The organism is Pseudomonas capeferrum (assembly GCF_013523055.1).
Lineage (GTDB): Bacteria > Pseudomonadota > Gammaproteobacteria > Pseudomonadales > Pseudomonadaceae > Aquipseudomonas > Aquipseudomonas capeferrum_A.
Map to the genome: position 1 here is coordinate 1 of NZ_JAAMQM010000026.1, position 57271 is coordinate 57271.

The following is a 57271-nucleotide window of genomic DNA, read 5'->3' on the forward strand; positions in this document are numbered from 1 at the left end:
GGCTGGTACCCGAGGAAGCCTATCCGTTCGTGGTGGACATGGAGCTGGTACGCACTCTGTCACCGCGCGTGCAACAGATCCTCGGCTTCCGCTCCTTTACCGCCGACCTCTACGGCCTGCCGGGCCTTTGGCAGGTGAACTACGAGGAAATCGCCGACTACATCGGGCTCAATACCCCCCGCTGATGCCTGCCTCAGGATGCCTGAGGCCTCCCCCTCCTTAACCCTACACTGAGGTCAACCATGCCCGCATCGAAGAAACCCTCTGTCAGCGTCCTGGGCCTTGGCGCCATGGGCAGCGTGCTGGCCCGCACCCTGCTGCAGGCCGGGGTGGACGTCACCGTGTGGAACCGCAACCCGGAACGCGCCAGCGCTCTGGTGCACGAAGGTGCCCGCCAGGCGGCCAGTGCCAGTGAAGCGATCCAGTCCACCGCACTGAGCATCGTCTGCATGATCGACAAGGCAGCGGCGCTCGGTGTGCTGCAGGCCCTAGAACCGAGCCTGAGCCTCAGCGGCAAGACCCTGGTCAACATGAGCACCGGCACCGTGGACGACGTGGCCCTCACCGCTGCCTGGGTGGGCCGCCGCGACGGCCGCTACATCGACGCCGGCATCATGTGCTACCCCAAGGAAATCGGCGGCGCCACCACCACCATCCTCTATTCCGGCGACACCGACGCCTACCATGCCCATGGCCAGACCCTGAAGCTGCTGGCGGGCAACCCGAAATTCCTCGGTGCCGATCCTACCGCCTGCACCCCGGCCTACCTGGCCCTGTATGCCTTCTACTTCGGTTCTTTCGCCGCCTGGCTGGAAGGCGCGGTGCTGGCCTCCACCGCCGGCGTTTCGGCCGAGGCCTTCAAGACCCTGTCGCCGATCATGACCGACATGCTGGTGGAAGGCATCAACACCGCCGCCGCGCGCATCAGCGCTGGCAACTACAGCGGCGAACAAGCCACGGTCGATGTGCACGTGGCCGGCCAGGAAGTGGTGCTCGATGCGTTGGTGCGCGCCAAGGCGCCCCATGCCAGCACCGACGCCTACCTGACGTATTGCCGCCAGGCCCAGGCCGCTGGCATGGGCGAGTGGGACATCGCCGCCCTGTTCAAAGCCATGCACCCCTGAAACCCGCTATTCCCGGAGCGCCCTATGCATACCGCCCCCAAACGCATTGCCATCATCGGCCTTGATCACGTGGGCAGCACCATCGCCCGTACCTTGGCCAACCAAGGGTTCGAAGTCGCCGGGCTGGATCCGCTGCGCGCCAACCAAGTGTTGCCGTGCGAGGGTTTCAGGCTGGTGCGTAATCTGGAACAGGCCATCGATAGCAGCGACGTGGTGATCACCTGTTTCCCCGATCAGTTGCTGATAAACGCCCGCCTGTGCAGCCCCGAGACCACCTTCGGCCTGCACGGCAAGGCGCTGATCAGCTTCAACACCTCCCAGACCCGCCCTGCGGCCTCGGCGCGCTCCATGGGCGAATGGGCGCGCAGCGAGCACATCGACTACCTGGAGATCAGCTTGCACAGCGATGCTGAAGCGATCGGTCAGCAGGCCTGCGAACTGCAGTGCTCGGGGCCGTTGAAGGCCTATCAGCGCCTGCAACCCCTGTGCCGCACACTGGGGCCGGCCTTGACCTACCTGGGCAGCGATTGCGGCGCCACGCTGGAGGCTTGACCCCTACCTCTTCACCCCTCCCCTGACCGCGAAGCCTGTCCCCGCTGCCGACACGCTGCAGGGACCTTCCGTTTATCGCAATTAATAGCGCCAGCATACATCTGTCACTTGACCTAGGTCATATGACCGTATTTAATCGGTCGCATGACCTAGGAAGTGCAGAGACACTTGCCCTGCGTCAGTTTCTAAGCACTACCTACCTGATAGACCAACAACAAAACCGGGCGTTGAAGCACAGCCCCGAAAAGGTCAGGAGATAAAAATGAGGTCGAAGACCCGTATCGGATCCGTGGTATTACCATGCCCGATGATGCTTGACGCTGCTCTTGCTGGTTACCTGTTGCGACCACCCCCCGGCCTGCCCACGCCACCCCTGAATGTCCGAATGAAGCGACGCGGATGATCCGCCGCCACGGCGCGATCGCACGCGGTCACATTGGCTTGGCTACACCGTGAGGGCAGTACGATGGGACATATCGAAACCACACCAATCACCTTGGATGATAAGGTCTTCTCCACTGCGGAAATCCTCGCGGCGGCCGGCCTGATCGGCAGTGACGAGCAGTTAAGCGAATGCCTGGCCGCAGGGGCCATGTCCTTGGCCGACTTGGCCAACCCGCTGACCAAGATCTCGCTCAACCAGCAGGCTTTGATCAACGCCGCGTTCAATCGCGTCACAGGCAACTCGCTGTTGAGCCTGCAGGTGGGCAAGCGCTTGCACCTTACGTCCTACGGCATCGTCGGTTTTGCCATGCTCAGCAGCGCCACGCTGCGCGATGCGCTGGAAACCGCCAGCCAATACGGCTTGCTGATCAACCTGAAGATGGGCCTGCAACTGCACGTCGAAAATGACAAGGCCGTACTGCAGCTGAGCGACCAATACGGACTGATCAGCCCTGAGAACAGCTTCTGGTACCACCTGGAAGTGTCGAAGCTGCTCACCCTGCTCCAAGACATCCTCGGCCGCGACTTCACCTGCGACGGTATTGAACTGGCCGGAGAGGCGACCGCTCAGCAGCGAGCCGATATCCAGGCCAGCTTTGGTGTGCCGGTGCGTTTCGATCGCGAGCGCACGGCCATTCGCCTGGCGGCGCATTGGCTGGACAGCAGACTGCCGCAGTCCAACAGCATTACCCACAGCAGTTGCAAGACCGACTGCAAGGCACAGTTGCAGGAGATTGTGCAGAAATACGATATCAGCTACCAGGTGCAGAATCTGCTGCTCAATTCCGGCGACTGCATTGCCTCGCTGTCAGAGATTGCCGATCACCTGCACCTGTCGCCGCGCACCCTGCGCCGCCGCCTCGACGCCCTGGGCACCTCGTACAACGCCTTGCTGGTGGAAGTGCGCAAAAAGCTCGCCATCCGCTACCTGCTGAACACCCCCATGACCACCGAGGCGATCTCCGAGCAACTGAACTACAGCGACGCCGCCAACTTTCGCCATGCCTTCAAACGCTGGACCGGGCGCTCGCCGCGCGAATACCGCGTGCTGAACAATGGCGGCAAGTACGCCTCACGCTTTGCCCAGTCTGCCGCCTACGGCATGGCCTGAACGCCCGAGCATCACCTACCGGTATCGACCTCTTCCACGAACAAGGGCTCGATGCCGGTATTATTCTGCAGCGCCCATTCAATCTGAAGCGGAGCCATTAGATGGACATGAATCTGGCTGGAAAAGTGGTTGTCATCACCGGTGCCAGCACCGGCCTTGGCCGTGGTATTGCCTTGCGTCTGGCCGAAGAAGGCGCCAACCTTGTGATTGGCGACATCAACGAAGCCAGCAACCCTGGCGGTTTCGATGAACAACCCGAGCTCACCACGGCCGCGCTGATTGCCGAACGTGGCGGGCGCGCGATCTTCCAGCGCTGCGACGTCACCCGCAGTGCCGACCTGACCGCCCTGGTAGACGCTGCCACGCGCGAATTCGGCCGCATTGACGTGATGATCAACAACGCCGGCGTGTACCGTGATGGCAAGCTGATCCACGATTTCAGCGAAGAAGAGTTGGACCTGTGCCTGAACGTCAACGTCAAAGGCAGCTTCTTCGGCTCCCAGGCAGCCGTGCGTGCCTTTCTGCAGCAGGGCGGCGGCGGCAATATCATCAACCTGGTCTCCACCGCCGGCCTGGGCGGGCACCCGTGGCAGTCGGTGTACAATATTTCCAAGGCCGCGCAGGCCAACATGACCCGCTGCCTGGCCATCGAATACGGCCACGAAGGCATCCGCGTCAACGGTATCTGCCCTACCTACGCCAAGACCGCGCTAACCCGCGCGCTGATGGAGCAGCCTGGCTACGTGGATGACTTCAGTGAAAGCATCCCGCTCAAGCGCTGGGGCGAGATCAGCGACGTGGCCGACCTGGCGGTATTCCTGGCGTCCGACCGGTCCAGCTACATCCATGGCGCCTTGGTACGCATCGATGGTGGTGAAACGCTGTCGCGCTATTCCGTTTAAATAGCGGCGCTCTGACGCAGCCTTCGGCAGCTGCTGTGGCGCTCCTTTAGGATCGGGTGGCTGGCCACCCGGTTCTACCCGCGAAGGCCACACCGCCGAGGATTTGACGGACCGCGGCAGCCTTTTCACGGAGGAGCCCGCTCCCACAGAAAACAGTCGCTGTCGCTGCTACGGCGGGGATCGCGCAGCAGCTGCCGCAGGCTGCCTCAGGGCCTCAGGCGGTCGATCAGAGGGAATTCACCAAATGGCCGCCGTCCACGGCCAGGGTGGCACCGGTCATGAAGTTGCCGGCTTCGCTGGCGAGCAGCAGCAAAGGGCCGTCCAGTTGCTGCAGCTGCCCCAGCTTGCGCATGGGCACCGCCGATTTGATGTACGCCTGGCCCTTCTCCGAGTTGAAATAACTGTCATTCATTTCCGTCTGGAAATAGCCGGGGGCGATGGCGTTGACGCGGATGCCGTACCGCGCCAACTCCAGCGCCAATGCCTTTGTCAGCTGTAACACCCCCGCCTTGGCCGCGCAGTAGTGGCTCAGACCATTGCCAACCCGCTCGCCGAGTATGGAAGCTATGTTGATGATGCTGCCGCCCTGCCCGGCCTTGGCCAGGCGCTGAGCCGCACACTGGGCCACGCGCCACACGCCGTCGAGGTTGGTGGACAGCATGGTGCTCCAGTCACCCTCGCTCACCTCCAGCGCCTTCACCGCGCCGCCGACACCCGCGTTGTTGACTACCACGTCGATGATGCCGAACGCGCGTTCGGCGGCATCGAACGCCGCCTCCACGCTATCGCGCGAGGTGACGTCCAGGGCAACCGCCAGTACCTCGCCGCCCTGCTCGCGCAAACGCCCGGCCAGCGCCTGCAAGCGTTCCTGGCGTCGCGCCGCGATCACTGTCCGCGCGCCGGCGGCGCTGACCACTTGGGCAAAGTGCTCGCCCAACCCGCTGGAAGCACCGGTCACCAGCACCACCTTGCCCTGCAAAGAAAACAGTGTATTCATCACAACACCTCAAACAGGCCGGCGACACCCATGCCGCCGCCCACACACATGGTAATGACGACGTACTTCACGCCGCGCCGTTGCCCCTCCAGCAAGGCGTGCCCGACCATGCGCGCACCGCTCATGCCATAGGGATGGCCAATGGCGATAGCGCCGCCATTGACGTTAAGCCGTTCGTTAGGGATCCCCAGTTTGTCTCGACAGTAGATCACTTGGCAGGCAAAGGCCTCATTGAGTTCCCACAGGCCAATGTCCTCCATCCGCAACCCATGCTGGCGCAGCAATTTCGGTATCGCGAGTACCGGGCCGATGCCCATTTCCTCTGGCGCCAGGCCCACCACGACGACGCCACGGTACGCACCGATGGGTTCCAGATTGCGCCGTTCGGCCATACGCCCATCCATTAACACGCAGGCACTGGCGCCATCGGACAGTTGGCTGGCGTTGCCAGCGGTGATGCTGCCGCCTTCAACCACGGACTTGAGTTGCGCCAGGTCCTGTCGCTGGGTATCGGGGCGGTTACCCTCATCCAGGTTAAGGGTCACTGGTTGCAGGCTGACCACGCCAGTGGTCTTGTCCTGCACCGCCTTTGTGGTGCTGACCGAGATGATTTCATCCGCGAACAATCCAGCCTGCTGAGCAGCGGCAGTGCGTTGCTGGGATTGCAGCGCATAGGCATCCTGCTGTTCGCGACTGATGCGGTAACGCTTGGCAACCCACTCCGCCGTCTGCAGCATCGGCATGTAGGCATGGGCGGCATGCTGCTCCACCCGCGGGTCGCGCTCGGCGAACGCCCATTCCATGCTGCGCGCCTGCACCGCGCTGATGTTTTCCTGGCCGGCGCCAATGGCCACGCGCATGCCGTCATAGATGATCTGCTTGGCCGCCGTGGCAATAGCCATCAGCCCCGACGCGCATTGGCGGTCGATGGTCTGCCCGGCCACGCTCAGGGGCAGGCGGGCCGCCAACGCGCTCATGCGCCCCAGGTTCCAGCCCGCCGTGCCACCGGGCATGGCGGTGCCCATGACCAGATCCTCGACTTCACCAGTCTCGATACCGGCCCGCTCAACCGCAGCGGCAATGGCCAGCGCCGCCATGCTCGGTGATTTGAGCATATTGAACGCCCCCCGGTACGCCTTGGCGATAGGTGTGCGGGCAGTTGAAAGAATGACAGCGCTCGACATGGTTGCCTCTCCTTGCAAGGGCCTTCAAAGGCGCTGAATATGAGTGTGCTGCCCGGCCACCAGGCGCTGCAGTAACGGGGCCGGCTGGAACCACATCTGGCCGTAGTCGCCCAGCTGCTCGCGGTAGTGTTCAATACCTGCGAGCACCCGTTGCAACCCCAACTGCTCGGCGTAATACAGTGGCCCACCGAGCCAGGCGGGAAAGCCGTAGCCATTGATCCACACCAGGTCGATATCGCCCCCGCGCTGGGCAATGCCCTCATCCAGCAACTGCACGCCTTCATTGATCAACATGAACAGGCAGCGATCGTGGATTTCCTCATTGGATACCGTCCGGCGGGCAATACCCAGTTCGTTGGCCAGCACCTCGGCGCAAGCGACCACTTCGTAGTCCTCGATGCGCTCGCGGCCGTTGTAGCGGTAGAACCCACGGCCAGTCTTCTGCCCATGGTGCCCTTGGGCATACAACTCGTCGGCCAGCTTGCAGTAGCTGGGGTCATGGGCGATCGCGTCACGGCGCGATTCCCGCACCCGATAGCCCACATCGATACCAGCAAGGTCGTACATCGACAGCACGCCCATGGCCAGGCCCAAGTCGGTGAGCACGCCATCGACCTGCGCCGGAGTCGCACCTTCCAGCACCAATCGGTGCGCCTCGCGTGCATAGGGTTCAAGCATGCGGTTGCCGATAAAACCGAAGCACACGCCCGACACCACGGCAATTTTGTCGATGCGCCGTGCCAGGTCCAGGGTGGTGGCAAGCACTTGCGCCGAGGTTTCCCGGCCGCGCACCACTTCCAGCAGGCGCATGATGTTGGCCGGGCTGAAGAAGTGCAGGCCGATCACGTCCTGGGGCCTGCGAGTGACCGCCGCAATCAGGTCCACGTCCAGGGTCGAGGTGTTGGTGGCCAGGATCGCGCCGGGTTTGCATACCTCATCCAGAGTGCGGAAGACGTTCTGCTTGATCGCCAGGCTTTCGAATACCGCCTCGATCACCAAATCGGCCTGGGCGATGTCCGCATATTCCAAGGTGCCGGTGATCAACGCCATGCGTTCATCCAGTTGCCGGGGGCTCAACTTGCCGCGCTTGACCGCGCTGTCGTACTGCTGGCGGACATGGGCCAGGCCACGGTCCAGTGCTTCGCCCTTGAGTTCGAGCAGGGTGACCGGGATGCCGGCGTTAGCGAAATTCATGGCGATGCCACCGCCCATGGTACCGGCGCCGATGACCGCCACGCCCGCCACCGTACGACGCGCAGTGTGCTTGTCGATACCGGGCACCTTCAGAGCCTCGCGCTGGGCAAAAAATTGATAGCGAAGCGCGGCCGATTGGGGCGACGACTCCAGCTGGGCGAACAGCACCTGCTCCTTGGCCAGTCCTTCTGCCAGGCTACCCTCGCACGCTGCGCGCACCGCTTCCAGCGCCAACTGGGGAGCCAGCTGGCCGTGCCAGCGCCGAGCGTGGCGGGTAGCATAAGCGCTAAAGAAATCCGCCGGCAGGCCTTGGGCAGGATTGGCATGGGGCCAAGGGCGCTGGGCGGGGGCCGGGGTTTCCAGCAACGCGCTGGCGAAGTCCACAGCAGCTTCCAGCAGCGTATCGGCATTATCGACCAAACGATCTACCAGGCCCAGCTCCAGCGCCTTGGTCGCCGTAACCGGCTCGCCTGAGATGATCATGTCCAGCGCTGCCTGGGCGCCGATCAGGCGCGGCAGCCGCTGGGTACCACCTGCACCGGGCAACAGGCCAATGCGGGTTTCCGGCAAGCCCAGGGTCGCGCCTTGCGTGCAGAGGCGATAACCGCAGGCCAAGGCGGTTTCCAACCCGCCGCCCAAGGCAACGCCGGAAATAGCCGCGATCACGGGCTTGGGCGATTGCGCCAGGCGCTCCAGCAGACTGGCCAAGCCAGGCGTTTCGAAGGCGGCCGGGGTGCCGAATTCGTTGATGTCGGCGCCGGCGCTGAACGCTCGCCCCTGGCCGTGGATGACCAAAGCCTGAACCTGGGGATCGGCCAGGGCTTGCTCGAAGGCCTCGGCCAACGCCTGGCGCAGGGCCTGGCCCAGGGCGTTGACGGGGGGACGCGACAGGCCGATCAGGGCCACGCGGCCGTCACGGCGGTAATCAATCAGTGCAGTCATGAGCAGGTTCCAGAAAACGTTGGAGGATCAGAACCAATGGCTCTGCATGTCGTGGCAGGCGCTGTTGCCAGCGCACAACAGGTGGGCGATGCCGGGCAGCGGCGCCAGCTCCCACTCCAGGTAGTAGCGCGCGGTGTGCAGCTTGCCGCGGTAGAAGTCCGCCTCTTCACCCACTGCCCCTTGGCTTAGAGCCGACTCGCCGAGCATGGCCTGACGCAGCCACACCCAGCCCACCAGCACGCGCCCGAACAGATCCAGGTAAGCGGTGGCGTTGGCCAGGCCACGATCCGCATCCTCGGCCACCTGTTGCTGCAACGCAGCGGTGACCTCGCCCAATATCGTCATGCCCTTGGCCAGGTGACGGCCCAGCGCCTGGCACTCACCCAACCGTTCCGCCTGCGCCAGGCTGTGCTCGACCTGCTCCAGGAACAGCGCATATCCGCGGCCGCCCTTGAGACCCAGCTTTCGTCCCAACAGGTCAAGGGCCTGGATACCCTCGGTGCCTTCATGAATGGGATTGAGCCGGTTGTCCCGGTACAGCTGCTCCAGCGGGTACTCGCGGGTATAGCCGGCGCCCCCGAGAATCTGGATACCCAGGTCCGAGGCCACCAGGCCATAACGCGAGGGCCAGGTCTTGACCATGGGCGTGAGCAAGTCCAGCAATTGCGCCGCGTCGTCCCGGGCCTGCGCGGTGGGCCCGGTATGGGCATCCTCCACCAGGCTGCTGGCGTACAGGCACAGCGCCAGTGAACCCTCGGCATACGCCTTCTGCATCAAGAGCATGCGGCGCACATCAGCGTGGGCAATGATCGGGACCTGGCGCGTGAGCGGATCCTTGCAGCTGGACAGGCGACCCTGGGGTCGTTCGCGGGCGTAGTCCAGGGCATGCAGGTAGCTCTGGTACGCCAGGCTCGCGGCCCCCAGTCCCACGCCGATCCGCGCTTCGTTCATCATCTGGAACATGTAGCCCAGGCCCTTGTTGGCCTCGCCCACCAGGTAGCCCACCGCCCCGTTGCCCTCACCGAAACTCAGCACGGTGGACGTGGTGTTGCGGTAGCCCATCTTGTGCAGCAGCCCGGCCAGGGCAACGTCGTTGCGTGCGCCCAAGGCACCATCGGCGTCGACGTTGAACTTGGGCACCACGAACAGCGAAATGCCTTTCACCCCCGCTGGAGCTCCCTCAATACGGGCCAGCACCAAATGCACAATGTTTTCCGTGAGTTCATGGTCGCCCCCAGAGATGAACATCTTCTGTCCGAACACTCGGTAGGTACCGTCTTCAGCCACTACGGCGCGGGTACGCAGGTCCCCCAGCGCCGAGCCCTGACCCGGCTCAGTCAGGGCCATGGTGCCGCTGAAGCGGCCGGCGAACAGGGCTGGCAGAAAACGCTGTTGCAGTGCAGGCGAGGCAAACGTCTTGATCAGATTCGCCGCGCCGATGCTCAGGAACGGGTAACCCGTGGTGGCGATATTGGCGGCATTGAAATAGGCCATGCAGGCGCGCAGCAGTACTTCGGGCAACTGCAGACCACCGTCGTCGACGTCATGGTGTGCCGCCAGGAATCCCGCCTCGGCAAACGCATTCCAGGCTGCCAGGGTTTCAGGGATCAGCGTCACCCGCTCGCCATCGAAAATGGGCTCGTTCTGATCGGCCTTATGGTTGTGCGGGGCGAAAAAGTCGGCCGCCACCTGGCGCGCCGTAGCCAGGGTGGCGTCGAACACCGCGCGGTCGTGCTCGGCGTAACGCTCACGCTCAAGCAGGGCCTGGGTGTCGAGAAATTCGTAGAGCAGGAAATTGAGATCGCGTTCGTTGAGCAACATAAAGGTAAATCCCGCCGTGAAAGTCATGAGCGAAAACGACCATCATGTTGTATCAGCGCCCGCCCCGGGCTGCGTCGAACCGGGGGTGGAGTTTGGGATGGATTCTGCGCCAGCCGCGGGTGGAGGCGGTGCCGGTCAGCTCAACAGCCCGACACTGCGCGCCTTGCGCAGGGCTTCGTCGCGGTCGTTGACCTCCAGCTTGCGGAACAGGTTGTTGATATGAGTCTTGACCGTGCTCAGGCTGACAAACAGCGACTCGGCGATTTGCGCGTTGCCCTGACCACGGGCCATGCGCTGCAGCACCTCGCGCTCACGGCGAGTGACCGGTTCAAACAGACGCTGGGCCGCCTGCGACGGTTTCAACAGCGAGGGCAGCAACTGCTGCAATTGTTGCCCATCAGGTAGCGCGCGCTGCAGTTCATACTGTTTGCGTGCCTCCGGCGCCAGCAGTTGCTGGAACAGATCGCTCAAGGCCGCGCCTTCGAAATGCAGCAGATGGCCAAACTGGTACTCGCAGGCCAGGGCCACGGCCTCATCCAGCAGGTGCATGGCCTGTGGCTGGTCATGCTGGTCCAAGGCCACGCTGGCCCGCAGCAGCAGGATATCCAGGCGCAGCCGATGATGCTGTTGTTCCTGCGCCAATTCATCCAGTGCGCGCAACCGCTGGGCCACGACCGCCCGCTGGCCCAGATGGCGCTGCACCCAGGCGTAGGCCAGCAACTCGTCGGGCTGCAGGTCTTCGCCATACCGCTGCTTGCACCAGTGCCACTCATGCAGCCAGTCCAGCAGGAAAGCCTGGTCACCCTGGCGCACCGCGTGCCGTACCCGCCACGCCCCCGCCAGGCGGTACACCCGCCACTGGCCGAAGTCGCGGGCAAGGCGCCGAGCCTGTTCCCATTTGGCCACGGCGCGGGGCGAATCACCCAGCGCGTCGAACAGGCAGGCTTGATGATGGAAAATCAAGGCCAGCGCCGCGCTGTGGGGGAAGTCCATGGCGATCTTTTCCGCCTTGGCCAGGCTCAAGGCCGCGGCGCTCAGGGCGTTACGCTGCATCAGCACCAGGCCTTGGCCCAGGTGCAGGAAGGCATCGTAGAAGTTACCCGCAGCCTTGCCGGTTCCGGGTGCCAGGCCACCGTCAAAGAAGCGCCAACGGGCCTTTTCGGTCTGGCCCTGAGCCAGCTCGATCAACCCCGCCTGCAGATGCAGCCGATGGGTGTAGCCCTTGAAGCCAAGCGCCGATAACTGCAGCAGGGCCTGGTCGTTCTGCTGCCGGGCGTCCTCCAGACGCCCCAACGCCGCCAGGCAGCCGGCGCTGTTGGCATGCAGGATGGCCGTGGCAGCGTTGGCCTGGGGGTAGCGCTCCAGGGCGATGCGCACCACGTCCACGCCATGACGCAGGTTGCCGCCCAGCCAGGCCAGGTGGCTGCGCAAAAAGGCGATGGTCTGCATGACCCGCTCCGCCGTTGGGCCGCCCAGGCGCTTCAGCGCACCGATGCAGCTGCGGGTGCGCTGGATATCATTGGTCACGATCAGCGCCGAGGCTTCGGTCATGGCCAGGTTCAGATGGTCTGCCTCGCTGTCACGCAGGGTATGGCGAAGGAAATCGACGATGGCGTTGATCTCGCCTTCGCGCAGCAGGTCGAAGGTGTGCTGCTCCACCGTGCGCAGCAACGCCTCGGTGTTTTTCGCCCGGCCGTACTGGGCCACAGCCTGGGCATAAAAGGCATTGGCCAGCAACCAATCCGCCGCGCGCTGATGTAGGTGTAGCAGTTGCTCGGGATTGCGCCGACGCAACCGCTGCAGCGCGGTCAGGCGCAAGGCGGGGTGGTATTGATAGCGCAGCCGCTCGCCCACTCGATCCTCGATGAACAGGTCCAGTTGCAGCAATTTGCGCAGCGGTGCTTCGACATGGGGCTGGTCGCTGAGCAGGGCGGCGAGTTCAAGGTCGAACGCACTGACCACCGAGGTGCGTTCAATGAAGCGGACCAGGGCGTGGGGTAAGCGGCTTAGCACGTCTTCCTCGATGAACGCGCCGATGTGCTGGTACGAGCCCTGCACCGCCTGCTGGAGTTGGTCTGGGGAATGGTCGACGATTGGCAGCTCCCGATAGGCCGAACACCAGAACAGCACACCGCTGATCCAGCCCTCGCTACCCGCCTGCAAGCGATAGACGAATGCCGGCTCCGGCGTTAAGCCATGGGCCAGCAGCAACTGTTGGGTCTCTTCGCCATCCAGGGCCAGCTCGCGCGGGCCCAGCATGCGCAGGCGATTGTCCCGGCGCAGGTGGCTCAGCCCCAACGTCGGCTGGCCCTCGCTGGCCGCGACCATACGCAGGAACCTGGGCGGCTGATGCAGCAACGCCTCCAGGTACCCGACCACCCTCGCCGAGCGCAGCAGCTGCAAGTCGTCCAGGCACAGGACGAAGGGTGCTATAAGCCCGTCGAGGTGGCTGCGAATGGCCGCCCAGGCCTGGTCCTTGTCCATTTCCGGCGGCGCAGCCCGCTTGAGCAAGAGCTGGTACAGGTGGCCGAGAAAATGGCTGGGGTCGTTATCCCCATGATCGATGCGCAGGAAACCCAGGGCCGCGCCGTCCTGCTCGACCAGTTGGCTGAGCAACAGCGACTTGCCGTAACCCAGGGGCGCGCGCAGCAGGATCAGCGTGGCGTCGCCTTGCAACGCCTCAGTTATCTGCGTCATGGCCCGCGGCCTTGGGATCAGTGTACGCGGCAACGGCGCGGGGCGGAACTTGCTGGTATCGATGGTTAACTTCACAGCGACTGCCTGGCTCCACGGATGGTAATGATGATCTTACCCCGAAGGGTCAGAACTGCGTGCGGATCAGTTTCTTGTCCAGCTTACCCACGCTGGTGCGCGGGATCGCGGCCACCACCCGCACTTCGGTGGGGATGGCCCATTTGGACAAGGCCCCCTGGTTGACGAAACCTGCCAGATGGGCCCTCAGGGCCTCGGCGTCCAAGGGCGGCGTGGCCGCGGCCTGTACCAGCAGCGCCACTGGCCGCTCGCCCCAGCGCGCATCCGCCACGCCCACCACGGCGCATTCGCTGACATGGGGGTGGCGGCTGATCAGGCTTTCAATATCCAGGGACGAGATCCACTCGCCACCGGTCTTGATTAGGTCCTTGAGGCGATCGTGGATGTGCACCAGCCCCGAACCATCGATGCTCGCCACATCGCCAGTGTGGAGCCAGCCATCTTCCCAGAGTTTTTCACTGTTGATCGGGTCTTTGAAATAGCCGGGGGTCAACCAAGGGCTGCGGATCAGCAATTGGCCAACCTGCTGGCCATCCTGGGCCACGGGCTGCCCATGCTCGTCCACCAGTTTCATCTGCACCAGCGGCGCGATCACCCCGGCACTGCAGCGCCAGCGCAACTGCTGTTCGTCATCTAACTGGTCGAACTGCTGGGGAAAACGGGTCAGGGAAACGATCGGACAGGTTTCCGACATGCCGTAGGCGCCGCGCACGTCCACGTGCATGGCCTGGGCCTTGCGCGCCAGGCCTGCGGACAGGGCCGAGCCGCCGATCAGCACATGCCAGTCCGACAGGTCGGCGCCACTGGCCTGGGCGGCATCCAGCACCATGGCCAGCAGCGTCGGCACGCAGTGAGAATAGCTGACGCGTTCCTGCTCGATCAGCGTTGCCAGCAGCCCGGCCTCGTAACGCCCCGGGTACACCTGCTGGCAACCCATTAGTGTCGCGATGTAGGGGACGCCCCAGGCGTGCACATGGAACATCGGCGTGATAGGCATGTAGACCTTGTCGCGGTTGAGCAAGGCCGCGCCGGCGCTGCAGTGGGCGCTGGCACCGGCCAGAGTGTGCAGCACCAGTTGCCGATGGGTGAAGTACACGCCCTTGGGGTTGCCCGTGGTACCGGTGGTGTAGAACAGCGTGGCTACCGCGTTTTCATCGAACTCGGGAAATGCGTAGTGATCCGGCTGCCGCACCAGCAGCGCTTCGTACTCCCCCAATAGCGGCAACGAGGTTTCCAGGCCCGCACCCTCGTCCTGGCACAGCACATACCCTCGAACAGTCGGCAACTGGCTACCGATGGCCTCCAGCAGCGGGAGAAAGTCGTGGTGGGCCAACACCAAGGTGTCTTCGGCGTGGGCCATGGTGAACTGCACCTGTTCGGGTGCCAGGCGCACATTCACGGTGTGCAGCACCGCGCCCAGCATCGGAATGGCGAAGAAGCATTCCAGGTAGCGATGGCTGTCCCAGTCCAGCACCGCCACCGTGTCGCCGGCCTTCACGCCCAGCGCGCTGAGGGCATGGGCCAACTGGTGGACCCGGCGGTTGAACGTGGCGTAGTCGTGGCGAACCTGATTGCGGTAAACAATCTGATTGTCGCCAGCGGCGCGCAGACCGGTCTCCAGCAGCCCGCCGATCAGCAGTGGCGAGGTTTTGAAACTGTCGGTGGCGGCCAGAAACTTGGGTTGATGAGGCAAAGTCATCGGTCCTCCAGTGGCATCGGTCTTGTAGTTATTGGCTGTGTATATAGCGAGTTGCCCTGGCGCGATCTTCAACCCGTGGGTGGATTCGCAACAGGTGCGGTGTGGACATTTTGCCCTGCCCGCCTTTGCCCAACCCATGTTCTCCACCCGTCCCAGCGGCAAATTCCACCCTCAGGTTGAAGCTTTGGTACGCCATCGCCCTTTTAAATGGCCTCACCAACGACCTGTAGTCTGGCGGCAGCGGCTACAGGTCAACTTCCTCAGGAGCGGTAGCCATGAGCATCTTCAAGCCCTTCACCTTTGACACCGTCGCCTCCATCGTCGCCGAGTGGGGCGCCGCGCGCCGCCTGGGCGACCTGCTGGGCACCTGGACCGAACAGCGCAACCTGCTGATCGTCACCGACAAGTTCCTGCACACCGCCGGGCTGCTCGATCCGGCCAAGGCTTCGCTGCAGGCCGCCGGCTTCAGCATCAGCGTATTCGACGACGTGGTAGCCGACCCACCCGAAGCCGTGCTGCACGACTGCGTGGGCAAGGCCCGTGCGGCGGGCGTGAACCTGGTGCTGGGGCTGGGCGGTGGCTCGTCCATGGACATAGCCAAGCTCGCCGCCGTACTGATCCCGTCCAACCAGGCATTGTCCGAGCTGTACGGTATCGGCAAGGTCAAGGGCACGCGCCTGCCGCTGGTACAGATTCCCACCACCGCCGGTACCGGTTCGGAAGTGACCAACATCACCATCCTGACCACCGGCGAGACCACCAAGATGGGCGTGGTGGCCAACCAGCTGTATGCCGACAAGGTCATTCTCGATGCAGAACTGACCATCGGCCTGCCACCGCTGACCACCGCCGCGACCGGCATCGACGCCATGGTGCACGCCATCGAGGCCTACACCAGTCGCCACCGCAAGAACCCGGTTTCAGACGCCCTGGCCCGCGAAGCCCTGCGGTTGCTGGCGGGCAATCTGATCGCCGCCTGCGAGAACGGCAAGAACCGCCTGGCCCGCGAGGCCATGCTGCTGGGCGCCACCCTCGCCGGCCAGGCGTTCGCCAACGCCCCAGTAGCGGCGGTGCACGCCCTGGCTTACCCGCTGGGCGGCCACTATCACATCCCCCATGGCCTCTCCAATGCCCTGATGCTGGGTCCGGTGCTGCGCTTCAACCTCAGCGCCGCCGCACCGCTCTACGCCGAGCTTGGCGACGTGCTGCTGGGCGCCAGCAACGCCACGGTCACCAACCGTGCCACCCGTTTCGTGGAGTACATGGAGGAGCTGATGAATGCCTCCGGCGCACCCCGCCGCCTGCGTGACGTGCAGGTAACCGAGGACAGCCTGGCGCTGCTGGCCAGCGATGCCATGAAGCAGGAACGCCTGCTGCAGAACAACCCCGTCGAGGTGCGCGAAGCCGACGCCCTGGCCCTGTACAAAAAAGCCTTCTAACAAGGAATCAGCGCATGTCCACTGCACAGAACACCTACGATATCGTCATTCTAGGCGCCGGCTTCGGCGGCCTGGGCATGGGGGCCCAGCTCAAGCGCCAGGGCATCGACAACTTCATCATCCTGGAACGGGGCTCACGCATCGGCGGCGTCTGGCGCGACAACGCCTACCCCGGTGCGGCCTGCGATACCGAATCGCACCTGTACTGCTACAGCTTTCACCCGCACCTGCGGGTGAGCAAGATGTACGCCGACCGCGACGAACTGCTGCGCTACATGGACTCCCTGGCCGAGCGCTATGACCTGATGCCGCACATCCAGCTCGACAGCGAGCTGAGCCAGGCGCGCTGGGACGAGCAGGCCAACACCTGGGCATTCGAACTGGCCGACGGCAGGCATTTGCAGGGGCGCTTCTTCGTGCCGGCCTGGGGCCAACTAAACAAACCCGCGATCCCGGCCTTCAAGGGCCTAGACAGCTTTGCCGGGCGCTACTTCCATTCCGCCCAATGGCCGGCGGACGTGGACCTGGCTGGCAAGAAGGTCGCCAGCATCGGCGCCGCCGCCAGCGCCGTGCAGTACGTACCGGAAGTGGCCCGCCAGGCCCGGCACCTGACCGTGTTCCAGCGCAGCGCCAACTGGATCATGCCGCGCAACCAGATCGTATTCACACAAGAGCAATTGGATGCCTACACGGCCGCCCCCGAGCTGTTCGAAGAAAGCCGCCGCACCTTGCACGCCTTCCGCGAGAACGGCTTCGCCCGCACCCGCCACGGCACCGACGCGCAACAGGAAGGCATCGCCATGGCCACTGGGCACCTGGCCGCGCAGGTACCGGACGAAGCACTGCGCGCCAAGCTGACCCCAGACTACGAGTTCGCCTGCAAGCGCATCCTGCGCTCCGACGACTATTACCCCACCCTGATGCGCGACAACGTCAGCCTGGAAACCGCCGCGGTCGACCATTTCGTACCCCAGGGCATCGTTGACAAGAACGGCACGCTGCATGAACTGGACGCCGTGATCTTCGGCACCGGCTTTGAAAGCCAGGCCTTCCACGGCGACCTGCAGGTGACCGGTATCGGTGGCCAGACCCTGCACCAGCAATGGGCCCAAGGCGCCGAGGCCTACCTAGGCATGAGCGTGCCGGGCTTCCCCAACCTGTTCATGATCTACGGCCCCAACACCAACCTGAACCACAACTCGATCATCACCATGCTGGAAATCCAGCAACGCTACATTATCCAGGCCATTCAAGGTCTGGACAAACACCCGCGCGTCGCCGTGGACGTCAGGGTCGATACCTTCAACGCCTACAATGACGCCCTGCAGACCAACATGCAGTCCTCGGCCTTCTCGTCGGACTGCTCCAGCTGGTACAAGAACGCGGCGGGCAAGGTGATCAACAACTGGTCGGGCACCGTGGACGAATACAAGGCGCTGGCGGCGGACTGGAAGGTCAATGACTACCACCTGCTGCAGGCGGAGGCGGTACAGTGAGCGGCGACGCCATGACCGGGATCGTGCCGCTGGACGAGGTCGCCGCCGATGCGGTCGACCTGGTCCGGGCGTTTCGGGCCAGCGGCGAGGTATCCTTTCAGGACGTGCCGCTGGCGGTCGGTCGTGCCAACTACCTCAAGGCCTGCGCCGCCAACGGGCTAGCCGCGGAAGCGGTGGCCGAGACCCGCACGTTGGGTTACCCGGTGGCTGGCGGCACAGCCGCCCTGCGTGTATACCGCCCTGCCAGTACGCCAGAGCAGGCAGTGACGCCGCTGATGGTGTTCATCCATGGCGGCGGCTGGGTGATCGGCGACCTGGACAGCCACGACAGCCTGTGCCGTTCGCTGGCCAACCAGAGCGCCGCCACGGTGATCGCCGTGCAGTACCGGTTGGCACCGGAGCACCGCTTCCCGGGGCCTTTGGAAGACTGTGCGGCGGCCTTGCAATACATCGCCAGCCACGCCGAACAGCTGAAGGTAGACCCGGGCCGCACGATCCTTGCCGGTGACAGCGCGGGCGGCAACATGGCCACGGTGCTGGCCAACGACCCGGCCAGCCAGGACCTGGGCTTGCGCATCAGCGGGCAGGTGTTGTTCTACCCGGTCACCGACCTGACCATCAGCCAGCCCTCGTACCAGCGCATTACCCGGGGCTTTCCCCTGACGGCGGCTTCCATGCACTGGTTCCGGGAGCAGTACACCGGACCGCTGGAAGACTGGCGTGATGAGCGGCTGTCGCCCCTGCTGCACGCCGAAGGTCGGCGGCAACCGCCGCTGTTCATCCTGACCGTGGGGCATGATCCGTTGGCGGATGAAGGCATTGCCTATGCGGGTGCGGCCGCCCGGGCGGGAACACACGTGGAGCATGTGCATTTGCCTGCCCATGCTCACGGCCTGCTGACCAGCGCCGGAAAGATCGAGACCGGACGGCGGGTGTTGGCCCAAGCGGCGCAATTCGCCGCACGGGCATTGGCCTGACGGCTGTGGCCGCTGCCGCCTGACGGCGGCTACAGGGCCTGCGCCATCTCCTTGCGGCGCGTCGCACCCACCCCCACCAGCCCCAGCAGGGGCGCCAGCAGAAACACCAACGGCAGGTGGTTCACCCACCACAGGTCACTGCCGGTCATCACGCCATAGTTGTCGATCATCAACCCAAAGGCCACCAGCATGCTGATGCCGCCCAGCAAGGGTGCCAGAGCCGTGCTCCATGCTGAATCCTCAGGGCGATTGAGGCGGAAATACCGCAGCACGGCGAAACTGGTCAGCGCCTGCAACAGCACGATCCCCAGCACGCCCATGCCAAACAGCGCCACGCCCATCTGCAGATAAGGGTGCTGGCCTGCCGCGACGAAAGCCACCGTGACCAGCGCCAGCAGACCCAACTGCCCCACCGTGCCATTGAATGGCGAATGGTGCTTGGCCTGGGTCTTGCCCAGCCAGGCGGGCAGGATGCCGCTGCGAGCCAGAGAAAAGTGGTAGCGCGCGGTGCTCATGTGCAACGCCAGGAAGCCGGCGAACAGGCTGGTGATCACCAGCACCTGCATGATCTGCGTGGCCAGGGTGCCCATGTACTGGGTGTTGATCACGAACAGGTAGGAGGACGGATCGGCGGCCGCCGCAGCCTTGGCCTGGTCCACGCCCACGGCCGAGACCATGGCCCAGGTGGTGGTCAGGTAGAACACCGCGATCAAGCCGATAGCGATGTAGGTGGCCCGCGACACGCTGCGTCGTGCGTCCCGTGCCTCTTCACCGTAGATCACCGTAGCCTCGAAACCGATGAAGGAACCCAGCCCCAGGATCAGGCTCAGTCCTGCGCCACTGCCCAGCACGATATGCGGGTCGAACACGCTCAGGGAAAAGCCTTGGAAGCCCTTGTTCCACAGTACCGCGAAGTCAAAGGCGAACAGGCTGATCACCTCCAGCAGCAGCACCACGGCCAGTACCTTGGCGCTGGCACTGACGTCGAAATAGCCCAGCACCAGGGTAGCGACAAACCACAACAGGCCAAACCACTGCCAGGCGATGTCGATATCGGTGAGGTCCTTGAACACCAGGCTGCTGAAGAACGACAGACTGCCAAAGGTACCGATGGTGATGGCGTTGTAGGTCAGTACCGCCAGCCAGGCGGCCATGCGCCCTGCCCGCGCGCCAAAGCCGGCGGCGATGTAGGCGTAGAAGGCACCGGCATTGGTGATGCGCTGGCTCATTTTGAGGTAGCCGACGGCGAATACGGAAAAGATCAGCGCCGCGACGATGTAGGTGCCCGGCGTACCGGCGCCGGTTCCCAGGGCGATGGACAGCGTGGTCAGCGAGACGACGATGCCCATGGGAGCAACTGCGGCGAGCACCAGCAGCACCAGGTCCCTGGTGCCCAGGGTGTCGCGCTTGAGGGAATGGGAAACGGGTTGGGGCATGGTCCTGACCTCGAAATTATCCATGATCGAAGCGCAGGCTAAAGGCCCGGCCAGGCACCGGACAGGTTGCCAATGGCCAATTTCAATGGCCCTGGGTGACCGCTGTCCCTTTCTAACCTGTTTTCGCCCGCGGCCGGTTCATAGACTGATCTGGACACCAATAAATCGAGGGCCTTGCCCTTATTCACGACCGATAACGCCGATGGAGGCGATTCAATGCGATTTCACAACAAAATAGCCATTGTCACCGGTTCGAGTTCAGGCAACGGTCGCGCCATTGCCCTGGCCCTGGCCGCCGAAGGCGCCCACCTGGTGTGTTCTGACCTCTCCAAGAGCGCTCGCCCTGAAGGTTTCGAGAAAGACCTGCACATCGATACCGACGACCTGATCTGCCAAAACGGCGGCGAAGCCATCTTCGTCAAGGCCGATGTGTCGCGCTACGCCGACATGGACAACCTGGTCCAGGAAGCCGTGAAGCGCTTCGGCCGCCTGGACATCATGATCAACAACGCCGGCGTGGCGGTGGAGCTCAAGACCATCGTCGAGGAAACCGAGGCCGACTATGACCTGACCATGAACGTCAACACCAAGGGCACCTGGCTGGGCTGCAAGTTCGCCATTACCCAAATGATGAAGCAGGAGATAAGCGCCACCGGCACCCGCGGCAAGATCGTCAACATCTCGTCCATCGGTGGCCTGGTGGGCCTGGCCCAGGAAGCGTCTTACTGCGCCTCCAAGGGCGCGGTGAACAACCTCACCCGGCAACTGGCCGTGGACTTCGCCCAGCACAAGATCAACGTCAATGCCGTGTGCCCCGGTTTCCTGGCCACGGCCATGGTGCGCCAGGAGCTGGACAACCCCGAGATCAAGACTCTGCTCGAAGACCTGACCCCGTGGCCGCGCATCGGCAATGTCGATGACGTGGCCAAGGCGGTGACCTTCCTGGCCTCGGAAGACGCCCAGTGGATGACCGGCTCGCTGCTGACGGTGGATGGCGCCTACACCGCGCAATAAGTCGCATCATGAAAAGGGGGGAATGCCCACAAGGCATTCCCCCCTTTTTTATCACGACTCACCGCACTCTGTAGTCGCTACCGCCAGGCTACAGAGTGCGCGATGTACGGTTCAGGTTACGCTTCGGCGACGGCGGCCTTGGCAGCGCGCTCAGTGGCGGCGATAAAACCGTCCACCTCGGCTTCGGTCATCACGGTGGACAGGAACGCCTTGCCGGTCTTGGCAATGTGGTAGCCCTCCAGCACCAGGTTGCGCTGCAGTTTGCTCACCCACTTCATCTCCGCCTTGCTAGAGTAGCCAGAGCGGTAGTCGTGGATCTCGCGCTGGTGGCCGAATACCATGAACATCGACGAGAAACCCGTGACCTGGCCAGGGAAGCCGGCGTTGGCAAACGCCTGGGTCACGCCGGCGCGCAGGCGGTCGCCCAGCACGTCCATGCGGTCGGACTCGGCCTGGGTGTACAGATCCAGCGCGATCTTGCCGGCGGTCATGGTAATAGGGTTGGCGGTAAACGTACCGCTCCAAGGCAGCAGCGGCTTGCCTTCACGGTGGTCGAACACCTGCATGAACTTGCGCGAGCCAGCCACCGCGCCTACCGGAAAGCCGCCGCCGATGATCTTCGCCAGCACGGTCAGGTCCGGCTTGATGTTGAAGCGCGTCTGGGCGCCGCCACTGTGCACACGGAAGGTGATCACCTCGTCAAGGATGAACACGGCGCCGATCTCGGTGGCAACCCGGCGGATCATGCCAATGAATTCCTCGGTCACCGGCACGAAGCCGAAATAGCTCGGCGCCGGATCAATCAGGATCGCGGCAATAGCATCGCGGTTGGCCCGAATGATGCGTTCGGCGGCCGCCACGTCGTTGTACGGGATCACCACCACGTCGTTCTTGACGCCCTCGGGCACGCCTTTGGAGTAGCCCGTGGAGGTCGGATCATCGCCCCAGTTGTCCGGCGAGGAGTCTAGGCTCACTTCGGCGTAGTCGTAGGAACCGTGGTACACGCCTTCGCATTTGACGATCTTCGAACGCCCGGTAAGGGCACGCGCGGCCTTGATGGCGCACATCACGGCTTCTGTACCGGAGTTGGAGAAGCGTATCCACTCAAAGCTCTCGGCGCGGGCGCAGATGGTCTCGGCCAGCACCACTTCCGGTTCGGTAGGCAGCGTGAACGCCGTGCCCTTGGTCACTTGTTCCTGGATCGCGGCAACGATAGCCGGGTGCGCATGGCCATGGATCAGCGAGGCAAAATTGTTGAGCAGGTCCAGGCGACGGGTACCGTCGACGTCGGTGACGTAGGCGCCCGAGCCGCTGCCGGCGTAGACTGGGAACGGTTCCTGCCATGGCAGGATGCGGGTGATGCCACCGGGCATGACCTTGCTTGCGCGATCGTACAAGGCTTTGGATTGGCTGTGGTTTTCGGGCCATTTCGCAGACATGGTGTTTCCTTCAAGACAATAGGCGGAAATCAGAGGTGACGCTTGAACCATTCGACGGCAGCGGTGCTAGAGGCCTCGAACTCACTCAGGTAGGGGTCGAAGTGGCCGCAGTTTAGCAGCACCAGATGTTTGGGCTGCAAAGCCTGTTCATAGGCCCGGAGGGCCGCGTCCGGCACGGTGACGGTGTCTTTTTGGGCGACGATGATCTGCAGCGGCGTGGGGCTGATGCGGTCCACAGCATAACCGGGCTCGTACTCGTTGAGCATCTCGATGCTCTTGAGCGTGACCTCGTTGCGCCAGGCCGGGGCGACGCTGCGCTGGCTACCGACGAAGAAGTCGTAACAATCCTGACCGGGCAGCGCGCAGTCGGATTTCGGGTCTTCGTTGACCACTTCCATCAACAGCGGGTGATCGCCGGCATACCGGGCTGTGCGATCGGCCTCGAAGGCTTCGATCAGGCCTGGCATCAGGTCCGGGCGCACCGCCATGCGCACGTCAGCCGAGCCGCTGATGGCGGGTACCTGGGACGACACACATTTCACCCGACGGTCGAAGGCCGCCACCTGCAGCACGTGGCCGCCGCTGTAGCTGGAGCCCCAGATGCCAATGCGCGAGGCGTCGATGTTGTCGAGGCTGCTCACATAGGTGATTGCGTCGCGATAATCGCGCACCTGCAGCAGGGGGTCAGCTTCCTGACGCGGCTGCCCTTCGCTGGCGCCAAAGTTGCGGTTGTCGTACACCAGCACGGCAAAACCCTGGCCAGCGAACACCTCGGCGTAGCGGTCCAGGTACTGCTCCTTCACCGCGGTGAAGCCGTGGGCCATGACAATGGCCGGATGGCGGTCAGCGCCGCTTTGCGGGGTGAACAGCCAACCCTTCAAGGTCAGGCCATCGGTGGTCTTGAAGCTGATGTCGGTACGCATAACGTCTCCTGCCAAGCCAGATTCCTGCCGCACATGCGGCGCTCGGGCAGATAGTGGCTGGGCGCCGGGGACGCGGACAGGTGCATGGTGGCCAAACTCCTGTGGTTGGAAGCCACGTCTAGGATTGGCCACAAAAGAATGGGTAGTTGGCCGCCGTCCACCTGTTTATCACCACGGCCACTACCTAACATCTAGTCATGCTCCACACCCCTACCAGGAGCACAGTTCTGCCTCTATCGACCGGAGAAGACCATGTCAGCTACTGAAGTCCAGGCACCTGCCAAAATGCGCGAAGTCCCGAGTGGAACTGCCCCCGAGATTGTCAAACGCATCATCGATGAAGACGGTGGCGTGATCATCAAGGGCCTGTTCAAAGGACAGGTCGACCGCTTCAACGCTGACATGGAGCCGATCGTTGCGGGCTGGGCCGCAGGCTACGACGGGCCGGACTGGATGGCTGAATTCGCTGGCAAGAAAACCAAGCGAATCACCCAGCTGATTCGCCGCAGCAAGACGTTCCGCGAAGAAATGCTGGACCATGAGGTCATGCTCTCGTACATCGATACCTTGATGCTGGAAACCAGCGACGCCTACTGGATGAACGCTGCGCAGATCATCGAGATCCAGCCAGGCGAGAAGGCGCAGTTCCTGCACCGCGACCTGGAAAATTACCCGGTGTTTCGCAACTACGGCCCGTCGGGCCCGGAGGTGATGTGCAACTGCATCATCGCCATCTCCGACTACACCGAGGAAATGGGCGCCACCCGCGTGATCCCCGGCAGTCACAAATGGCCTGACTACAATGATCGCGAGCGCATGAACAACACTCCGAGCATTGCCGCGGTGATGGAAAAGGGCGACGCCATGATTTTCTCCGGCAAGGTGGTTCATGGTGGCGGTGCCAACGTCTCCAACCGCCCGCGTCGCGCGCTGACCCTGGCCTTCTGCCCGGGCTGGCTGGTGCCTGAGGAAGCCTACCCGTTTGCCGTCCCCATGGAGATGGCTCGCACGTTGAGCAAGCGCGCCCAGCAAATGATTGGCTTCCGCTCGATGCACAACCAGAAACTGGGCGGCGGCACCTTGTGGAGCCTGGACTACGTTGAGCTGGCCAAAGTGCTTGAGCTCGACAACTGACCTGTAGCCGCTGCCGTCAGGCTGCGCTGGCCATCCGCGCCGCCCCCTTCGCGGGCAAGCTTTGCTCCACAAGGCGGCAGCGGCTGCACACTCTAGGACTTCCTGTATGCCGCCAAACCCGCTGGCTCAAAAAGACATCGACTACCACCTTCACTCCTACACCGACGCCCGTGCCCACCAGCAAGAAGGCCCGTTGATAATCGAGCGCGGCGACGGCGTGTTCGTCATCGACGACCAGGGCAACCGTTATCTTGAAGCCATGGCCGGGCTGTGGAGCACCGCCTTGGGTTTCAGCGAACAGCGCCTGGTGAACGCGGCCCACCGCCAGTTGCAGACCCTGCCTTTCTACCACACGTTCAGCCACAAATCGCACCCTGCCAGCATCGCCCTGGCCGAGAAGCTGATTGACCTGGCGCCAGTGCCCATGAGCAAGGTGTACTTCACCAACTCCGGCTCCGAAGCCAACGACGTGCTGGTCAAGCTGGTGTGGTACCGCAACAACGCCATCGGCCAGCCACTGCGCAAGAAATTCATCAGCCGCCAGGGCGCTTACCATGGCGTCACAGGCCTCAGCGCCAGCCTCACCGGCCTTGCCTCGGTGCACCAGGGTTTCGACCTGCCCCTGCCCGGCTTCCTTCACGTCAGCACCCCGCACTTCTACCGCCATGGGCTGCCCGGTGAGACCGAGGAGCAGTTCGCCGACCGCATGGCCGACGAGCTTGAGGCGCTGATCAACAGGGAAGGCGCCCACACCATCGCCGCCTTCGTCGCCGAACCCTTGATGGGCGCCGGTGGCGTGATCGTGCCGCCCGCAACTTATTGGCAAAAGATCCAGCGGGTGTGCCGTCGCCATGCCGTGCTGATCATCGCCGACGAGGTGATCTGCGGCTTCGGCCGCACCGGCAAGCTGTTCGGCTGCGAAACCTTTGGCATCGTGCCGGACGCCATGGTGCTGTCCAAGCAGCTGTCCTCGTCCTACCAGCCCATCGCCGCCGTGCTGATCAACGACATTCTCTACCAGGGCATCGCCGACCAGAGCCATGCGCTGGGCGCGCTGGGTACCGGCTTTACCGGCAGCGGTCATCCGGTGGCCACAGCCGTGGCACTGGAAAACGTACGCATAATCGAGTCGGATAGGTTGGTGGAGCACGCCGCACGCATGGGCACTTTGCTGCACGAAGGCCTAGCCCCCCTCAAGGCGCACCCGCTGGTGGGGGAAGTACGCGGTTGCGGGCTGATCGCCGGGGTGGAACTGGTTGCGGATAAGGCCAACAAGGCGCCTTTCGAATCCGTGGGGAAAATGGGCAAATGGTTCACCGCCCAGGCCCACGCCAACGGCCTGATCGTGCGCCCAATCGGCGACACCATCGCGCTGTGCCCGCCATTGATCATCACCGAAAACGAAATCACTCTGTTGCTGGAGCGCTTTACGCTGACCCTGGAGCAGACCTACGCCAGGCTAAACCGGTAGCCGCTGCCGAAGGCTGTGCTGGAGATCTTGAGCGGGGTCGAGGGCCAGCCTTCTGGTTATCGTTTTTAAGCTTTCGTTACATGAGGCCTTCGGCGCTCACCGTTCTTCGTCGGACAGGCCACCATGCGCGAGGATATCGTGCACTACATTGCCCGCCATTCGAGCGGCTGCCGCAGTTGCTTGATGGCCTGAAGGCATTCGAACTGGCAACACGAGGTGTCGAACCGCTGGTTCGAGCAGCGGCGCTGGCCTTCGCTTTCGTGTATATCCACCGCACCCGCTTGTCCTGCGTCTGCGCGCCAACGGCTTGCCATTGCTTTTTCGTTCAGCGCCACAGCAATGCAGCAACCGCCAGTCTCCTCGCCGGAACGAAGGCCCGAGGTGAAGCTCCAAAAACCAAGCGCAGCAAAAACGCTGGCCTAGGAGGGCTCCATGAAAACAGATACCCAGTTTCAAACCGCGATGGGTGAGGACGATCCAGTCCCTGCCTCCCCGGATCCTCTATCACCAGGTCGTACGGACCTGAACCCGAGTGATCGGCCAGGGGTAGATGAGCTACCCGATAATGAGGGCGCCATTCCCTTGGACGAGGATGACGACGCGCTTGCTCAAGAAGAAATGACGGATGTGGATGTCGATAACGCCGAATTTGACGACCAGCCAAATCCTCGTTGATGACATCGATGGCAGGCGACTCGGAGCGAATCGGAGTCGCCTCTCCCTTGCGCGATATCCACGGTCCCGGAACGCAGCACGCATGGGAGATGCTCAACGCTTTCAGCGGACAAGCGCTGAAACGCTGTAGCGACCTGGCGCAGAATGCCAATACGCCGATTTCCACGAGACGCCATTGACGCTGTAAAGCCAATACGTTCAGGCCTTCAGCGACTCAGGGTCAAACCCCAGGCGTCTATCAAAAAAATACTTCTTCAGCATCACGCATGAATATCTCGATCGTTTTCGGGCCAATCCCTTCAAAGGCTCCAAGACGCTTTTCGAAGTCTGCCCTGCTTTCGCTGGCTTTGCGAATATTCGCAACCTGCCCTGCATATTCATCGTTCAGTTTCTTGCTCAACTTCACCAAGCGCTCGGCAGTGGATTCGTCATAGCGGGCGTAGCCGGCCTCTCCAAGCATTTTCACCAGTTCTCCATGCGTGCAAGCCGCCAGTTTACGAGGCGTGTCACGCGTATGCTTTTCGACGATCACCCTGTAGGCGTCAGCAGCAATTTCCGAGCGGATTCGCTTACCCATCAAAAAGCTGGCGATGAACCATTTGAACAAAGAATGCTCATCGTCTTTAACCAAGTGAATATTCAGATTCGCAGCACTGATGCTCTTGCTCACGACTCACCTCCGGTTGGCAAAGCAAATGCCTTTCACAGTCCTCTGATAGAGAAACGAGGGCGCAGATGCCTGGCAAATCACCATACGCTTGATCAAGACGAGCCGTGGCCGTTGCCCTGCAAGCTCGTCGAACTGTCCCGTGCGGGTGTATCAACCGTGCTTGCGCAATGCCTCGACCAGTTGTGCCTTGGTCATCGTAGAACGGCCCTTGATATCCTTGCTGCGAGCTTCTTTCATGAGGCTTTCCTTGGTCTGTGTCTCCAATGATTCCCCTGACGTGCGTGAGTGCCCTTCACGCGTCTTGGCAGCACGCTTGCTGGAGTCGGAGCGCGCGGACTTCTTCTCGCTCGAAGAGGTTTTCTTGCCCGAGCCTCCGGATTTTTCGCCGCCGCCGGACTGCTTGTTGACAGTGGCCCAAGCACGGGACTCGGCTTCGTCCTTGGACACGCCCTTGTGCTCGTAGCTTTCCTCGATGTGCTCCGCTTTGCGTTTTTGCTCGTTGGTGTATTGGTCCTTGCTTCCACGTGGCATGACATTGACTCCTGCTTGGCCTGTATTGACTGTTGAGAAGTCACACAAGATGGGAGTGCCGGAAAAGGGACGAACGGTTGCTCACATGCGGATTCATTCAAGGCAACCACTGGTCCCGATACAGGAACGCGCTGCCCCCGTGCAACGTGTGTGGTGATATCGAGACCCTGCCGCCGAGAGGGAGGTCACATCGGGATGGTCGCTCATGAACGCACCGAAGACAGATCCGCAAGGCTTCACCCCTGAAGAAATCCGTTCGCTGCTGCGACAATATGCCGAGCCGCTGCCCGCCGCGAGGAAGCGGTGGGCTGAGTGCATAACTCGCGCATAGGTGACTGGGATGAGTCGAGCGCTTGGACTATCCCTCTTTCTTCCCTGCCTCCAGAAACTGGATCGTCACCCCTGACAGTGCACGTGCGCCCACGACTAGCGCCTTTTCATCCACGAAGAACTGAGGATTATGGTTAGGCGCGGCGGTCGCCGGATCTTGACCATCCGGCGTTACTCCAAGGAAGAAATAGAGCCCAGGCACTTGTCGGGCGAAAAAGGAGAAGTCCTCGGAGGCCCCGATCAACGGGGTAGTAGCTACCTTGCCAGAGGCGGCTCGGGCAAGCACGGGCGCCATCTGCGTTGCAAGCCTTTCGTCGTTCATCGTGGTGCTGTAAGCCGGGACCACCGATACTTCGGCCTTTGCCCCCGCGCTTTCAGCGACCTTCTCTGCAGTGAGTTTCACGTCGCGCCCCACCTGCGCGCGCACCTTCTCGTCATAGGTACGAATGGTGCCGGCCATGTGTACCTGCTCCGGGACAATATTGGGGGCGCTGCCGCCCTGTATCATGCCAACGGTGACCACCGCTGGTGATTGGGTCAGATTGGTCCGGCGGCTCACCACAGTCTGCAGGCCAGTGATCACTTGGGCTGCGGTCACTACCGGGTCGACGGTGTTCCAGGGCATTCCGCCATGGCCCTGCTTGCCAGTGACGGTGATCTGCAGATCATCGCTGCTGGCAGTGGTCGCGCCGGTCCGCCAGCTGAGTTCCCCTGAGAGTCCGGGCATGACGTGCACAGCGAAGATCGCATCGGGCTCAAGTTCGTGGAACACTCCCTCTTGCAGCATCAGCTGCGCGCCCCAGAGTTTGTTCTGGCCGGGCATGACCTGGCTCGAGCCCTCTTCCGAAGGCTGGAAGATGAACATTACCTTGCCAGGCAGTTCCTCGCGCATACCGGCCAGCACCTCGGCCGTGGCCATCAGCATGGCGGTGTGAGCATCGTGGCCGCACGCATGCATGACATCTACCTCTTTGCCCTGATAGATGCTGCGGGCCTTGGAGGCGAACGACAGGTCCTCCGGTTCCTTGACTGGCAGGGCATCCATGTCGGCGCGCAAGGCCACAGTAGGTCCGGGCTTACCGCCTTCCAGAATGCCCACCACGCCAGTGCGGGCAATGCCGGTGTGGACCTTGAGGCCGAGCTTGCGCAGGTGATCTGCAACCAGGGTGGAAGTTCGTGTCTCCTGATCGCCAAGCTCTGGATGCTGGTGAATATCGCGGCGCCAGTCAATCAGCTTTCGCTCGATGGCGGTGGCGCGGCTAAATGCCTGCTTTTCGAGAGCGCTGGATTCTGCGAAAGCATTACCCAAAACCCCCATTACCAGGCCGGCTGCCACTGTCAAAGGTAGGAACGGTCGCACTGTTTACACTCCTGGATAGGTGCAGCAGCCACTATCGGTCGCTGCCAGAACATCAGCCTAATCGATAGCATGCTAAGAGTGTCAACCATGCGGCCCATTAGTCTGAATCTTGAAGCCAGATCGCCTTCCTCCCAAAACTTCACTGCCGCCCAGCGTTTCTGTGAGTCGAGAGTCAGTGTAGAAGATCGCTCGGTCACGACAGACAAGAAACGAACTTGCCCGCGATCACGGGCAAGGTACATGCCATACACCGACGTAGTCCGATCGAACCTCATCGTGGCCAGGCCACACTTCCAGGGACTGCGTTTTTACACCAGTTCTTCGGTCACAAATGGTTTTAATTGCCCAATGAATGACTTGCCGTGCTCGAACCATGCCTTGCGCTGATCGGCTTGCAAGTAGACCTGATAGTTTGCCTCATCGAGGAACCAGCATTCACCGATCGCATGCACAGGGCCCACATCAAGATAGGGGACATGGGTGTCGCTGGGGTTGCCTGACACCAGCCTCACTTCGTATTTGTGCAGGCCCGGCATCCCCTGGCTCATGTCGAAGTGGATAATGCATTCGCGCTTGAAGACCTCGTCGCTCATGGATTCGGGTTTCACCAACAGATACACGATTCTGATCATTTGAATTTCTCGACTACGTTGTTTGAAAAGGGCTGCAACAGTGGCTCATCGACTCCTTCATCAATGGCGTCCAGGCGGATGCCTTTAGTCTCGGGCAACAACATCAAGGCAAACACCGCCAGCGCATAGGCCACCAGACAGAAGCCGCCTACTGTCTGCGAGAGGCCAAACTTGGCGGCCAGCAGACCGACGCCGGTCACGGCGAGGGCGCCAATGGATTTACCCACGTTGTAAGAGAAGCCCATGCAGGTCGTTCGGACCTGGGTAGGAAACTGCTCGCTCAAGAACGGTCCCAGTGCTGCGAACATGCCGATCGCCAGCGCTCCGACCAAGAAGCCCATCACGTGTGCCACCACGGCATTCAAGGGTACGAACATGTAGGCGACGGTCACGATCCACGAGCCCAGTGACAGCATGATCAAGGAAGGTCGACGCCCCAGCCGGTCCGACAGATAGGCGGTGGTGGCAAATCCGCAGAGGCTGCCCAAGGCCATGATCAGGATCGTTACAATCAGTGACCCCTTCTCGATGCCGCGCTCAGCCATCATGGCAGGGGTCCACACCAGGATGACGTAGCAGCCCGCTTGCAAGCCGATCACCAGCAGGCTGGACAACATGCTGACCCGAATATACTTTTTCGAGAAAACCGTCCAGACCGTGGCCTTCTCGGCTTTCGATTGGCGTGCCTGTTCGAAGGCCTGCGAATCCTTGACGTTGCGACGAATGAAAATGACCACCAGCGCCGGAAGCACGCCGACCCAGAAGGCGACTCGCCAAGCGTATTCCGCTGGGACGTAAGCCAGGATCGCTGTCACGATCAGCACCGCACCGGACCAACCCAAGGCAAAGCCTGACTGAACAAAGCCTAGCGCACGACCGCGGTTTTTCGGGTTGATGACCTCGGCCATCAAGGCCACACCGACCGCCCACTCACCGCCAAAACCAAGCCCCTGAAGCGTGCGTGCCACCAGCAACTGCTCGAAGTTCTGGGCGAAACCAGCAACGATCCCGAAAAAGGTAAACCAGCAGACGGTAAAGATCAGGATTCGCACGCGCCCATAACGGTCGCTTAAAATGCCCGCAAACCAGCCTCCTAGCGCAGCGGAGAGAAGCGCTGATGTGCCCACGATCCCTGCCTCGCCCTTGGTCAGGCCCCAGATGGCCATGAGAGTCGGAAGCAGGAAACTGAACATTTGCATGTCGTAGGAATCCAGGGCCCATCCTGCATAGCAGGCCCAGAAGGTTTTTTTCTCACGGGCGGTGCCGCTCTTGTACCAGGAGAACATAGGAGCATCCTTATTGTTATGGGTACCTCACTGCGGGAGAGCATCACTCAGTTTCGGTTACGCGCCTATTTGACTTATTGGAAGCCTGCCTTTTGCTTTTCCTAATCAGTCAGGCCCAGCCCTGTCAGACCCTGTTGCGGGGCCGCTTGATCCAGCATCACCTTGATCACGCCATGCACAAGCTCTACCCGTTGTTCAGTCCTCGCCGCCACGCGGGGCAGCCACGCTTGCGCCTGATTCAGCAGCGTTACGACAGCTTTCGCGCAGCCAAGGTCCGCTCCCCAATCGCCAAGCGCCGCAGCGACCGTTTCCTCGTACCTCAACCGCTGGGCTGCGGCCTGGCCCAGCCAGGGCTCGCTCAGGGTGGGCCATTCGCGCTCCATGATCAGGAAATGGCAGGGCATGTAGCGCTGCAGTTCCAGGTGCATTTCGATGATGGCGCGCAGTCGAGCGGGCGCAGCCACCCGCTGCTGGATCTGTTCGGCTTTGAACCGCAATAGCTCCAGCAACTCCTCGAAGAACTCGTAGAGCAACGCCTCCTTGCTCTCGATGTGGTTATAGATCGAGCCACAAGTAACGCCCAAGGCCGAAGCCAACTCGCGCATTCCCACATTGCCATAGCCCTTGTCGGCAAACAGTGACAGCGCCTGACTGCGTGTATCCGAAAACCGGTCGATAGCCGCCTGCCTCCCTTGAAACTGTTGCGCGAGCATGGCTGGACACCGCTACGAGGGCAATTTCGAAAATTGAAAGGCGGCGTTAGACCGCGCACCTCGGCGCATCTTAGGCAAAGCTTCATGCCGACTTCTGTAAAAGCAAATTCCCCCTCGACTTCGTCCCGCTCATGATGCTGGCATCAACCGTGACCTGGGTGCAGAAGCATGAAGGATTTTGAGTCGGCCGACTGGCTGGGACGAACGCAGGAGCGTCATGATCAGTTCAGTGTCTCACTGGTGCGCCGCATTGCCGCGACCTTTGAAGAGCCCGTCCCCGCTGAGGGCGAGGAACTGCCATGGTTGTGGCACTGGTGCTTCTTCGATGATGGCGCGCAGCAAAGCGGGCTCGGTCCTGATGGTCATCCGGCATTGGGTACGTTCATGCCACCTGCCTTCGGCCGCAATCGGATGTGGGCCGGCAGTCGCGTGAGCTTTATCCATCCGTTGCACGTCGGAGCTCGTGCCCGCCGTCTTACCACCATCGAGCACATCGAAGAGAAACACGGTCGCAGCGGAACCCTGCTGTTCGTCACCCTGGCACACGAGGTGTGGGAGGACGATAGGTTATGCCTGCGCGAAGAACAGGACATCGTCTACCGTGAGCCAGTCCCGCCAAAAATGGCCGCTGGCGATCCGGTGATCGAAACGCAGTGGAGCGAAAGCATCGTGCCTGATGCGGTGCTGCTGTTCCGCTATTCGGCACTCACCTTCAATGCCCACCGCATTCATTACGACTGGCCCTATGTGACCGACACAGAGGGTTATCCCGGACTGGTGGTTCACGGCCCCCTCACGGCCACCCTGAACCTCGCTGCCTTCACCCGCGCCCACCCCTTGGCGCGATTGAAGCACTTCAGCTTTCGCGGCGTTCGCCCTTTGATTGCCCCGGCGCCCATCCATTTTGGTGGGCGACACCTCGAGCATGGGGTGGCAGAGCTTTGGGCGAGTGACGCCAACGGCATCAGCCAATACGCAACGATCGATTTCGACTGACAGGCTATTGATTAGGCCCCAAGGATCCATGATGAATCACGACAACAATGAAGAACTCAACGCTATCCGCGAAGGCGTGCGCGCCCTGTGCGATGATTTCCCTGCCGAATACTGGCGCAAGATCGACGAGGAAAAAGGTTTTCCCGAAGCCTTCGTCAAGGCCATGACCGATGCCGGCTGGCTCTCGGCGATGATCCCTGAGGAGTACGGTGGCTCGGGCCTGGGCCTGGCCGAGGCCTCGGTCATCCTCGAGGAAGTCAACCGTTGCGGCGGCAACTCCGGGACCATCCACGGGCAGATGTACAACATGTTTACCCTGCTGCGTAACGGCAGCGACGAACAGAAAGCTTACTACCTGCCCAAGCTGGCCAGTGGCGAGCTGCGCTTGCAGTCGATGGGCGTGACCGAGCCCACCACCGGTACCGACACCACCAAGATCAAGACCACCGCCGTGCGCCAGGGCGACAAGTATGTGATCAATGGCCAGAAAGTCTGGATTTCGCGCATCCAGCACTCGGACCTGATGATCCTGCTGGCCCGCACCACTCCGCTGGCGGAAGTGAAAAAGAAATCCGAAGGCATGTCGATCTTCCTGGTCGATCTGCGCGAAGCCATCGGCAACGGCCTGACCGTGCAGCCGATCGCCAACATGGTCAACCACGAGACCAACGAGCTGTTCTTCGACAACCTGGAAATCCCCGCCAGCAGCCTGATCGGTGAAGAAGGCAAGGGCTTCCGCTATATCCTCGACGGCCTCAATGCCGAGCGCACCCTGATCGCCGCCGAATGCATCGGCGATGGCCGCTGGTTCATCGAGAAGTCCAGCCAGTATGCCCGCGACCGCGTCGTGTTCGGCCGGCCGATCGGACAGAACCAAGGCGTGCAGTTCCCGATTGCCGAGGCGCATATCGAGATCGAAGCGGCTGATCTGATGCGCTGGCGCGCCTGTGAAGAATACGACAGCGGCAAGAATGCCGGCGCTGCAGCCAACATGGCCAAGTACCTGGCGGCCAAGGCCAGTTGGGAAGCGGCCAACGCGTGCCTGCAGACCCATGGCGGCTTCGGTTTCGCCAACGAATACGACGTCGAGCGCAAGTTCCGCGAGACGCGCCTGTACCAGGTGGCTCCGATTTCGACCAACCTGATCCTGTCGTATGTGGCCGAGCATCTGCTTGAGCTGCCGCGCAGCTTTTGAAGGGAGGGGTCATGAGTAACGTTCTGATGAGAACGGCGCTGTTCGTTCCGGGCAATCGCCCGGAACGCTTTGCCAAGGCCTTGGCATGTGGCGCTGATGCGGTGATCGTCGATTTCGAAGATGCCGTGCAAGAGACGGATAAAGCCGCGGCGCGTGAGCACCTGGGGCAGTTTCTCGACGCCAATCCAGACGCCCGTGTCTGGGTGCGCGTCAACACCGTGCACCATCAGCAGCATGCGGCGGAGCTGGCATTTTGCGCCCGGGTACCGGGTGTGATCGGTGTCATGCTTCCCAAGGCCGAATGCCAGGCCGACGTCGCCAGGGCGGCGCAGGGCGGCAAGGCGGTCATCCCTATCATCGAGAGCGCCGAAGGGCTGCTTGGACTGGCCGACATTGCCCAGACCAAAGGCGTTCAGCGACTGACGTACGGGGGGCTGGATCTCAGTCTCGACCTGGGCCTCGTTGCCGGTCATAGCGATGCCGAACGCATGCTCGACCAAGTGCGATTCGCCCTGCTGCTGCACAGTCGCCTGGCCCGGTTGGCGCCGCCACTTGAAACCGTTTTCGCCCGGTTTGACGACGCATCAGGGCTCGAGCGGTTCATGGGCGCGGCACAAGGGATGGGGTTCGGCGGCATGCTATGCATTCACCCTACCCAGGTCGCCATCGCGCACCGTACCCTGCGACCCAGTGAGTCCCAGTTGGACTGGGCTCAGCGCGTACTGGAGCGGGCTGGTGATGGCGCTGGCGCCTTCCAGCTCGATGGCCAGATGGTTGATGCGCCGGTCATTCAGCGTGCCCGGAATGTGCTGAAGGCTGCCCGCGATTCTTGAGCACAGGGGCATGCCTTGGGTTTTGCGCCGTTCTTGAGATCGAGCGGGGCATCGGGGTACATGCCTTGAAGCGTGTGGCGCCCTTTTAGATCGAGCGCCCCGCGGGCGGCGCTCGATCTAAAGGACGCCATACGGCCCAAGCCCTACACCTGCTTCCACAGCGCTAGTCAAGCGCAACGCTGTAGGAGAGGATCAAGCGGTTTTCATTCAGTTCACCCGTCACATCTGAACGCACCATCGCGTTCCGCCAGCGCAGGCCCAGGTTTTTGAGTGGCCCGCTCTGGATGACGTAGCTCACATCGAGGTCTCGCTCCCATTCATGACCGTCCTGGCCCGCCACCTGGTAACCGTCCCCGCGCAAGTACCGCGCGAACGCCGTAAGCCCAGGCACGCCTAAGCCTGCGAAGTCCAGGTCATAGCGCGCCTGCCAGGACTGTTCCTCCGCGCGCGTGAAGTCCAGCACCTGCACCACGTTGGCGACGTTCGGGTCTGCGTCCTGCAGAAAGGGAAAAGCCGTATGGCCGCGGTTGTTCTGGAACCCCACCCGCCAGGTGTGGATCCCCGTATTGGCCGATAACAGCAGCGACGTCAGATCGCTGTCGATATTGCGGGCGCGTTGCTCGCCCACCTCGGAGGTGTCGAAGTACCCAAGATTGACCCCGACCGTCCAGTTACCCCATTTTTTCGAGGCCAGCACGCCGTAGTAATTCTGTTGGTAGACGTCTTCGAGTTCGGCGCGCCAGACGGAAGCAGTGAGCTGCGGGGAGAAGCTGTAGGCAAGGCCCAGGTAATTGAATCGATCACTGCTGGCGGCGAAGTTGGCGGTGCGCAGGTCATCGTGGTTACTGCTGCTGTTGCGAAAGTTGACGCTGCGAATCTGTCCGCCATCGACCACCAGATTGTCGATGTCACTGGAGACCACCGACACACCGTTGAAGAATGGCGGCATCAACCGCGCATCGCTGGGAAGCAACACGGGAGATTTGGGCATCAGGCCCCCGACCTTGACCACGGTTTTGGAAATCCTGGCTTTGACCGCACCTGACAGATCGCTGTATTCCCCTGGCCCCGCATTACCGAAAGCATTGGGTAGCAGGCCGGTGCCTGCATGTGCGTCGGACGAGTCGAGTTTCACCCCGAGCGCGGCATACAGATCCACGCCAAAGCCGATCGGACCCTCGGTGTAGCCGGATTTCGCATCGAGCATGAACGCCTGCGCCCACTCCGCCCGCCTCGACTGCACGGCATCTTCCTGGCGGAAATCGCGGCTGAAGTAAAAGTTGCGCAAATTGAGGTTGATACTGCTGTCTCCACTGAAATCGCCCCTCGCCAGCGTGGACAGCGCCATGACGGGAGGGATGCAACACAACGCGCACGACCGTGCCAGACGATGCTTATACATGGAGATGTTCCTGTCGATTGTTCTTGTTATTTACCGACCCCACGGGTCAGCGTGCCCAGCATGGTGAGGCGCTCATCTGTTGGGTATTGGAATTTGCTTAAGCGGAACTTGCGTGCAGCGAAACATGGGCACCTGTGTCGCTGCCTTAATCCTGCTGAAAGACGGCCTTTCGCTAAATCGAATTGTTCGCCCGGGTACCACCAGCCATGCTGGCTCTCATCGAGCCGTATCCACCCAAAAGAACAAGAGGCACTTGCGTTATGAAGGACGCTTTGATCGTTTCGCCGCTGCGCACCCCCATAGGCAAGTTCGGCGGTGCCCTCGCCTCGCTGACGGCGGACCAGCTGGCGGCTACGGTCATCCGTACGCTCATCGAGCGAGTGGGCATCGCGCCGGGGTCCCTGGACGAGGTCATCGTCTCCCAGTCCTACGCCTCCAGCGAAGCGCCCTGCATGGGCCGATACGCCGGGCTGCTCGCTGACCTGCCTGTCGAAGTGCCCGGCTACACACTGGATCGCCGCTGCGGTTCGGGGCTGCAGGCGATAGTGAACGCTGCCATGCACGTACAGACAGGCCATGCCGAAGCGGTGATGGTGGTGGGCGTCGAGAGCATGAGCAATATCGAGTACTACAGCACCGACATGCGTTGGGGCGCCCGCGCCGGCAGCGTGAAGCTGCATGATCGTCTGGAGCGCGGCCGCGAACGCTCACAGCCCGAGACGCGTTTCGGGCGCATATCCGGCATGCCCGAAACGGCGGAAAACCTGGCACGCGACTATGCCATCAGCCGCGACGAGGCCGATCGCTTCGCGGTGCGCAGCCATCAGAATGCAGCACGTGCCTGGCAGCAAGGCCGCTTCGATGATGAGGTCATCAGCCTGGACGTGCCGGGTAAGCGCGGCGCCAGTGTGCGAGTCGCGAGCGATGAAGGCATACGCGCCGATGCGAACCTCGACAGCCTCGGCCAACTTCGCCCATTGCTGGCTGATGGCGTCTGTACGGCGGGCAACTCCAGCCAGCAGAACGATGCTGCCGCCGGCTGTCTGGTGGTCTCACCCGAGTATGCCGCCCGCTACAACCTGCGCCCGCTGGCCCGGCTGGTCGATTGGGCCGCGGCCGGCTGCGAACCCTCGCACATGGGCATCGGCCCGGTGCCGGCGGTGGCAAAACTGCTTCAGCGTACCGGCCTGAGCCTTGCCGAAATGGACCTGATCGAAGTCAATGAGGCCTTTGCCGCACAGGCCTTGGCCGTGCTGCGCGCATGGAACATGGACAACCTCGATCGCGTCAACGTCAATGGCTCCGGCATTTCCCTGGGCCACCCTATCGGGGCCACGGGGATACGGATCATGACCACGCTGCTGCATGAGATGCGTCGGCGCGACGCCCGTTATGGCCTGGAAACCATGTGTATCGGTGGCGGACAAGGAATGGCCGCCCTGTTCGAGCGAATCTGAACCCATGGACCCTGATGACAAGGCTCGCCGACAATACCAGCCGGTGGTTGCCGTCATGCCGTCCAAATAAAACAAGATTGAAGGAATAGCCCTATGATGCAGTCACGCATGATCGGAGATATCAAGGTTACCCGGATCCTGGAATACGCAGGGCCCACCCATGACCCGGCCTTTCTCTTTCCCGATATCGATCGTAGCGTTCTGGAGGAACACCAGGCGCTGATGGCACCCAATCACTGGGTGCCGCATATGAACAAACTCATCGTCACGATCCAGTTCTGGGTTGTCCACGCAGGCAGCAACATCATCGTGGTCGATACCGGCGTGGGCAACTTCAAGCCCAGGGCCGGCATCCCACGCATGAACATGCTCAACACCTTGGTGCGGGAATGGATGATCGCCGCGGGCGCGCCGCCCGAAAAGGTCACCCATGTGGTACTGACCCACTTGCATGCCGACCACGTGGGCTGGAACACCACATGGCAGGATGGCCGCTGGGTACCGACGTTCCCCAATGCACGCTATTTCATTCCCAAGGAAGATTTTGTCTTCTGCAAGGAAGGCAAGAACAAAGAGCCCGGTGTGATCGACGTGTTCGGTGATTCCTTCTTTGACAGCGTGATGCCGATCATCGACGAAGGCCTGGGGGTGATGATCGATCCAACGCAGGAGATCGCCGATTGCCTGGTGGTCGAGCCCGCGCCGGGGCACAGCCCGGGGCAGGTCGCTTTCCGCGTTCGCTCCCGCGGGGAAGAAGGCTTGTTCTGCGGTGATATCCTGCACAGCCCCTTGCAGATCGCCCGACCCGACGTGAACTCCGGCTACTGCATCTGGGCCGATACCGCGCGACAGACGCGCATGGAGTTTCTCAATCGCGCCGCTGACCGCGAAGCGCTGATCATGCCCGTGCATTTCGGCGAGCCACATTGCGGCTTCATTCGCCGCCAGGGCGATGGGTTCCGCTTCGAACCCTCGGCCTGGTAATTCGCCTGTCCAGAAAGGCCTCGGGCCTTTCTGGACAGCGCAAGCTTACAGGCAGTACCGTGTGTCTTTTACTGGCAAGAAGCGAACATCATGGCGATGCATTTCGATATCACTGATTTCCGTCTGTTCATCAACATCGCGGAAACCAGCAGCCTCACCAGAGGTGCAGAGCGCTCCTTTCTTTCCGTTCCGGCGACCAGCAACCGCATCAAGAACCTGGAAGACAATCTGGGCATGCGCCTGCTCGAGCGCTCGCCCCAGGGCGTCACGCTGACGAGCGCTGGGCGGACCTATCTGCAACACGCGCGGATTGTGCTGGCCCAACTCGAAATGCTGACCGGGGCGCTGCAGGAATATGCAATTGGCCTCAAGGGTCAGATTCGGCTTCAAGCCAATACCACCGCCATCACCGAATACTTGCCGCCCGTGGTGGGCGACTACCTTAAAAGCCACCCTGACGTGCATATCGACATGCGCGAGCGGTTGAGCGATGACATCGCACGCAGCGTTCGCGACGGCAGCACCGACCTGGGCATAGTGTCCGGCAGCGTGGTTACCGACGGTTTGCAGAGCGTGCCGCTGGTTTCCAGCCGCTTGATGATCATCGCCCCGCTCGGCCATCCGCTGCTGAAAAAAAGTGAAGTCCACTTCAAAGAAGCACTCCAGTATGAGTTCGTATCACTGCTCGAAGGCAGTGCCATCCATGTATTTCTGAGCCGCGCTGCCGCCGCCCTTCACAAACCCTTCACCATCCGTGTTCAGGTGGCCAGTTCAGATGCCATCTTCCGCATGGTCGAAGCAGGCGCCGGCATCGCCATCGTGCCGCAAGCAGTCTACAACCGCCTCAAGAGTCCCCAGATCGGCTCCTGCGCTCTGCTCGACCCCTGGGCCGTGCGCACGTTCCAGCTGTGCGCCCTGGACTTCGATGGGCTCTCGGCCTTCGCTCGCGATTTTGCCGACAGCTTGATCGCGTACTACCGCAACCCCCTACCCCCTGCTCTGCCTGCCTGAGCTCATCCTTGCCAGCCCTCTTGCGCCCACCTGTCCTGCCCGGAAAGTCGCGCTGCGCGTGTGCACGCACAGACCGTTAACCAAAGGTTAATCAGGGCTTCCGAAGACCGAAATTGTAGCGCTCAACAGCCTTGGGCAAGCTGTGGACACCAGGCGACGAGCAACTGCGGCCACGCACCCAGCGTTCGTCGGTCCTGGTACTCACCGCCGTCCGCGCGTTGGTTGCGGCGTAGAATTTCCAGCAAGGAACAAAAGCCATGATCAACAAGCTTTGCGCCGATGCCCAGGCAGCCCTGTCCGGCATCAAAGACGGGGCAACGATTGCCGTAGGAGGATTCGGCGGCGCCGGCATGCCTGACGAGCTCATAGACGCGCTGATCGAACAGGGTGCACGCGATCTCACGCTGGTCAGCAACAATGCCGGTCAAGGCGACTCAGGACTCGCCGCCTTGCTCAAAGCCGGGCAGGTCCGTCGCATTCTCTGTTCCTACCCGCGGATGACCGGTTCGCACGTGTTCGAGTCGTTGTATCGGGCAGGCAAGATCGAGCTCGAAATCGTTCCTCAGGGCAACCTTGCAGAGCGGCTACGGGCTGCGGGCTGCGGCATTGCCGGGTTCTACACCCCGACAGGCTTCGGTACGTTGCTCGCCGAAGGTAAAGAGACGCGGTTGATCGATGGGCGCCAGTGCGTGCTGGAGCTGCCCATACACGTCGACTACGCGCTGATCAAGGCGCAAACGGCCGACCGCTGGGGCAACCTGACCTTCCGCAAGACAGCCCGCAACTTCGGCCCGGTCATGGCCATGGCAGCCACCAATACCATCGCTTCGATCGAGCAGTTCTGTGAACTGGGTGAGCTGGACCCGGAAACAGTGGTAACCCCCGGCATATACGTCAAGCACCTGGTGCTGCGCAAAGCGTCGGCCAACCTTCTGAATCAGGCAGGATAATCGACCATGGACAACAGCATGAGAATCGCCATGGCCAAGCGCGTGGCGCGTGACATCCCCGAAGGCTCCTATGTCAATCTGGGCATCGGCCTGCCGACCCTGGTCGCCAACCATCTGCCCGCGGAAAAGGACTATTTCCTGCACAGCGAGAACGGCGTACTGGGCCGTTGGCAGGCAGCCGCACCGGGTGAAGAAGACTGGGACATGATCAACGCTGGCAAGGAGCCGATCGAGTTGAGCCCAGGCGCTGCCTTTTTTCATCATGCCGATTCGTTCGGCATGATGCGTGGCGGTCACCTGGACATCTGCGTACTAGGCGCCTTTCAGGTGTCCGCCCAAGGTGATCTGGCCAACTGGCATACCGGTGCCCCGGATGCTATTCCTGCCGTTGGCGGCGCCATGGACCTGGCCATTGGCGCGAAACGCGTTTTCGTGATGATGGAACATCTCGCAAAGGACGGTCGCAGCAAATTGCTGCCGGAGTGCACCTATCCGCTGACCGGCCTGGGGTGTGTCAGTCGCGTCTATACCGAACTGGCCACGCTGGACATCACCCCGGAAGGTGTCCGGGTCATCGAACTGGTCGGCGACACTACTGCTGAGCATCTGCAGGAAGTCACGGGCGTCCCGCTGGACTTCTCGGCACTCGGCATCATACCGTCCGCCGCGTCGACGCAACGACCGGCCGTTACCCAGCACTGCGCGGAACTGCAAAGGTGAATGGCAACTGGAGCTGGGACCAGCGCGACCTGACCGAGTTGTTGAGCCTTGAGAAAGCGGCCGACAACACATGGCGAAGCTACGTCTGCGACACCAATGCCAATGGGCGGGTGTACGCGGGGCAGCTGCTGGGCCAGGCGCTCTGGGCCGCCGCGCAAACCGTCGAGGAGCGTAGCTTGACGATGCTGCAAATGACCTTCCTGCAGGGCGCACGGCCACAGGAGTCGATCGAGTACAGCGTCGAGACACTCCAGGACGGCCGGCGGATCTCCAGCCGCCATATCTACGGCGTCCAGGGTGCGGGCCTGGTCATGAGCGCCAATGCCAGTTTCCAGGCCCCGGCAGCGGACTCGGACGATACCTATCGACTAGCGCGGCAAGTCCCAGGCCCCGAAAGCCTGGCGACACTGTCCGAACTCGCGGCAGGTTTCCCCGCACAGGGTGAATCGCTGCAGTTGCGTGCCAGAGCCAAACCGCTGCTCGACATACGCCTGATCAATCCGGCGGCTTGCTTCGATCCTGCGGCGGGCCCCGGGGAAGTCGCGTACTGGATGCGTCTGGACCAACCACTCCCGAGCGAAGGTTGCCTGCATCACGCAGCCCTGGCGTATATGTCCGACAGCTGGCTCAGCAGCAACGTCAGCTCACGGGAATTGCTCGATGCCCCTTGGCAGCACTACGTCAGCAATTTGAATCACAGCCTCTGGTTTCATTGCCTGGAGCTTGACGTCACTCAATGGCTGCTGTTCGTCGACGACGGTGTTCGCAGCATGTCCGGACGCAGCCTTGCGATGGCCAACATCTTCCGTCGCGACGGGCGGCTGGTGGCCAGCGTAGCCCGGGATCTGTTGATTTCGCCCCGTGCCACCTGATCGTCAGGCAGGCACTGACCACCTCTGAATCCTAACAACAAGGAGTACCTCATGCTTTATCACGTAAAAATGGACGTAAAAATCCCGCGCGATATCCCGACCCAAGAGATCGAAGCCATCAAGGCGGCAGAAAAGAAACGCGCGACCGAGCTGCAGGAAAGCGGCAAGTGGCCGCACTTGTGGCGGATCGTCGGGCAGTATTCCAACATCAGCATTCTGGATGTCGAGAGTAACGATGAGCTTCATGCCTTGCTGTCCAGCCTGCCGCTATTCCCTTTCATGACGATTCAGGTCACGCCATTGGCCAAGCACCCCTCCTCCATCGTTTAAGACACGCGCGGCGGCCCTGGCCGCCGTTCTTATCTGTCCATGCACGCTCTATTCACGGCGGGAATTGGCAATGCCAATGTTAGTGCAACTTGACTCCTTGGATCTGGCCCAAGTGGTGCGTCCCGGAGACACCGTCATATGGGGCCAGGCAAACGCCGAGCCCTTGCCCTTGACCCAGGCGCTGATGGAACAGCGCCATGCGATAGGACGGTTCACCGTCGTCCTAGGCATAGATAAAAGCACGACCTGCAAGGTGGAACATGCCGATTGCGTGAACTTCATCTCCTATTGTGGGGCAGGCGGCAATCGCGATCTGGCCCAATCAGGCGTTCTGGATATCCTGCCGATCCACTACTCGTGCTTCGCACAGCGACTTGCCGAGGGTGCCTTGCCCATTGATGTGCTGATGCTGCAGGTAGCTCCTGCCAATGCAATGGGCCGTTACAGCCTCAGCATGGCCAGCGAGTACCTGTTGCACTGCATCGACCGTGCCCGTGTGGTCATCGCCGAGGTCAATCAACAGGCGCCTTGGACCTACGGTGATCGAACGCTGGGCGAGGAAGACCTGGACGTCATAGTGCACACCGACAGACCTCCCCTGGAAACCACCGCGACACGCGTGCGTGAAAGTGACCTGCGCATCGCGCGTCACATCGCAGGGCTTGTTGAAGACGGCGCGACGTTACAGATGGGGATCGGTGCGATACCGGATGCCGTCGTCCATACCCTAGAGCACCACCGGGACCTTGGTGTGCACTCCGGCAGCATCGGCGACAGCGTTGCACGCCTCATGCAGACCGGCGCGATCAACAACCGGCGCAAGTCCATCGATCGCGGCGTGAGCGTTGGCGGCGTCTTGATAGGCTCGCGCCTGCTGCATGACTTTGCTCACAACAACCCTTCCATCGAGCTGCGCTCGACCCAATACACCCACAGCGCCGCGGTGCTTGCCAGTATCGACCGCCTGGTGGCCATCAATTCAGCAGTCGAAGTCGATCTCACAGGCCAGGTCAACTCCGAGGTCGCCGCGGGCAGCTACGTCGGGGCAGTAGGCGGCGCTGCGGATTTCATTCGCGGCGCTCATCTGTCCAAGGGTGGCCTGCCGATCATCGCGCTTCCTTCAACGGCAGGAAACCATAGCCGTATCATTGCCAAGCTCGGCGGACCGGTGACGCTGGCCCGCAGTGACGCGGGCATCATCGTGACTGAATTCGGCATTGCCGACTTGCGAGGACTCTCGGTCAGGCAGCGCATCGTCAAAATGCTCGACATCGCTCACCCCGACCATCGACCGGGGCTGGAAGCAGAACTGGATAGCTCGTTCTCCTGAGTAAAACGTCGCCGTGGGGCGTACAAGCCTTCGAGGCTAACCCAGATGCTTTGCGTCGTGCGGTGATGGGATCAGCGACCGCACGACGCCCGTTGCGTTTACATGCAGGCTTGATTCTTGGCCAATGGTACGCTCAAGAACGTTATGGTCGCGGGTTCGAACGAGAGCTCGCCGCCAGCTGTCGCTGAGCCGTTCATCGCAGGAAGGTCATTGTCGGTGCCCAGTTGCAAGGCGGTGCCGTTGAGCATGACGGTCTTGTCGGTCAAGCTTGCTGCTGCCAAGGTATGGCGGCTTGCTGCGCCAGTGATGCTCAGCGAATCGGGCTTCTGGCGGTCGGTGTTCAGCACGAGCATCGCCACGCCACCGGGCACTCCACGCAAACACTGGGCATAGACATGCAAGCCGGCGCGGTTGGCAAACCCCGCATCGAGTACCGTGGTGCCCATGAGTCGACGCCAAAGCAGAGCGCCCCAATAGTTGGGCTTGGGCTCGAAGGTGTTTTCGTCCAGAAGCCCATAGTCGCTGGCGACCAGGGTATTGTGAAAGACCACGTCAACCTCTTGGCGAGCGAGCCGCCCGAGCTGGTCGAGGTAGCGGAAGGTGTCCAGGAAGGTGCCCCCCCAGGGATTGCCGCCGCAGGCCGAGTCAGCCGTCTCGGTGTTCCAGAACGGCTTGCCCGGCATGCTCTGGTCGCGCACGTCGCGGTAGAACGCGAGCGTCTTGTCGGTACGACTCAACCAGTCTTCGGAAAGGGCCTGATCTCTGCTGGTCTGAAAGCCCATGCTCTTGCATCGCTGCGAGGCGGCGCCGTAATGGTGATAGGAAAACGCATCGGCGTCGCCTGTCGAAGCGGCAAGGTCGGCCGCTGGAAGCGCCTTCTGATTGCCATACCCTCCTTTGGCCACCGCCCAGTCAGCGTCCGCTTCGCCTACGGAGCCAGGGGCCAGGAGCTTGGTGTCCGGAAACTCTTTGCGCATGAACGCCTCGAACACCTTGAAGTCACGCCCATAAACCTGTGCATCGTAACCTTCAGGCGCTCCACCCATGGCCGCCATCGTAGGCTCGTTCATGTATTCGACCGCAGCCACCGTTCCACCCTGGGCCTTGGTGAAATCAAGCCAACGGCGCGCCTGATCAGGTTGCCAGACGCCATCGGGGCCACGAGTACCCACGCCTGTCGGCATCGACGTGACGATAGGCGCGTCGACAGCCCGAGAGAACTCGATCCCGGCCAACCACTGTTGTCGCGTGAGTACGCCAGCATAGCCCTTGGGCGGATCCTTGGGCGGTGTGTCGGTATCGGCGAAGTAGGTCGTGTTGGCCCATGTACCGCTGATCCGCATATAGGCGGGCGCGAGCGCTTGAGCCATTGCCCGCAAGCGTTTGTTGGCGAGGTCGAGCGGCGCTCGATATTGGTAGAGGCCAGGGTCCATTCCGGACGGTGCACTGCCTGCCTCGGCTTCGCCGTCCGAGGAAGACGCGTCAATGTCGCTATACGGTTTCCAGAATTTGCCCCCCGTGACCTCGAGCATCTCGACGTTGTACGACTGATAGCGCTCATCGACAGTACCGACCGCCTTCATCGTGCTGGGGGCAAGTCGCTCAGACGTGCTCGCCTCAGCCCTGACCAGCAGGGGCAGTGTTGCCAAGGCGACGAGCACAGCGCTTACCAGAGCGTTCTTGCTGAACTGGAGCATGGTCCACCTCGATTTATGCGCACTGAATAGGATATCGGAGCTGTTCCTTTGTTGCGATGTAGCACTTTTCCGGGGATGGCCACTTCACTGTAAGTGCTATCTTGTCAGTGTAGACGGGCAAATCTGGAGCAGTAGCTCAGGCTACCTCGCAGCGCAGCAAGTGCTCGATGACGTGAGAACGCTTGTCCTGAGTGTGGCCCTCATGGGCCTGACCGTGACAGTCGCCGGCCCTGTCGGCTGGCCGCGCTGATCGCCCAGAAATCGCCCGCTATCTTGGTGGCCTCGTTTAACTCGCCCGGATTATTACCGCAACGGCAAAGCATTCTCTTAATAAATTAGCTAGCTAACTATCTATATGGCCTGGTACCTTCATCTTCTGCATCAAACTCGGCTCGGTGCATAACCACCGTCATCTGCTTGCTTAAGGTGTTAGTTATGTCGTTCACGAAACCTGGCTCAACCTTCTACCTAACCGCCACGCTGCTCATGAGCGCGCTGCTGGGTGGCTGCACCACACAGCTGACCGAGAAGGGCCAGCAGATAAACCTGGTCACGGCCTCGTCTGTAAACGCCTGCTATCTTGTCGAGACCTTCACTGTGCAAGGTTGGTCCGCTGACGATGCGCTCAACACGGCTTTCAATAAGGCTGCGGAGCTTGGAGTTGACAGCATGGGCGTCAAGTCTGTCAGCGAAGGCGATGAAATCACCGCCCTCGCCTTCGATTGCCGTATTGACCGTACCGAGAATACGAATCACGTGATCGACTTGAACCCTTGAATAGCGTCGATAGCTAACGGCCGCCATTCCAAACGGTTGCGTTAGCGAGAAGAGTCCACTTTCGGGTGCCCTGCAGAAGACTTGCCCCTGCCTTTGCTCGATGCGTTTGCCAGTCTGCTGCAGGCCTTTGTCTTCATTCAAGCGTTGATCCGTTCTAGACGACCTTTGATCCCGACAGCGGAACACTCTGCAAGTGCGCGTCGTCTGCAGTGATATCGAGGCCTTGCTGGCTGGCGGGGTCGTCACTTGAGGATGATCGCTCATGAACGCACCGAAGAAAGATTCGCAAGGCTCCACAACCGAAGAAATCCAATCGCTACTGCGCCAGTATGCCGAGCCGCTGCCTGGCCTGGATGAACCTGGATTTGGTGAGCTTTTCGATCGCTACGGTAATGCCAAAGTCGTGCTGATCGGTGAAGCAAGCCATGGCACCAGCGATTTCTACAGGACTCGCGCGGCAATCACCCAGCACCTGATCGAGCACCATGGCTTTACTGTCGTCGCCGTCGAGGCGGACTGGCCCGATGCTGGTCAAATCGACCGTTTAGTACGGGACATGGAAAGCTCGGCTACCGATGAGCAAGCCTTCAATCGCTTCCCGACCTGGATGTGGCGTAACACCGATGTCGCCAGTTTCAGCCAATGGCTACACCGTTATAACCAGGCGCTCCCCTTCGAGCGGAAGGTTGAGTTTCGTGGCTTGGACATCTATAGCCTGAGCAATTCGATCACCGAGGTGCTGGCTTACCTGGACCGTACCGACCCCCGCCTTGCCCATGAAGCGCGCCAGCGCTACGGATGCCTGACACCCTGGCAGGATGACCCAGCGCTTTACGGCCATTTTGTCGAGCGCGACGGCGTGGCGCCTTGCGAGGAGGCGGTGGTCAAGCAGTTGAAAAGCTTGTTGGACAAGCGCTTGACGCGCTTCGCAGGCAACGATGAAGCCTTTTTCAACGCCACGCAGAATGCCCGAGTGATTCGCGCCGCCGAGCAGTATTACCGCGCCATGTACAAAGGCTCCGTCCTGTCCTGGAACCTGCGCGACCAGCATATGTTCGATACCCTGCAGACGCTGCTCGCGCATCGCGGGCGTGACGCCAAAGCCGTGGTCTGGGCGCATAACTCGCACATAGGCGATGCCGCCGCCACCGCCATGGGCTGGCGCGGGGAGTTCAACATCGGGCGACTGTGCCGCGCCGCCTACGGACGCGATGCCGTGCTGATCGGCATGAGTACCGATCGTGGTCAGGTGGCGGCGGCCAACGACTGGGACGGCGAGATGAATGTCATGGATGTGCGTCCGTCCCTGGCGCAGAGCTGGGAGCAGCAATTTCTCAAGGCCGGCATCCCCGCATCGCTCACCGATTGGCGCGCCGAAGACCGTGGCGCATTACGCCAGGCCTTGTCGGCGTCATTGCTGGAACGCGCGATCGGCGTGATCTACCGGCCCATGACAGAGCGCCAGAGCCATTATTTCGAAGCCGTGCTCAGCGAGCAGTTCGATGCCCTGGTGTGGATCGAGGAAACACACGCCGTTACGCCCTTGCCGGTCTCCGGTACCCCACGTGGTGAAGAAGATACCTTTCCCTTCGGAGTGTGAAGCGATGAGCGATTATTGTTCATCCCGCCCTGCTTTCAGCGATCGCCGTGAAGCCGGCAGGGCATTGGCCAACGCACTGCTGGCGCAGGCGCACGAAGCACCGGTAGTCCTCGCCCTGCCCCGCGGCGGTGTACCGGTGGCCTATGAAGTCGCCCTGGCACTGCAAGCCCCGCTGGATCTGTTGCTGGTGCGAAAGATCGGCGCGCCGGGGCATGAAGAGTTCGCCATCGGTGCCGTTGCCGATGGCGTTCAGCCGCACTGGATCGTCGACCAGACCATGCTCGAACACTTCCACGTGCCTGCGGGTTGGTTCGAACTGCAGAAGGATCAACAACTGAAGGAAATAGAGCGCCGGCGAGCGATCTATTGTGGCGACCACCGCCCCCTCCAGGTAGAGGGCCGTGAAGTGATCGTGGTGGATGACGGCGTCGCCACCGGCAATACCGCACAAGTTGCGTTGATGGCCGTGGCCCAGGCGCGCCCCAGGCGCATCAGCTTCGCAGTACCCGTAGGCTCTCATGAAGCGATCAAGAAGCTCGAACCTTGGGTCGATGCGTTGGTTTGTCTTGTTACACCCAAGCCGTTTCGTGCGGTCGGCCTACATTACGAACATTTCGACCAGACACATGACGAGGAAGTGATCGCATTGCTTGCGGCCGCACGTCGCCGATTCAGCGCCTAGACCCGTGCGTCCCTGTCGGTAACACAGGTGCATGTCACCACCAGAAACAGGTTGGGTCAGTGGCATGATGCCGACCAGATTTACTTTGACATCCTCTCACCTAAAATGCCGATAGCGCTGCTTGCCTACGGCATCGGTGGCTCGAATACCGTTTTTCCTTGGCCTACTCGATACGTGAGGACAAGGCATGTATGGAGTCAGCGAAACTGGTATTCACCCAGGATGTTCAGATCGGTTTCTACAGCCTGCTGGGCCGACCAGATAGGGCTGATAAGCAAGATGCCATTGCATCGTGACATAGGCTGCGCCGGATCAAGGCATTTGACGTTAGCACGCAGAGAAAGCGCCTTTGAAGGTCGCCAGAGGCTATGATGGAAAAACATCCCTTCCACGTGGATCAGCGACCCGATGTAATGGTACCTTATAGAAAATACATTTATAAATACGGCTCCCAAACGATGACCAAAACTGCTGAAATCCCAACGAGCGACAACGATAAACATCCCTCTACCCAGACCACTACCTATATGCTGGCTCAGGCCTTTCATGCCTTGCGTGCCTTGTGGATCGAGCCGGCCTTGAAGGCGGAAAACCTGACTTCATTGCAATTCACGCTATTGTCGGTCGTCGACCGCCATGCAGGGCTGTCTTCTGCCGATCTCTCTCGGCGCTTTTACGTGACGCCGCAAACCATGGGCCAGGTGCTCAGCGCCCTGGAAACCCGCGGGCTGCTGATTCGCGAAGAAAACCCGGCCAACCGCCGCCTCCTGGCAATGAGCCTGACACCCACCGGCCATGCATTGGTGAAGACATGCCAGACTCATATGCAACAGATCGAGCAAGAGGTGTTCGGAGAGTTGAACGAGAAAGAGCTGGTGAAGTTTCGCACGACGCTGCACAAGATCGTCGGCAAGATCCGCGAACGCTAAGGCAAGGCAAAAGGCCGCGAGCACTGACCATGCTCGCGGCCTTTTATTTATAGAACCTTGAAGTAATGGATGCGGTTGGAACCCGGGGTCTTTTCCGCGACGCCGACGAATACATGCCGGTCCAGCCAGTCATGCGGCCCCATCGGGACGTCAAACTTGGGCGACACTCGCATATAGTACTCGTCGGGGTCTACCACCTCCTGACGCTGCAGGCGTGCCAGTACCTCGGGGCTTGACCAGCGATAACCGCGGTTCTGCATATAGATCAACGTACCGTCATCAGCCTGCAGCAAGTAGCGTGCATCGAAATCTATGACGCCGTCGGGCCGCACCAGCGGCCAGTCGCCGCCGCTAAAGGGCAGCACCTTGCCCCTGATGTTCGGCCCCTCGAACTCCCCTGACTCCACATACACGGCCGCCCGCTCGGCGCCCATGTTACCGGGGCTCAGGTACAGCCCTTTGCTCAACTGTATGCTGACGGTAAAGGCAAACTCCAAGCGTGGCTCAAAGGGGTGCTTGGGCGGTTTGTTCTCGTTCATGGTGGTTCCTCTTGGCAGTGGAAGAATCGGACAGGTCCATGCGTGGCTCGGTTGCGCGCGTGCTGGCTGGCAGCTGCTCGCTCGTGCGGGGCACGCGGGTTTGCAACAGGAAATGCGACAGGGCCGGAATCAGTACCAGGGCACCGAACATGTTCCAGACAAACATGAAGGTCAGCAGGATGCCCATATCGGCCTGGAATTTGATCGGCGACCAGATCCAGGTCACCACCCCCGCCGCCATGGTGACGCCAATCAGACCGACCACTTTGCCGGTGAAGCCCAGTGCCTGGCGATAGGCCTGAGCCAGGGGTACACCACGGCGTTGCAGCGTCAGTTGGACGCACAGCAGGTACAACGCGTAATCCACGCCAATGCCGACGCCCAAGGCAATGACCGGCAAGGTTGCAACCTTGACACCGATCCCCAGCAGCACCATCAGCGCCTCACAAAGCACCGCTGCCAGCAGCAGAGGAATGATAGCCACCAGCACCGCTCTCCAACTGCGAAAGGTGATGAAGCACAACAGGGTAATCGCCGCGAACACGTACAGCAGCATTGTGTGATTGGCGTCCTCGACCACGATGTTGGTGACTGCCGCGATGCCCGCGCTACCGGCAGCCAGCAAAAATTGACGGTCCGGCGTCGAATGCTCGTCTGCATAAGACTGTGCGGCCGCGACCACGTCCTTCAAGGTTTGCGCCTTGTGGTCCTTGAGGTAGGCGATCACCGGCACGAGTGTGCAGATCCGGTCGGCCGCTGCCGGGTTGTCGGTCATTGCCTGGAACGATGCCGCACCGGTCAGCGAAGCATCCCGGGAGATGGTCAACCATTTCGGGCTGCCCTCGTTGAGGCCGGCGATCATGTTGCGCACGTTGTCCGACAGCGCACTGGCGTGAAGCACCCCCGGCAGCTCCTGGAGCATGACGGTAAAGCGCTCTATCTCCTTGAGCGTGTCGGTGGTCGAACAGGCATCGGCCGGGGTTTTCACCATCACCACGAACTGATCACTCGAGAGCCGATAGTGGTTATTGATGTAGTTGACGTCCTGGTTATAGCGAGCCTGAGGCCATAACTCCGGCGCACCAGGGTCCAGATCGCCAATGGCCAAGTGGGAGCGCACCTGATAGCCACCAACCATCAATACCGCAGCCACCGCCAGCGCCGCTACGGCCCAGCGCCGCTCGGTGAAGCGGGTCAGGCCATCGAGCACGCGGCCCAGGCCCAGGCCTCGGTCTTCTCTTTTCTCGTTGGCCAGCGCCCGCGCGGCCGCCCGTTGGCTGACGCCGGTATAGGACAGCACCACCGGCAAAAGAAGCAAGTTGGTGAAGATCAGCGCAGCCATGCCGATACTGGCCGTCAGCGCCAGCTCCTTGATGACCGGGATATCGATGATCATCAGTACACCAAAGCCTACGGCGTCGCTGAGGATCGCCGTCAGGCCGGCGAGGAACAGCCGGCGAAAGGTAAAGCGCGCGGCAACATACGGGTGCATGCCCCTGGCGACGTCCTGCATGATGCCATTCATTTTCTGCGCGCCGTGGCTAACGCCAATGGCGAAGATCAGAAACGGTACCAGCACCGAATAGGGATCGAGCTCGAAGCCCAGGCTGTTGACGATCCCCAGTTGCCAGATCACCGCCACCAGCGAAGCCGATACCACCAACAGGGTGCTGCGGGTGCAACGGGTGTAAAGGAACAGGAACAAGGCGGCAATGGCGATCGAAATCAGAAAGTAGATAACGATGTTGCCGAGCCCGTCGATCAGATCGCCGACCAGCTTGGCGTAGCCGATGATGTGCACCTCGACGTTGCCGCCCTGCCCTGCCGTGGAGTACTGCTGGCGAATGCTCTCCAGCTTGGCGGCGAACTGGCTGTAGTCCAGGCGCTCGCCGGTTTCCGGATCGTGGTCCTGCATCGGCACCACCATCATGATCGACTTCAGGTCCGTGGCCACCAGGCTGCCGATAATCCCCGCCTTGCGGATCTGCGTGTTGAGCTGCTCAAGGCTCTTGGCCGAGCCATCGTAGTTCTCCGGCATCACCGGCCCGCCCTCGAAACCGTCCTCGTTGACCGAGGTCCAGCGCACGGCGGCCATCCAGATGGAGGTCATCCACGCCCGGTCGACGCCGGGAGCGAGAAACAACGCTTGGTTGATCTTGAAGGTGGCGTCGAGAAATCCAGGCTCGAAAATGCTGCCCTGGGTATTTTCCACCACTACGCGTACCGAGTTGCCCAGGCCGGCCAGCTTGTCCTTGTTCTCGAAGTAGTTCTGTACATAGGGGTGGTTTTGCGGAATGACCTTATCAAAACCGGCATTGACCACCAGACGACTGGCTTGCATCGCCAGCAGGACCGTCACCGCCAGGCAGATGAGAATAAAGAGCAGGCGATGATTGAAAAGCGCCCGTTCCATCAAGTTGCCCGAACGCTTGTCAAATGACTGCAGCGTTGGATTCTGATGCGCCAGATCGGTGCCCTTAATATTGATTGTCATAGTCACTCACCACTGCAGATTACTTGATGGGCTGAACCCGCACGCCATAGGGGCCCACAGCCACCAATGTCTGCTGGTCACTGACGGCCACGCCGAAAAAAGGCATGGGCTTGTCGCTGCGAAGCGGTTTGAAACCGCTGCCATCGGCAGATCCGATCAGCAATTGGCCAGCCTGAGAGGCCAGCACAATCGAGCCATCGGCCAGCACGGTGCTGGCGGTGAAGGAGGCATCGCCGGGGGTCTCGATGGGCTGCCAGTGCTGGCCATGGTCCTGACTGGAAAAGGCATTGCCACGCAGGCCGTAAGCCACCAGAGTCGAGCCCCGAGCGCTAAGGCCAAAGAAAGTGCCGCGATAGGGTGACGGCAAACGCTCGAACATTCGGGTTTGCGGATTCCATCGGCGCAACAGCCCGCGTTCGCCAGCCAAGTACAGCTCATCACCGGCGCGGGTCAGTGCATAGAGGTGCATGCCGTCGGGGTTCTGCGTTCGGTCCATGAGCGGCATCCAGGTCTGGCCGCCATCGCGGGTCTCCAATGCCAGGTTGAACGCACCGACCACCAGGCCGTTGTTGGCATCACTGAACGAGACATCCAGCAAGGGAATGGCGGGGCCGTCGCCTTCCATTCGGGCCACGCTGTCCATGATTTCGGCGTCCACCTCGCCGCGCTCGACCCGAGGCTGATAGTAGTCCAGCAGCAACTTACCCAATTGGCGGCCGTCGAGTTGCTTGACCCAACTCTGCCCGCCATCGGCGCTGTGCAGCACGACGCCATCATGGCCGACGGCCCAGCCATGCTCGGCGTCGGCAAAACTGACGGCCACCAGGTCGCTGCTCACCGGCACGGGTACCTGTCGCCACTGGCTGGCGTGAGCATTGCCCAACAGGATACGCCCCCATGGCCCCACGGCGACCAGTGTGTCGCCGGCCCGTGTGACCGCGCTCAGGCGATTATGCTCGGCCAGCCTGCTGATCCTGGACGGTGTGTCCAGCGTATCGGCGTACACCTGTGGCAGTTGGCTGGTCGCGAGCGCCAGCAACATTGCCCGCGCAATATTCTGAAGTGTCATGGCCACTCACCTTATTATTCTTGTTACAGGGTGAATGCAGCGGCCGCCTGAGCGACCGCTGCCGACTCACGGATTGAGCACGAAGCGCATCAACGAGCTGTCACGCATCTGGTTGGCTTTGGGCGGCTCCACCGGACGGTTACCATTGACGCCTAGCGCGTTGTAAACGTAGATCCCCGAGCTCAAGTCGAAGGACAGCGCCGTCCCCTGCGCAGGAGCCTTGATGTCATAGGACGGGGCAATGGCCACTGGCGTGACGTGGTACAGCTTGCCGGCGGTGTCGCGCCCTTCGTGCAGGCCGCCATACCAGGCATCTTCCTCTACATAGATGTCTCGCTCACTGAAGACATGACGCTGACCAGGCTTGAGCGTGCCCTTGACATGCCAGACCCGACGCAGCTCCCAGCGGATGCACTCGGGATTGGGGTGATTGGGCTTGAGCAGGTCCTTGGCGGCATTGCAACTAGAATTGGCGTCGGCATAAATCAGCTTGTAATTGTTGTAGGGGATATACATCTCTTGCTTGCCGACCAGCTTGAAGTCGAAGCGCTCGAAGTTACCGTCGAACAGGTACGCCTCGTCGTACACCACCGCACCGCCAAGGGCACCGATCGGGGTGTCCGCCGCCAAGTCCGGCGACAGTCGTACGCGTCGGGTACCGGGGCTGTAGGTCCAGGATTGGCGATCGAGTTTCTCGTACATGTCCTTCCACAGCGTGGCCTGGCCGCGCAAGCGCGCAGGCGCCGTGTACTCGGTGCGGGTAAAGCCGCGCCAGTCCACCGGCCCGCCGTAGTAGAAACCGCTCGCTTCCTGACGGTTGGTCACACTGGGGCTGACGACCTCGCCGGTCGGTTTGACGTAGCTGGACGACCATTGGTATTCGATAGCCTTGCCGTAGTAGCGGGCAAAGATGTTCCAGATCACTTCCGGCCCTGTCTTGGGAATCGGGAACGGAATGCCGCCGCGACAGTTTTCGGTGTTTTCCAGGCCACCGAATTGATTCAGCGAGCAGCGCGAGGCATTGGCAACGCTGTTGTCCAGCACCTCTTGCGGGTAGGCCGCGCTGCGCCGCGTAGGGAAGATATCGATGCGAAAATCCGGGTATTTGCGCAACAGCTCGGCGGTGCCCGGCGAGAGTTTGTCGGCGTACTTCGCCATATTTTTCGAATCGATGGTGTATAGCGGTTTATCAGCCGCGTACGGGTCCGGGCGCCAACCCGGCTTTGCCGGGTCATAGCTGGCCGGCGGCTGGGTCAAGCCGCCCGTGTAGGCCGGAATACTGCCGTCGGCATTGCCAGCCTTTTCTGCGCCCCAGGGGGTCAGGCTGGCGCCCAGCTGAGCGATCTCGGCGGCACTGGGTGCGGCCTGGGTCTGGCTGGCGGCCAGAGCCAACGCCGCGACAAACATCGAAGTTGTGGTTTTCATCTTGCATTCTCCTGACCGTACTTAGTTGTTTTTATTAGCGTGCGCATAGACCAGTGCCTGTGCGCTTGTCGGTTAAAAAAGCGATGTCTGATAGGTAAACACCACGCGACCGCGGTCCTGCAACGGCAAGCCATTGGTGGTATCGACGCCCTCCCGGGTACGCTTGCTGTTGGCCAGGTTGTCGTTGAACGCCAGGGTAAAGTCGTGTTGGCTGTTGTAGCTGGCAGTCATCGACAAGCCATAGGAACCGGCGCCTTCGTTGCCACCACCGAGGGTCGCGGCGTTCCCGTGCAAGCCAACGCTCAGACTGCCCGAGGCCGACAGATCCCAGCCCGGGGCCACGGCCGTCCAGGAGGGCGAGAACACCAGGAACGCTGAGGCAAAGTCCTTGGTCACGCAGCCATAGTCGCTGTCATTGGTGCCGGCGGTACGACGTGCCGAAGTGTCACAGCGGTTGAACAGCGCTTCATTCTTGTCCACGCTCAACCAACGACTGTAAGCCAGCTCGCCCATCAGCAAAGCTGACGACCACAGTGCGCTGCTACCAAAGAATTTTTGTCCGTTGAGCAGTGTATGGAAGGTGTCGCCTGTAGCCCCTTCGCCGTCGATCAGCACCGAGTTCGAGTTCAGCGCGGTGTTCTTGCGCACGCTCATTTCAAAACCGGTACTCACGCCACCGAGGCTTTTCGCCAGGCTGAAGCCGTACAACCGCGTCTTCTCGGCATAGCGGAAGTTGTACTCGCCACCAGCGAAATCCAGATCGGTCCAGAACGTGGTCTCATTGAACTGACGCGCATAGAAGCCCAGGGTGCCGCCGCTGAACCATTCGGGCGCGTAGCGCACGGCCAGGCCGTATTGCGCGCCATGGGGCCGGTCGATCCCGCCATTGCGCAAGCCGCCGAAGCCACTGTCAGGACCTTCGAGAACAAAGTCCAGCGGCGCCATGAATGTGCCGCCCTCGGGCCAGCGGTTGGGGCGCCATTCGTAGAAATACTGGCCTTCGAGCGACAACTGCGGATTGAGCTGCACTTGAGTCCAGGCACTGCCCACTGGCAGGGCCGTTTCCTTGGCGGTAGCGCCTGGCGTGGAGAACAGTTTGTTCAAATCACTCGGCGCCTGCGCATAGGACACGCTGTGGGCGGAGCTGGCAATCACCTCGCCCCACAGAATGGCCTGGCGACCCAGGCGACCGGTCACGTCCACGCCATTGTCGAAAGCGTGTGTGCCCCACACGTAGGCATCAAGAAACTCCGCCGAAGGGCCTTCACCGTAACGGCGCGTGGTGCTTGACCAGTGGCCATTGTCGTAGCCGCCCATTTCACTGGGCGGGGAATCGTTGAAGGCCTGGTCATACCAGGCCGAGCCGGTCAGGCGCACGCCGACGGTCTGGCGGAAATCGGCATCGAATTCGGTCAGCAGATCCAGGCGGTTGATGTAGATATCGCCCTTGTCGTAGCTGTAGGTGCTGTTGTTGCCGGCGGCCACCACGTCGTCGCGCCGGCCTTCGGCACGCATGCCCAGGTTGTAGCGCAGGGTGCCGCCAAGGCTGGCATTGATGTCGGGGTTGCCGGTGTCGAACTGATAGGCCTGGGCGCCCGTGATGCCCGCCAGAGAAATCGCCAAGGCTGTGGCCGCCTGCGTCAACCGTACGGGCCTGGTGTTCTTCTTGAAAGTGATCTTCACAACGTCTTCCTCATTTATTTTTATAAGA

General features: G+C 61.6%; 48 protein-coding genes and 2 pseudogenes. 28 read left to right on the top strand and 22 right to left on the bottom strand.

Annotation, left to right across the window (positions count from 1 at the left end):
* From G7009_RS23920 to G7009_RS23940, 5 genes and pseudogenes are all read left to right on the top strand, one after another.
* A pseudogene (locus G7009_RS23920) lies at positions 1-185 on the top strand (phytanoyl-CoA dioxygenase family protein); the annotation flags it as partial.
* A gap of 57 nt (positions 186-242) precedes the next feature.
* The gene (locus G7009_RS23925) at positions 243-1124 is read left to right on the top strand and encodes an NAD(P)-dependent oxidoreductase (RefSeq protein ID WP_181132505.1); all 882 of its coding nucleotides are present in this window, start codon (positions 243-245) and stop codon (positions 1122-1124) included.
* Between the two features lie 24 nt (positions 1125-1148).
* Complete coding sequence (locus G7009_RS23930) at positions 1149-1676, top strand: NAD(P)-binding domain-containing protein (RefSeq protein WP_181132506.1); 528 nt, start codon at positions 1149-1151, stop codon at positions 1674-1676.
* A gap of 466 nt (positions 1677-2142) precedes the next feature.
* On the top strand, positions 2143-3231 hold the full coding sequence (locus G7009_RS23935) for an AraC family transcriptional regulator (protein WP_181132507.1): 1089 nt from the start codon (positions 2143-2145) through the stop codon (positions 3229-3231).
* Between the two features lie 101 nt (positions 3232-3332).
* On the top strand, positions 3333-4133 hold the full coding sequence (locus G7009_RS23940) for an SDR family NAD(P)-dependent oxidoreductase (RefSeq protein ID WP_258198040.1): 801 nt from the start codon (positions 3333-3335) through the stop codon (positions 4131-4133).
* A 226-nt stretch (positions 4134-4359) separates the two neighbouring features.
* On the opposite strand, the gene G7009_RS23945 is transcribed toward G7009_RS23940, so the two are convergent.
* The 6 genes from G7009_RS23945 to G7009_RS23970 form a co-directional block, all read right to left on the bottom strand.
* The gene (locus G7009_RS23945; RefSeq protein WP_181132508.1) at positions 4360-5130 is read right to left on the bottom strand and encodes an SDR family NAD(P)-dependent oxidoreductase; all 771 of its coding nucleotides are present in this window, start codon (positions 5128-5130) and stop codon (positions 4360-4362) included.
* Positions 5130-6314, bottom strand: coding sequence for an acetyl-CoA C-acyltransferase (locus G7009_RS23950; protein WP_181132509.1), 1185 nt, complete (start codon positions 6312-6314; stop codon positions 5130-5132). Before G7009_RS23950 ends, G7009_RS23945 begins: the two co-directional genes overlap by 1 nt.
* A 24-nt stretch (positions 6315-6338) precedes the next feature.
* Positions 6339-8450, bottom strand: a complete 2112-nt coding sequence (locus tag G7009_RS23955; RefSeq protein WP_181132510.1) for a 3-hydroxyacyl-CoA dehydrogenase NAD-binding domain-containing protein — start codon at positions 8448-8450, stop codon at positions 6339-6341.
* A gap of 27 nt (positions 8451-8477) precedes the next feature.
* On the bottom strand, positions 8478-10271 hold the full coding sequence (locus G7009_RS23960) for an acyl-CoA dehydrogenase (protein ID WP_181132511.1): 1794 nt from the start codon (positions 10269-10271) through the stop codon (positions 8478-8480).
* Between the two features lie 135 nt (positions 10272-10406).
* Positions 10407-12968: a LuxR C-terminal-related transcriptional regulator gene (locus G7009_RS23965; RefSeq protein WP_181132512.1), complete on the bottom strand. Its 2562-nt coding sequence runs from the start codon at positions 12966-12968 to the stop codon at positions 10407-10409.
* A 124-nt stretch (positions 12969-13092) separates the two neighbouring features.
* A complete protein-coding gene (locus G7009_RS23970) occupies positions 13093-14742 on the bottom strand; it encodes a fatty acid--CoA ligase (protein WP_181132513.1) in 1650 nt (549 codons plus the stop codon).
* Positions 14743-15017: 275 nt separating this feature from the next.
* On the opposite strand from G7009_RS23970, the gene G7009_RS23975 reads away from it, so the two are divergent.
* From G7009_RS23975 to G7009_RS23985, 3 genes are read left to right on the top strand one after another with little or no spacing between them, the layout of a single operon-like run.
* Positions 15018-16181, top strand: coding sequence for an iron-containing alcohol dehydrogenase (locus G7009_RS23975; RefSeq protein WP_181132514.1), 1164 nt, complete (start codon positions 15018-15020; stop codon positions 16179-16181).
* A gap of 14 nt (positions 16182-16195) precedes the next feature.
* Positions 16196-17677, top strand: a complete 1482-nt coding sequence (locus tag G7009_RS23980) for a flavin-containing monooxygenase (RefSeq protein ID WP_181132515.1) — start codon at positions 16196-16198, stop codon at positions 17675-17677.
* Entirely contained in the window at positions 17674-18654 is a 981-nt protein-coding gene (locus G7009_RS23985; protein WP_219856744.1) for an alpha/beta hydrolase, read from the top strand. The genes G7009_RS23980 and G7009_RS23985 overlap by 4 nt, the downstream gene beginning before the upstream one ends.
* Before the next feature lie 29 nt (positions 18655-18683).
* On the opposite strand, the gene G7009_RS23990 is transcribed toward G7009_RS23985, so the two are convergent.
* Positions 18684-20090 (bottom strand): APC family permease, encoded by a 1407-nt coding sequence (locus G7009_RS23990; protein ID WP_181132516.1) that lies wholly within the window; start codon positions 20088-20090, stop codon positions 18684-18686.
* A gap of 216 nt (positions 20091-20306) precedes the next feature.
* Here G7009_RS23990 and G7009_RS23995 point away from each other — a divergent pair, with 216 nt between their 5' ends.
* Complete coding sequence (locus G7009_RS23995; protein ID WP_181132517.1) at positions 20307-21104, top strand: SDR family NAD(P)-dependent oxidoreductase; 798 nt, start codon at positions 20307-20309, stop codon at positions 21102-21104.
* Between the two features lie 116 nt (positions 21105-21220).
* On the opposite strand, the gene G7009_RS24000 is transcribed toward G7009_RS23995, so the two are convergent.
* Together G7009_RS24000 and G7009_RS24005 are read right to left on the bottom strand one after the other, a co-directional pair.
* Positions 21221-22543, bottom strand: a complete 1323-nt coding sequence (locus tag G7009_RS24000; RefSeq protein ID WP_181132518.1) for an aspartate aminotransferase family protein — start codon at positions 22541-22543, stop codon at positions 21221-21223.
* 29 nt (positions 22544-22572) lie between these two features.
* The gene (locus tag G7009_RS24005) at positions 22573-23466 is read right to left on the bottom strand and encodes an alpha/beta hydrolase (protein WP_181132519.1); all 894 of its coding nucleotides are present in this window, start codon (positions 23464-23466) and stop codon (positions 22573-22575) included.
* Positions 23467-23718: 252 nt separating this feature from the next.
* On the opposite strand from G7009_RS24005, the gene G7009_RS24010 reads away from it, so the two are divergent.
* The 4 genes and pseudogenes from G7009_RS24010 (at position 23719) to G7009_RS24020 (ending at position 26746) form a co-directional block, all read left to right on the top strand.
* Positions 23719-24600 (top strand): phytanoyl-CoA dioxygenase family protein, encoded by an 882-nt coding sequence (locus tag G7009_RS24010; protein ID WP_181132520.1) that lies wholly within the window; start codon positions 23719-23721, stop codon positions 24598-24600.
* Positions 24601-24706: 106 nt separating this feature from the next.
* Complete coding sequence (locus G7009_RS24015; protein ID WP_181132521.1) at positions 24707-26071, top strand: aspartate aminotransferase family protein; 1365 nt, start codon at positions 24707-24709, stop codon at positions 26069-26071.
* 84 nt (positions 26072-26155) lie between these two features.
* Positions 26156-26352 (top strand): annotated as a pseudogene (locus G7009_RS27915) (Fic family protein); the annotation flags it as partial.
* A gap of 151 nt (positions 26353-26503) precedes the next feature.
* Entirely contained in the window at positions 26504-26746 is a 243-nt protein-coding gene (locus G7009_RS24020) for a hypothetical protein (protein WP_181132522.1), read from the top strand.
* A gap of 238 nt (positions 26747-26984) precedes the next feature.
* On the opposite strand, the gene G7009_RS24025 is transcribed toward G7009_RS24020, so the two are convergent.
* The 6 genes from G7009_RS24025 to G7009_RS24050 all read right to left on the bottom strand — a co-directional run bounded on the left by G7009_RS24025 (position 26985) and on the right by G7009_RS24050 (position 32268).
* On the bottom strand, positions 26985-27416 hold the full coding sequence (locus tag G7009_RS24025; RefSeq protein WP_181132523.1) for a DNA methylase: 432 nt from the start codon (positions 27414-27416) through the stop codon (positions 26985-26987).
* Between the two features lie 150 nt (positions 27417-27566).
* Complete coding sequence (locus G7009_RS24030; protein WP_181132524.1) at positions 27567-27947, bottom strand: termination factor Rho; 381 nt, start codon at positions 27945-27947, stop codon at positions 27567-27569.
* Between the two features lie 358 nt (positions 27948-28305).
* Entirely contained in the window at positions 28306-29595 is a 1290-nt protein-coding gene (locus G7009_RS24035; RefSeq protein ID WP_181132573.1) for an amidohydrolase, read from the bottom strand.
* Between the two features lie 350 nt (positions 29596-29945).
* Positions 29946-30269: a 4-methylmuconolactone methylisomerase gene (locus G7009_RS24040; protein ID WP_181132525.1), complete on the bottom strand. Its 324-nt coding sequence runs from the start codon at positions 30267-30269 to the stop codon at positions 29946-29948.
* Positions 30266-31555 (bottom strand): MFS transporter, encoded by a 1290-nt coding sequence (locus G7009_RS24045; protein ID WP_181132526.1) that lies wholly within the window; start codon positions 31553-31555, stop codon positions 30266-30268. Before G7009_RS24045 ends, G7009_RS24040 begins: the two co-directional genes overlap by 4 nt.
* A gap of 101 nt (positions 31556-31656) precedes the next feature.
* Entirely contained in the window at positions 31657-32268 is a 612-nt protein-coding gene (locus tag G7009_RS24050; RefSeq protein WP_181132527.1) for a TetR/AcrR family transcriptional regulator, read from the bottom strand.
* A gap of 168 nt (positions 32269-32436) precedes the next feature.
* Here G7009_RS24050 and G7009_RS24055 point away from each other — a divergent pair, with 168 nt between their 5' ends.
* From G7009_RS24055 to G7009_RS24065, 3 genes are read left to right on the top strand one after another with little or no spacing between them, the layout of a single operon-like run.
* Positions 32437-33264: a transposase gene (locus tag G7009_RS24055; RefSeq protein WP_181132528.1), complete on the top strand. Its 828-nt coding sequence runs from the start codon at positions 32437-32439 to the stop codon at positions 33262-33264.
* A 31-nt stretch (positions 33265-33295) separates the two neighbouring features.
* Entirely contained in the window at positions 33296-34459 is a 1164-nt protein-coding gene (locus tag G7009_RS24060; RefSeq protein WP_181132529.1) for an acyl-CoA dehydrogenase family protein, read from the top strand.
* 11 nt (positions 34460-34470) lie between these two features.
* Positions 34471-35292 (top strand): HpcH/HpaI aldolase/citrate lyase family protein, encoded by an 822-nt coding sequence (locus G7009_RS24065; RefSeq protein ID WP_181132530.1) that lies wholly within the window; start codon positions 34471-34473, stop codon positions 35290-35292.
* Positions 35293-35455: 163 nt separating this feature from the next.
* Here the strand turns inward: G7009_RS24065 and G7009_RS24070 are convergent, their stop codons facing one another.
* On the bottom strand, positions 35456-36694 hold the full coding sequence (locus G7009_RS24070; protein ID WP_181132531.1) for an OprD family porin: 1239 nt from the start codon (positions 36692-36694) through the stop codon (positions 35456-35458).
* A 260-nt stretch (positions 36695-36954) separates the two neighbouring features.
* Here G7009_RS24070 and G7009_RS24075 point away from each other — a divergent pair, with 260 nt between their 5' ends.
* From G7009_RS24075 to G7009_RS24110, 8 genes are all read left to right on the top strand, one after another.
* Positions 36955-38151, top strand: coding sequence for an acetyl-CoA C-acetyltransferase (locus G7009_RS24075; protein ID WP_181132532.1), 1197 nt, complete (start codon positions 36955-36957; stop codon positions 38149-38151).
* A 93-nt stretch (positions 38152-38244) separates the two neighbouring features.
* Positions 38245-39135 carry an MBL fold metallo-hydrolase gene (locus G7009_RS24080; protein ID WP_181132533.1) on the top strand — a complete coding sequence of 297 codons (891 nt, stop codon included), beginning with the start codon at positions 38245-38247 and terminating at the stop codon, positions 39133-39135.
* 90 nt (positions 39136-39225) lie between these two features.
* Positions 39226-40146, top strand: a complete 921-nt coding sequence (locus tag G7009_RS24085) for a LysR family transcriptional regulator (protein WP_181132534.1) — start codon at positions 39226-39228, stop codon at positions 40144-40146.
* Positions 40147-40403: 257 nt separating this feature from the next.
* Positions 40404-41096 carry a 3-oxoacid CoA-transferase subunit A gene (locus tag G7009_RS24090; protein WP_181132535.1) on the top strand — a complete coding sequence of 231 codons (693 nt, stop codon included), beginning with the start codon at positions 40404-40406 and terminating at the stop codon, positions 41094-41096.
* 6 nt (positions 41097-41102) lie between these two features.
* Complete coding sequence (locus G7009_RS24095; protein ID WP_181132536.1) at positions 41103-41816, top strand: 3-oxoacid CoA-transferase subunit B; 714 nt, start codon at positions 41103-41105, stop codon at positions 41814-41816.
* Positions 41813-42688 carry an acyl-CoA thioesterase gene (locus G7009_RS24100; RefSeq protein ID WP_181132537.1) on the top strand — a complete coding sequence of 292 codons (876 nt, stop codon included), beginning with the start codon at positions 41813-41815 and terminating at the stop codon, positions 42686-42688. The genes G7009_RS24095 and G7009_RS24100 overlap by 4 nt, the downstream gene beginning before the upstream one ends.
* A gap of 51 nt (positions 42689-42739) precedes the next feature.
* Entirely contained in the window at positions 42740-43018 is a 279-nt protein-coding gene (gene catC / locus G7009_RS24105; protein ID WP_181132538.1) for a muconolactone Delta-isomerase, read from the top strand.
* Positions 43019-43088: 70 nt separating this feature from the next.
* The gene (locus G7009_RS24110) at positions 43089-44348 is read left to right on the top strand and encodes an acetyl-CoA hydrolase/transferase family protein (protein ID WP_181132539.1); all 1260 of its coding nucleotides are present in this window, start codon (positions 43089-43091) and stop codon (positions 44346-44348) included.
* A 98-nt stretch (positions 44349-44446) separates the two neighbouring features.
* Here G7009_RS24110 and G7009_RS24115 read toward each other — a convergent pair whose 3' ends face one another.
* Positions 44447-46045: a hypothetical protein gene (locus tag G7009_RS24115; RefSeq protein ID WP_181132540.1), complete on the bottom strand. Its 1599-nt coding sequence runs from the start codon at positions 46043-46045 to the stop codon at positions 44447-44449.
* A 435-nt stretch (positions 46046-46480) separates the two neighbouring features.
* Between G7009_RS24115 and G7009_RS24120 the strand changes: the two genes are divergently transcribed.
* From G7009_RS24120 to G7009_RS24135, 4 genes are all read left to right on the top strand, one after another.
* Positions 46481-46822: a hypothetical protein gene (locus G7009_RS24120; RefSeq protein WP_181132541.1), complete on the top strand. Its 342-nt coding sequence runs from the start codon at positions 46481-46483 to the stop codon at positions 46820-46822.
* 262 nt (positions 46823-47084) lie between these two features.
* A complete protein-coding gene (locus tag G7009_RS24125) occupies positions 47085-48422 on the top strand; it encodes an erythromycin esterase family protein (protein ID WP_181132542.1) in 1338 nt (445 codons plus the stop codon).
* A 4-nt stretch (positions 48423-48426) separates the two neighbouring features.
* On the top strand, positions 48427-49104 hold the full coding sequence (locus G7009_RS24130) for a phosphoribosyltransferase (protein WP_181132543.1): 678 nt from the start codon (positions 48427-48429) through the stop codon (positions 49102-49104).
* A 371-nt stretch (positions 49105-49475) separates the two neighbouring features.
* Positions 49476-50033, top strand: a complete 558-nt coding sequence (locus G7009_RS24135) for a MarR family winged helix-turn-helix transcriptional regulator (RefSeq protein ID WP_181132544.1) — start codon at positions 49476-49478, stop codon at positions 50031-50033.
* A gap of 47 nt (positions 50034-50080) precedes the next feature.
* On the opposite strand, the gene G7009_RS24140 is transcribed toward G7009_RS24135, so the two are convergent.
* The 5 genes from G7009_RS24140 to G7009_RS24160 all read right to left on the bottom strand — a co-directional run bounded on the left by G7009_RS24140 (position 50081) and on the right by G7009_RS24160 (position 57243).
* A complete protein-coding gene (locus G7009_RS24140; protein ID WP_181132545.1) occupies positions 50081-50572 on the bottom strand; it encodes a DUF3237 family protein in 492 nt (163 codons plus the stop codon).
* The gene (locus G7009_RS24145) at positions 50538-53066 is read right to left on the bottom strand and encodes an efflux RND transporter permease subunit (protein ID WP_181132546.1); all 2529 of its coding nucleotides are present in this window, start codon (positions 53064-53066) and stop codon (positions 50538-50540) included. Before G7009_RS24145 ends, G7009_RS24140 begins: the two co-directional genes overlap by 35 nt.
* 19 nt (positions 53067-53085) lie before the next feature.
* Positions 53086-54135, bottom strand: coding sequence for a YCF48-related protein (locus G7009_RS24150; protein ID WP_181132547.1), 1050 nt, complete (start codon positions 54133-54135; stop codon positions 53086-53088).
* Between the two features lie 66 nt (positions 54136-54201).
* Positions 54202-55560: a DUF1329 domain-containing protein gene (locus G7009_RS24155; RefSeq protein WP_181132548.1), complete on the bottom strand. Its 1359-nt coding sequence runs from the start codon at positions 55558-55560 to the stop codon at positions 54202-54204.
* A gap of 72 nt (positions 55561-55632) precedes the next feature.
* Positions 55633-57243 carry a DUF1302 domain-containing protein gene (locus G7009_RS24160; RefSeq protein ID WP_181132549.1) on the bottom strand — a complete coding sequence of 537 codons (1611 nt, stop codon included), beginning with the start codon at positions 57241-57243 and terminating at the stop codon, positions 55633-55635.
* Positions 57244-57271 lie beyond the last annotated feature (28 nt).

What these genes read in the sequence shown, in the direction of transcription:
- catC (WP_181132538.1), top strand. Translation starts at nt 42,740, where the DNA reads ATGCTTTATCACGTAAAAATGGACGTAAAAATCCCGCGCGATATCCCG.
- G7009_RS24045 (WP_181132526.1), bottom strand. Translation starts at nt 31,555, where the DNA reads ATGTTCTCCTGGTACAAGAGCGGCACCGCCCGTGAGAAAAAAACCTTC.
- G7009_RS24040 (WP_181132525.1), bottom strand. Translation starts at nt 30,269, where the DNA reads ATGATCAGAATCGTGTATCTGTTGGTGAAACCCGAATCCATGAGCGAC.
- G7009_RS23975 (WP_181132514.1), top strand. Translation starts at nt 15,018, where the DNA reads ATGAGCATCTTCAAGCCCTTCACCTTTGACACCGTCGCCTCCATCGTC.
- G7009_RS23925 (WP_181132505.1), top strand. Translation starts at nt 243, where the DNA reads ATGCCCGCATCGAAGAAACCCTCTGTCAGCGTCCTGGGCCTTGGCGCC.
- G7009_RS24150 (WP_181132547.1), bottom strand. Translation starts at nt 54,135, where the DNA reads ATGACACTTCAGAATATTGCGCGGGCAATGTTGCTGGCGCTCGCGACC.
- G7009_RS23940 (WP_258198040.1), top strand. Translation starts at nt 3,333, where the DNA reads ATGGACATGAATCTGGCTGGAAAAGTGGTTGTCATCACCGGTGCCAGC.
- G7009_RS24075 (WP_181132532.1), top strand. Translation starts at nt 36,955, where the DNA reads ATGAAGGACGCTTTGATCGTTTCGCCGCTGCGCACCCCCATAGGCAAG.
- G7009_RS24015 (WP_181132521.1), top strand. Translation starts at nt 24,707, where the DNA reads ATGCCGCCAAACCCGCTGGCTCAAAAAGACATCGACTACCACCTTCAC.
- G7009_RS23955 (WP_181132510.1), bottom strand. Translation starts at nt 8,450, where the DNA reads ATGACTGCACTGATTGATTACCGCCGTGACGGCCGCGTGGCCCTGATC.
- G7009_RS24055 (WP_181132528.1), top strand. Translation starts at nt 32,437, where the DNA reads ATGAAGGATTTTGAGTCGGCCGACTGGCTGGGACGAACGCAGGAGCGT.
- G7009_RS24115 (WP_181132540.1), bottom strand. Translation starts at nt 46,045, where the DNA reads ATGCTCCAGTTCAGCAAGAACGCTCTGGTAAGCGCTGTGCTCGTCGCC.
- G7009_RS23995 (WP_181132517.1), top strand. Translation starts at nt 20,307, where the DNA reads ATGCGATTTCACAACAAAATAGCCATTGTCACCGGTTCGAGTTCAGGC.
- G7009_RS24005 (WP_181132519.1), bottom strand. Translation starts at nt 23,466, where the DNA reads ATGCGTACCGACATCAGCTTCAAGACCACCGATGGCCTGACCTTGAAG.
- G7009_RS24125 (WP_181132542.1), top strand. Translation starts at nt 47,085, where the DNA reads ATGAACGCACCGAAGAAAGATTCGCAAGGCTCCACAACCGAAGAAATC.
- G7009_RS23950 (WP_181132509.1), bottom strand. Translation starts at nt 6,314, where the DNA reads ATGTCGAGCGCTGTCATTCTTTCAACTGCCCGCACACCTATCGCCAAG.
- G7009_RS24070 (WP_181132531.1), bottom strand. Translation starts at nt 36,694, where the DNA reads ATGTATAAGCATCGTCTGGCACGGTCGTGCGCGTTGTGTTGCATCCCT.
- G7009_RS23965 (WP_181132512.1), bottom strand. Translation starts at nt 12,968, where the DNA reads ATGACGCAGATAACTGAGGCGTTGCAAGGCGACGCCACGCTGATCCTG.
- G7009_RS24035 (WP_181132573.1), bottom strand. Translation starts at nt 29,595, where the DNA reads ATGGGGGTTTTGGGTAATGCTTTCGCAGAATCCAGCGCTCTCGAAAAG.
- G7009_RS23990 (WP_181132516.1), bottom strand. Translation starts at nt 20,090, where the DNA reads ATGCCCCAACCCGTTTCCCATTCCCTCAAGCGCGACACCCTGGGCACC.
- G7009_RS24065 (WP_181132530.1), top strand. Translation starts at nt 34,471, where the DNA reads ATGAGTAACGTTCTGATGAGAACGGCGCTGTTCGTTCCGGGCAATCGC.
- G7009_RS24030 (WP_181132524.1), bottom strand. Translation starts at nt 27,947, where the DNA reads ATGCCACGTGGAAGCAAGGACCAATACACCAACGAGCAAAAACGCAAA.
- G7009_RS24010 (WP_181132520.1), top strand. Translation starts at nt 23,719, where the DNA reads ATGTCAGCTACTGAAGTCCAGGCACCTGCCAAAATGCGCGAAGTCCCG.
- G7009_RS24060 (WP_181132529.1), top strand. Translation starts at nt 33,296, where the DNA reads ATGAATCACGACAACAATGAAGAACTCAACGCTATCCGCGAAGGCGTG.
- G7009_RS23960 (WP_181132511.1), bottom strand. Translation starts at nt 10,271, where the DNA reads ATGTTGCTCAACGAACGCGATCTCAATTTCCTGCTCTACGAATTTCTC.
- G7009_RS23970 (WP_181132513.1), bottom strand. Translation starts at nt 14,742, where the DNA reads ATGACTTTGCCTCATCAACCCAAGTTTCTGGCCGCCACCGACAGTTTC.
- G7009_RS24090 (WP_181132535.1), top strand. Translation starts at nt 40,404, where the DNA reads ATGATCAACAAGCTTTGCGCCGATGCCCAGGCAGCCCTGTCCGGCATC.
- G7009_RS24130 (WP_181132543.1), top strand. Translation starts at nt 48,427, where the DNA reads ATGAGCGATTATTGTTCATCCCGCCCTGCTTTCAGCGATCGCCGTGAA.
- G7009_RS24085 (WP_181132534.1), top strand. Translation starts at nt 39,226, where the DNA reads ATGGCGATGCATTTCGATATCACTGATTTCCGTCTGTTCATCAACATC.
- G7009_RS24145 (WP_181132546.1), bottom strand. Translation starts at nt 53,066, where the DNA reads ATGACAATCAATATTAAGGGCACCGATCTGGCGCATCAGAATCCAACG.
- G7009_RS23945 (WP_181132508.1), bottom strand. Translation starts at nt 5,130, where the DNA reads ATGAATACACTGTTTTCTTTGCAGGGCAAGGTGGTGCTGGTGACCGGT.
- G7009_RS24135 (WP_181132544.1), top strand. Translation starts at nt 49,476, where the DNA reads ATGGAAAAACATCCCTTCCACGTGGATCAGCGACCCGATGTAATGGTA.
- G7009_RS24020 (WP_181132522.1), top strand. Translation starts at nt 26,504, where the DNA reads ATGAAAACAGATACCCAGTTTCAAACCGCGATGGGTGAGGACGATCCA.
- G7009_RS24095 (WP_181132536.1), top strand. Translation starts at nt 41,103, where the DNA reads ATGGACAACAGCATGAGAATCGCCATGGCCAAGCGCGTGGCGCGTGAC.
- G7009_RS24110 (WP_181132539.1), top strand. Translation starts at nt 43,089, where the DNA reads ATGCCAATGTTAGTGCAACTTGACTCCTTGGATCTGGCCCAAGTGGTG.
- G7009_RS24050 (WP_181132527.1), bottom strand. Translation starts at nt 32,268, where the DNA reads ATGCTCGCGCAACAGTTTCAAGGGAGGCAGGCGGCTATCGACCGGTTT.
- G7009_RS24000 (WP_181132518.1), bottom strand. Translation starts at nt 22,543, where the DNA reads ATGTCTGCGAAATGGCCCGAAAACCACAGCCAATCCAAAGCCTTGTAC.
- G7009_RS24120 (WP_181132541.1), top strand. Translation starts at nt 46,481, where the DNA reads ATGTCGTTCACGAAACCTGGCTCAACCTTCTACCTAACCGCCACGCTG.
- G7009_RS24140 (WP_181132545.1), bottom strand. Translation starts at nt 50,572, where the DNA reads ATGAACGAGAACAAACCGCCCAAGCACCCCTTTGAGCCACGCTTGGAG.
- G7009_RS24080 (WP_181132533.1), top strand. Translation starts at nt 38,245, where the DNA reads ATGATGCAGTCACGCATGATCGGAGATATCAAGGTTACCCGGATCCTG.
- G7009_RS23980 (WP_181132515.1), top strand. Translation starts at nt 16,196, where the DNA reads ATGTCCACTGCACAGAACACCTACGATATCGTCATTCTAGGCGCCGGC.
- G7009_RS23935 (WP_181132507.1), top strand. Translation starts at nt 2,143, where the DNA reads ATGGGACATATCGAAACCACACCAATCACCTTGGATGATAAGGTCTTC.
- G7009_RS23930 (WP_181132506.1), top strand. Translation starts at nt 1,149, where the DNA reads ATGCATACCGCCCCCAAACGCATTGCCATCATCGGCCTTGATCACGTG.
- G7009_RS24155 (WP_181132548.1), bottom strand. Translation starts at nt 55,560, where the DNA reads ATGAAAACCACAACTTCGATGTTTGTCGCGGCGTTGGCTCTGGCCGCC.